The sequence below is a fragment of the Arcticibacter tournemirensis genome (assembly GCF_006716645.1).
GTDB classification, from domain to species: domain Bacteria; phylum Bacteroidota; class Bacteroidia; order Sphingobacteriales; family Sphingobacteriaceae; genus Arcticibacter; species Arcticibacter tournemirensis.
On the sequence record NZ_VFPL01000001.1, the window covers coordinates 1613821 to 1671491 of the forward strand.

40 protein-coding genes (2 of these 40 only partly in view) are annotated in these 57671 nt (G+C 43.8%); 18 read left to right on the top strand and 22 right to left on the bottom strand.

Annotated elements, in window-relative coordinates:
- The 3 genes from BDE36_RS06985 to BDE36_RS06995 all read right to left on the bottom strand — a co-directional run.
- Positions 1-2023, bottom strand: partial view of a glycoside hydrolase family 2 TIM barrel-domain containing protein gene (locus tag BDE36_RS06985; protein WP_141814294.1) — the 5' portion only. 488 nt of this gene lie to the left of the window's left edge; only the first 2023 of its 2511 coding nucleotides appear in the window; the start codon lies at positions 2021-2023; its stop codon lies beyond the left edge, outside the window.
- A 244-nt stretch (positions 2024-2267) separates the two neighbouring features.
- Positions 2268-3512, bottom strand: coding sequence for a hypothetical protein (locus tag BDE36_RS06990; protein ID WP_141814295.1), 1245 nt, complete (start codon positions 3510-3512; stop codon positions 2268-2270).
- Between the two features lie 297 nt (positions 3513-3809).
- Positions 3810-5708 carry a TonB-dependent receptor plug domain-containing protein gene (locus BDE36_RS06995; RefSeq protein WP_141814296.1) on the bottom strand — a complete coding sequence of 633 codons (1899 nt, stop codon included), beginning with the start codon at positions 5706-5708 and terminating at the stop codon, positions 3810-3812.
- A 115-nt stretch (positions 5709-5823) separates the two neighbouring features.
- Here BDE36_RS06995 and BDE36_RS07000 point away from each other — a divergent pair, with 115 nt between their 5' ends.
- Entirely contained in the window at positions 5824-7311 is a 1488-nt protein-coding gene (locus tag BDE36_RS07000) for an aminotransferase-like domain-containing protein (protein WP_141814297.1), read from the top strand.
- Between the two features lie 248 nt (positions 7312-7559).
- On the opposite strand, the gene BDE36_RS07005 is transcribed toward BDE36_RS07000, so the two are convergent.
- Positions 7560-7943: a hypothetical protein gene (locus BDE36_RS07005; RefSeq protein ID WP_141814298.1), complete on the bottom strand. Its 384-nt coding sequence runs from the start codon at positions 7941-7943 to the stop codon at positions 7560-7562.
- Positions 7944-8130: 187 nt separating this feature from the next.
- On the opposite strand from BDE36_RS07005, the gene BDE36_RS07010 reads away from it, so the two are divergent.
- The 3 genes from BDE36_RS07010 to BDE36_RS07020 all read left to right on the top strand — a co-directional run bounded on the left by BDE36_RS07010 (position 8131) and on the right by BDE36_RS07020 (position 9676).
- A complete protein-coding gene (locus BDE36_RS07010) occupies positions 8131-8670 on the top strand; it encodes a pyridoxamine 5'-phosphate oxidase family protein (RefSeq protein ID WP_141814299.1) in 540 nt (179 codons plus the stop codon).
- A gap of 28 nt (positions 8671-8698) precedes the next feature.
- Positions 8699-9214 carry a DinB family protein gene (locus BDE36_RS07015; protein ID WP_141814300.1) on the top strand — a complete coding sequence of 172 codons (516 nt, stop codon included), beginning with the start codon at positions 8699-8701 and terminating at the stop codon, positions 9212-9214.
- A 69-nt stretch (positions 9215-9283) separates the two neighbouring features.
- On the top strand, positions 9284-9676 hold the full coding sequence (locus tag BDE36_RS07020; protein ID WP_141814301.1) for a hypothetical protein: 393 nt from the start codon (positions 9284-9286) through the stop codon (positions 9674-9676).
- On the opposite strand, the gene BDE36_RS07025 is transcribed toward BDE36_RS07020, so the two are convergent.
- The 7 genes from BDE36_RS07025 to BDE36_RS07060 form a co-directional block, all read right to left on the bottom strand.
- Complete coding sequence (locus BDE36_RS07025) at positions 9651-11273, bottom strand: DUF6377 domain-containing protein (RefSeq protein WP_141814302.1); 1623 nt, start codon at positions 11271-11273, stop codon at positions 9651-9653. The genes BDE36_RS07020 and BDE36_RS07025 overlap by 26 nt on opposite strands.
- Positions 11274-11428: 155 nt before the next feature.
- The gene (locus BDE36_RS07030; RefSeq protein ID WP_141814303.1) at positions 11429-13591 is read right to left on the bottom strand and encodes a TIM-barrel domain-containing protein; all 2163 of its coding nucleotides are present in this window, start codon (positions 13589-13591) and stop codon (positions 11429-11431) included.
- A gap of 431 nt (positions 13592-14022) precedes the next feature.
- A complete protein-coding gene (locus tag BDE36_RS07040) occupies positions 14023-16038 on the bottom strand; it encodes a hypothetical protein (RefSeq protein WP_141814305.1) in 2016 nt (671 codons plus the stop codon).
- 11 nt (positions 16039-16049) lie between these two features.
- Complete coding sequence (locus BDE36_RS07045; protein ID WP_141814306.1) at positions 16050-17684, bottom strand: sialidase family protein; 1635 nt, start codon at positions 17682-17684, stop codon at positions 16050-16052.
- Between the two features lie 9 nt (positions 17685-17693).
- Positions 17694-18647, bottom strand: coding sequence for a glycoside hydrolase family 43 protein (locus tag BDE36_RS07050; protein WP_141814307.1), 954 nt, complete (start codon positions 18645-18647; stop codon positions 17694-17696).
- 58 nt (positions 18648-18705) lie between these two features.
- Entirely contained in the window at positions 18706-20271 is a 1566-nt protein-coding gene (locus BDE36_RS07055) for a RagB/SusD family nutrient uptake outer membrane protein (RefSeq protein ID WP_202618154.1), read from the bottom strand.
- Between the two features lie 60 nt (positions 20272-20331).
- The gene (locus tag BDE36_RS07060; protein ID WP_141814308.1) at positions 20332-23325 is read right to left on the bottom strand and encodes a SusC/RagA family TonB-linked outer membrane protein; all 2994 of its coding nucleotides are present in this window, start codon (positions 23323-23325) and stop codon (positions 20332-20334) included.
- Between the two features lie 388 nt (positions 23326-23713).
- On the opposite strand from BDE36_RS07060, the gene BDE36_RS07065 reads away from it, so the two are divergent.
- From BDE36_RS07065 to BDE36_RS07095, 7 genes are all read left to right on the top strand, one after another.
- The gene (locus BDE36_RS07065; RefSeq protein ID WP_141814309.1) at positions 23714-27727 is read left to right on the top strand and encodes a hybrid sensor histidine kinase/response regulator transcription factor; all 4014 of its coding nucleotides are present in this window, start codon (positions 23714-23716) and stop codon (positions 27725-27727) included.
- 356 nt (positions 27728-28083) lie between these two features.
- Positions 28084-29163 carry a ribosome small subunit-dependent GTPase A gene (rsgA, locus tag BDE36_RS07070; protein WP_141814310.1) on the top strand — a complete coding sequence of 360 codons (1080 nt, stop codon included), beginning with the start codon at positions 28084-28086 and terminating at the stop codon, positions 29161-29163.
- A 163-nt stretch (positions 29164-29326) separates the two neighbouring features.
- The gene (locus BDE36_RS07075; protein WP_128770306.1) at positions 29327-29896 is read left to right on the top strand and encodes a TetR/AcrR family transcriptional regulator; all 570 of its coding nucleotides are present in this window, start codon (positions 29327-29329) and stop codon (positions 29894-29896) included.
- A gap of 18 nt (positions 29897-29914) precedes the next feature.
- Positions 29915-31297: a TolC family protein gene (locus BDE36_RS07080; RefSeq protein ID WP_235904313.1), complete on the top strand. Its 1383-nt coding sequence runs from the start codon at positions 29915-29917 to the stop codon at positions 31295-31297.
- A gap of 18 nt (positions 31298-31315) precedes the next feature.
- Entirely contained in the window at positions 31316-32413 is a 1098-nt protein-coding gene (locus BDE36_RS07085) for an efflux RND transporter periplasmic adaptor subunit (protein WP_141814311.1), read from the top strand.
- Between the two features lie 26 nt (positions 32414-32439).
- The gene (locus tag BDE36_RS07090; RefSeq protein WP_141814312.1) at positions 32440-35814 is read left to right on the top strand and encodes an efflux RND transporter permease subunit; all 3375 of its coding nucleotides are present in this window, start codon (positions 32440-32442) and stop codon (positions 35812-35814) included.
- Positions 35815-35932: 118 nt separating this feature from the next.
- Positions 35933-36529: a TetR/AcrR family transcriptional regulator gene (locus tag BDE36_RS07095; protein WP_141814313.1), complete on the top strand. Its 597-nt coding sequence runs from the start codon at positions 35933-35935 to the stop codon at positions 36527-36529.
- A gap of 477 nt (positions 36530-37006) precedes the next feature.
- Here BDE36_RS07095 and BDE36_RS07100 read toward each other — a convergent pair whose 3' ends face one another.
- Positions 37007-37360: a DUF7009 family protein gene (locus tag BDE36_RS07100; RefSeq protein ID WP_141814314.1), complete on the bottom strand. Its 354-nt coding sequence runs from the start codon at positions 37358-37360 to the stop codon at positions 37007-37009.
- 414 nt (positions 37361-37774) lie between these two features.
- Between BDE36_RS07100 and BDE36_RS07105 the strand changes: the two genes are divergently transcribed.
- The 5 genes from BDE36_RS07105 (at position 37775) to BDE36_RS07125 (ending at position 46713) form a co-directional block, all read left to right on the top strand.
- The gene (locus BDE36_RS07105; RefSeq protein WP_141814315.1) at positions 37775-39073 is read left to right on the top strand and encodes an MFS transporter; all 1299 of its coding nucleotides are present in this window, start codon (positions 37775-37777) and stop codon (positions 39071-39073) included.
- An 11-nt stretch (positions 39074-39084) separates the two neighbouring features.
- Positions 39085-42597 (top strand): nitrate reductase, encoded by a 3513-nt coding sequence (locus BDE36_RS07110; RefSeq protein ID WP_141814316.1) that lies wholly within the window; start codon positions 39085-39087, stop codon positions 42595-42597.
- Positions 42597-44045, top strand: coding sequence for a rubredoxin (locus tag BDE36_RS07115; RefSeq protein WP_235904311.1), 1449 nt, complete (start codon positions 42597-42599; stop codon positions 44043-44045). Before BDE36_RS07110 ends, BDE36_RS07115 begins: the two co-directional genes overlap by 1 nt.
- Before the next feature lie 102 nt (positions 44046-44147).
- Positions 44148-46403 (top strand): heavy metal translocating P-type ATPase, encoded by a 2256-nt coding sequence (locus BDE36_RS07120; RefSeq protein ID WP_141814317.1) that lies wholly within the window; start codon positions 44148-44150, stop codon positions 46401-46403.
- Between the two features lie 103 nt (positions 46404-46506).
- Positions 46507-46713, top strand: a complete 207-nt coding sequence (locus BDE36_RS07125; protein ID WP_141814318.1) for a heavy-metal-associated domain-containing protein — start codon at positions 46507-46509, stop codon at positions 46711-46713.
- A 48-nt stretch (positions 46714-46761) separates the two neighbouring features.
- On the opposite strand, the gene BDE36_RS07130 is transcribed toward BDE36_RS07125, so the two are convergent.
- Positions 46762-47361 (bottom strand): FMN-dependent NADH-azoreductase, encoded by a 600-nt coding sequence (locus BDE36_RS07130; RefSeq protein ID WP_141814319.1) that lies wholly within the window; start codon positions 47359-47361, stop codon positions 46762-46764.
- An 8-nt stretch (positions 47362-47369) separates the two neighbouring features.
- Positions 47370-47741, bottom strand: a complete 372-nt coding sequence (locus tag BDE36_RS07135) for a DoxX family protein (RefSeq protein ID WP_141814320.1) — start codon at positions 47739-47741, stop codon at positions 47370-47372.
- Positions 47742-47838: 97 nt separating this feature from the next.
- Between BDE36_RS07135 and BDE36_RS07140 the strand changes: the two genes are divergently transcribed.
- Both BDE36_RS07140 and BDE36_RS07145 read left to right on the top strand, forming a co-directional pair.
- Entirely contained in the window at positions 47839-48219 is a 381-nt protein-coding gene (locus BDE36_RS07140; RefSeq protein WP_141814321.1) for a winged helix-turn-helix transcriptional regulator, read from the top strand.
- A gap of 52 nt (positions 48220-48271) precedes the next feature.
- Positions 48272-49393 (top strand): acyltransferase family protein, encoded by a 1122-nt coding sequence (locus BDE36_RS07145; protein ID WP_141814322.1) that lies wholly within the window; start codon positions 48272-48274, stop codon positions 49391-49393.
- Here the strand turns inward: BDE36_RS07145 and BDE36_RS07150 are convergent.
- From BDE36_RS07150 to BDE36_RS07185, 8 genes are all read right to left on the bottom strand, one after another.
- Positions 49388-50044 carry an HD domain-containing protein gene (locus BDE36_RS07150; RefSeq protein ID WP_141814323.1) on the bottom strand — a complete coding sequence of 219 codons (657 nt, stop codon included), beginning with the start codon at positions 50042-50044 and terminating at the stop codon, positions 49388-49390. The two genes, BDE36_RS07145 and BDE36_RS07150, sit on opposite strands and share 6 nt — an antisense overlap.
- Before the next feature lie 102 nt (positions 50045-50146).
- Complete coding sequence (locus BDE36_RS07155) at positions 50147-50908, bottom strand: glucosamine-6-phosphate deaminase (RefSeq protein ID WP_141814324.1); 762 nt, start codon at positions 50906-50908, stop codon at positions 50147-50149.
- A 2-nt stretch (positions 50909-50910) separates the two neighbouring features.
- A complete protein-coding gene (gene nagA / locus BDE36_RS07160) occupies positions 50911-52101 on the bottom strand; it encodes an N-acetylglucosamine-6-phosphate deacetylase (RefSeq protein WP_141814325.1) in 1191 nt (396 codons plus the stop codon).
- The gene (locus BDE36_RS07165) at positions 52082-53452 is read right to left on the bottom strand and encodes a sugar MFS transporter (RefSeq protein ID WP_141814326.1); all 1371 of its coding nucleotides are present in this window, start codon (positions 53450-53452) and stop codon (positions 52082-52084) included. Before BDE36_RS07165 ends, nagA begins: the two co-directional genes overlap by 20 nt.
- Before the next feature lie 89 nt (positions 53453-53541).
- Positions 53542-55107 carry a beta-N-acetylhexosaminidase gene (locus BDE36_RS07170; RefSeq protein WP_235904309.1) on the bottom strand — a complete coding sequence of 522 codons (1566 nt, stop codon included), beginning with the start codon at positions 55105-55107 and terminating at the stop codon, positions 53542-53544.
- Positions 55107-56066 carry a glycosyl hydrolase family 18 protein gene (locus BDE36_RS07175; protein WP_141814327.1) on the bottom strand — a complete coding sequence of 320 codons (960 nt, stop codon included), beginning with the start codon at positions 56064-56066 and terminating at the stop codon, positions 55107-55109. Before BDE36_RS07175 ends, BDE36_RS07170 begins: the two co-directional genes overlap by 1 nt.
- Positions 56066-57643, bottom strand: a complete 1578-nt coding sequence (locus BDE36_RS07180; protein ID WP_141814328.1) for a RagB/SusD family nutrient uptake outer membrane protein — start codon at positions 57641-57643, stop codon at positions 56066-56068. Before BDE36_RS07180 ends, BDE36_RS07175 begins: the two co-directional genes overlap by 1 nt.
- A gap of 17 nt (positions 57644-57660) precedes the next feature.
- Positions 57661-57671, bottom strand: the end of a protein-coding gene (locus BDE36_RS07185; protein WP_141814329.1) for a SusC/RagA family TonB-linked outer membrane protein. 3193 nt of this gene lie beyond the right edge of the window; 11 of the gene's 3204 nt are visible here — the last part of the coding sequence; the start codon falls outside the window, past its right edge; its stop codon occupies positions 57661-57663.

Genomic DNA, 57671 nt, shown 5'->3' on the forward strand with positions numbered 1-57671 from the left:
ACTCGAGGCGTGCCCTGGCAGCGTTGGTATAACAAACCACCCTAATCGATTGCCCTTCCTTATAGTTCCATACAGGCCAGGCATCCATCGAAGGAATTTCTTCGGCCTGGTTATTGTTTGAATTTTCAGCTTCCAGCGCCGACCACACGTCTTTAGCCTGCGGAGCGCTGCCGCTTCCAGGGGTAGGGTATGTACCAAGATAGGCTACCGGCTTGTCCGACCAGAGTGCCTGGCGGAAATGTCCTCGGGGCTTAACAAAGCCTCCGAAATCTAGCAATCCTGAGTAGAATCCCCGGGAAGGCCATCTGCCTGATTCCCCCAGGTAGTCGATGCCAGTCCACAGGAATTGACCGAAGATATGCTGGTTATCTCTAACGGCTTTCCATGCTTCGAAGTCGTGGCGGTTTTCACTGCCATAGATCACCCGTTTTGGATATTTTTCGTGGTCGGACTGGTAACGGCTTTCTGTGTAATTATAGCCTGCGATGTCAAGAGTGCCCGGATATTCAGTTTCGTTTGACATGGCCACACCCGCAAGACCGGCAGTTACCGGTCGAGATCTATCGTACGTTCTTACCACTGCAGCCAGACGTTTAGCAATAGCACCGAGTCTTACTGCATCAGGCGCATCTTTTTTATATCCACCAAAGATTGGCTGTGTAAAGCCCCCTTCGCGACTTCCATCCAGCACAGGGTGGGAGTAGGGATCGTTCGGATAATCCACTTCATTGCCGATGCTCCATGCAAATATGGAGATGTGGTTGCGGTCGCGTCGCACCATATCCGCAAGATCTTTCTCTCCCCATTCTTTAAAGAAGTCGAAATTGCCGTCGAAACCGGGCTTTCCCACATTCCAGCCTTCCAGCCATTTCCGTTTCGGGAACTCCCATTCGTCAAATGCCTCGTTCATTACCAGTAAGCCCAGTTCATCGCAGAGCGCATATAAGCCGGGAGCCTGTGGATTGTGGCTGGTGCGGATAGCGTTACAGCCCAGTTCTTTCAGTGCAAGAAGTCTCCGGCGCCACACTTCGGGATAGACTTCTGCCCCAAGTACACCGGAGTCGTGATGCAGGCACACCCCTTTAACTTTCATCCATTGTCCATTGAGTGCAAATCCCTTGTCAGAGTCGAACGTAAAGGTGCGGAAGCCCGTCTGGATAATAGAACGGTCGATTTCTTTGCCATCCTGCAGTACAGTTGTTCTGAGTTTGTAAAGAACGGGATTGTTGAGACTCCACAATTGCGGTTTCTTCACGTTGATAGCAAACTTTGCGTTGTTATTCTTGCCTGCGTCGACTGCCACTACGCTTGTCTTCTTTGCGACAACACGCCCGTCGGGCGCCACCAGCTCATTCTGTATAGTAAGACTGGCTTTGCGGTCTGAACTATTGGCCAGGCTAATTTCGACATGAAGCATTGCCCTGTTTGCCGTAACTTCAGGAAAGGCGTAAACTCCCCACTGCTCTATGTGGACTGGATTAGCCGATACGAGCCATACATTCCTGTAGATTCCCGAGCCGGTGTACCATCGTGAATCGGCATACCGGCTATGGTCAACCCGTACAGCTATGGTATTCTCCTGCCCCGGCCGGATATAAGCGGTGGCATCGTACATAAAGGAAATATAGCCGTTCGGGCGACTGCCGAGTGAATGTCCATTGATGAAAACCTCACTCCGGTTATAGACACCTTCGAAATAGAGATACGTTTTCGTTCCTTGTTTCTCTTTCGGGATAGTGATTTTTTTGCGGTACCAGCCAATTCCACCTGGGAGAAAGCCAGTTGCGCTAGCGAGACTGGGACTGAGGTGTTGCTTAACGCTCCAGTCATGGGGAAGGTCCACCTGGCGCCAGGTCTGGTCACTCAGTTCAGTTGCTTCTCCCTGGGGAATATCCCCCAAGTGGAACAACCAGCCTGTGCTGATCTTTTCCGGCCTGCCAAAACCCGGTTGGGCATATGCGGATATCTGCGCTGAAGTAAGGACTAACAGGCAAATTGTTGGAAGCAGGGATATTAATTTCATGTAAGTGCGTGGGTTTTATTTGTTAAAAATAAATTTTCTGAATTTATACTTTAACAAAAATAGTATATCCAAAATCCACAGATGTATACGAATTCGTCAATTATAGGTGAGAAATTGGTCATTATTTAGGTTTATGGCAGGGTTACTGCTTTTTGATGATGAAACGTTATTATTCTGGATAGTCATGCACAAGGTACTGCCTTGTGCATGACTATCCGAGCTCATTTAACTCAGGTCTGAAGCCTTATTTAAACCCGAAAATTAACGGAAACAGGAACGTTACTATAATCGTCCATAAACAATATACCGGTAGGTAGAAGGAAATAACCTTTCCCACAGCCGTCTTGTCGGTCTTCTTTGAAAGTATTCTGAGCAACTGCGCTGTTACCAGCAGCAGATTGATCAGTATTAAAATGTTGCTGCCAAGCACTGCCGCCCTGTTGGGAGTAATGCCCCATTCAGAGATCCGGAATAAAATGGCTGATAAGGCTATGCCATTTAATACTACAGTCACAATTGACAGCAAGAAAAGTATCCAGAGCCCGGCCTTACTTTTAGTGGTTTTAGCATCGCCTGCAATAGAGAAGAAGATGATCGCCATAACGCCCACCAGAAGAACATTGAAGATCAACAGAAACTCGCGATCGTTATAAGGATCTTTTCCGGAGTACACTATTGCTGAGAGGTAAATCACCAGCATCACTAACACAAGCGGACTGAATATTCTGGCGATTACCGGAGACACTTTCCCTACCAGTTGTGGGTTGGTTTGTGTAAGGTAGGTTCCGACAATTGGTGCTGCAGCAAGCCCGAAAATTCCGACATAATCAAAATAGTACTTCTCAATCTTGAAACCGATGAGAGAGAAAAGTCCTACAGTTATACCGCTCATTAGTGCGCCTGCTATCAAAATCAGAGTTGTCATTACAACCAGGTCGCCGTTGTACCTTAAAAAGCCCAGCCTCTTTTCTTCGTTATTACTCTTGTCGCCAACAAACGCAAACCCTAATACCGACCATAAGAACAATGCTAAATGGATGCATGATAAAATGAGTGTGTCGCTTTTTTTAACATGAGGAAGCGAATTAATGAAAATGACGCAGACAAGAGTCACCACCGCAATAAAGGCGATTTTACCTGCGGATAGCTTATTCTTCCAGATAAAATAACCTGTTAGCAGCGGCAAGACTATAAAGCCGATATTCCTTTGATAAAATAAATCTTCCTCCATGGACAGGAGAACTGGCAACTTTGCGATGAGGCCGGCAAGCAGGGAGGCAATGATTATGAATAATAAATCTTTGCTGGTGCCCCAGCCAATTTCATTACTTTCATAATTCAGCCGCTCATTCCAAAAATCAGCTAACGCATTGTCTTTAAGTTGCGGGTAAAGTGCATTGAACTCGCGTTTGAAAAGCGCTTTGTCTGCCCTGTACATCTTTTCGAGTTGGCTGGGGTTGTGTTGTTCAGCGATTATTTGATCTTTCATGATTTATTCAGGTTAATATTAAGTCGAAATATTATTGTATGTTTAAAGTGCTTTGAAAAACAAAGTGTATAATTAAAAAAATAGTGCCGTTGCTTTGTTCTTAAATAAGAATATTTACTAACCATATAAAGTACTTTGATATACAAAGTTAGTGTTTAATTTTATTTAAACAAATGAGAAATAGAAATTCTTAAGGCTTATGGTATTGATCGATAGGAGCGACTATGTAACGGCCAGAAGGGCATCAAGAATGATCTTCTGGCCGTTTGGTATTCAGCAGTACAAATTCCCTGCCTTTCAGAGATTTGCCCACTTCCATTTGATTCCGAGGGTAAACCATCTGCCAGGCATGGGAGAAGCTCCGGCCTCTACATATTCTTTGTTTGTAATATTATTGGCATCAAAATACACTGTAACGCTCCCAGGTGTCACCGAGAGTCTGTTGTCAATAAGTAGGTAACCGGAAGATGCAGAGTTAATCCTTTCGGCATAACGCATGCCCAGGCTCATGCTTAAGAGGTTGTGGTAGTTTATGATGATGGTATTTGTTATCTGGTGGCGAAGGCTGTTTATGGCGTAGTTAGAAATTGCATTTTCAGCGTTCTCCATGGATACTTCCGGAGATAGCCAGGTATAAGAGGCTCTGTTAATAATACCCCACTGACTGGCACCCGTGACCTCGGAGAGACGATAGTCGGCACTTATTGAGACCCCCCTGGTGTTTACCTGTGATGAATTCATTGGTTCCCAGGGCGCTTCGACGCGATACTTAATCCAGTCGATAAAAGAGCTGGTATGGCGGTAGAAGCCGCTTAAAGAAGCGTATAGACGGCCCGAACTCCATTTAAGTCCTGCTTCTGTCGACAGCGACCGCTCGGGCCGGAGCTGATCGTTACCGATGTTGGTAGGTCCTGTGTAGTAGAGATCGGTGAAAGTAGGCAGGCGTTGTCCTGTCCCTATATTGGCAAATATCCGGAGCTGGTTAATAATCTGCCAGCCTGCATCTATCCCCGGGAAGATATCCCATCCATAATCCGAGTTATAATTCAGGTAAGCACCTGCATTGATAAGAAGAGATGGAATACCAGTAAAGCTATATTCGGCCGACACGCCCATATTCGTACGATCATGAATGCCGAGATTATTACTATTGATACGCTCTGTGCGTAATTCAAGACCGGCTCCAACTACGCCATAAGTCGTAAGGAGGGTATTATTCAGCTCTGCATCTATCACTCCAGTTGTATGGATATTGTGAAAAGCGTCGGGCTTCTGACGGATGAAAATATAATCGTCTTTGTTAGCGCGGTAACTTAGCCGCGGCTTCATCACCCAATTATCCGATACCTGAAGCGTTCCTCCAATGCTTCCGATAAATGTTCTCACAGCTTCTTTCGACTCGTTGTCTCTTGGTGGGGCATAGAACATACTCGCGCCAAAATCATTATTGATGAAACCTGACATGAAATCGATTGAATTTCTCTCTGAGAGTTTTAAAGAACTTTGATAGTAAGCCTTTGTATTGTTGAAAGAGGTGTTGTAACGATATCCAGAACTACTTTCGTTTGCCAAAGCCAGGCTATGCTTCATGCGTTTACCAACCAGACTTCCACCCATCTGCACACCGCTTCCTCCAAACGGGTTCTGATTGGATGTGTCCCTTTTAAAGTTGCTTCCTGTATATGCGTTGGCGTAAAGGCCGGTTTGTTCGGGTCGCCGGGTCACTATATTGATGGCACCATTCAGTGCATTTACCCCATAAATTCTTGCCGCGGCGCCTTTTAGTATTTCTATCCGCTCGATCTCCTCAAGTGGGACAGGCAGGTTCATTGTGAGATGACCTGTTTGAGGATCGTTCATCTTTACCCCGTTTACTAATACCAGGGTTTGATCGAAGGTACCGCCATCAATACCTATATCGGTCTGTGTTCCCCATGGCCCGCGTTGTCGTACATCCACGCCCCCAGCATAGGTTAAAAGCTCATTGATCGATTTTACAGCCATACCATTGATCATTGCGCGGTCGAGTACCTGAATGTTGCGGTTCTGCTTTTTAAATGGTAGCTGTATACGGCTTTCGTTGACTACAATCTCGTCAAGCGTATGTCCTGTTTCCTGGGCCGACGTAAAAAACGGAAGTAACAGGCCGGACAGTACGAATAGAAATGCGATGTGTCTTTTGTAAAAATGTTGCATGCGGCAAAAATAAAGGGTATGGGCATTGTCCTTGGCTGCCGGATTTCAATTTATCAATAGTCCGGTTTGGGGGAATACTCTTTTTTATGTACTTTACCGGCCTATATACATTGGTATGAGTAGTCCGGCAAGGCTCCCTTTTGAACATATTGTTTCTATTGACAGAGACAGCAGTACTGCCGTTTATCTGCAAATAGCGCGTCAACTAACTAATGCAATCAAACAAGGGCACCTGGTGCCGGGATCGCGTTTGCCGGGATCCCGTGCCTTATCCTTAGAACTGAAAGTACATCGGAAAACTGTTGTTGCGGCTTACGGTGAGCTGGAAGCGCAGGGCTGGATTGAAGTAAGTCCCAATAGAGGAGCCTATATCAATAACATACCAGAGCAGAATGATCCGTTCTCTTCCCGTTTTGGACAGGCGCCGATTGCGTTTGCTTCCCAAACCGGCTATACCTTCAGGCGAAGTATTTTATTGGATAAACCGCAGGAGCCTAATCCGGGCTGGCTGGCCTTTTCAGACGGCATGCCTGATGTTCGTCTGACACCTACTGAAAGACTTACCCGTACCTATAGCGGCATCATGAAACGCAAGAACAATAGGAAATATCTTGCTTACTCTGCTGTAGAGGGCAATGTCTTTTACCGGGAAATACTGGCGGAGTACTTAAACAATACCCGTGGCTTACATATCACCAAAGACAACATACTAACTACCCGCGGCACTCAGATGGCGATATTTCTTACCTCTGCGCTGTTATTAACTCCAGGAGATCTTGTTATAGTTGCACGGCTTGGTTTTTACGAGAGCAATATGATTTTTCAGCATTTTGGAGCTTCGCTGATGCAAGTGCCGGTAGATCAGGATGGGATTTCGGTAGATGCTATTGCCAGACTATGTAAAGTAAACCGCATCCGGATGGTTTATGTCACTCCCAGCCACCATTATCCCACAGGCGTAACACTAAGTGAACAGAGGAGACGCGAGCTCCTTGAGCTCTCGGAGAAATATGGATTCATAATTCTCGAGGACAACTATGAACATGATTTTCATTACGAGGGCGGTCTTCCGCTACCGATAGCCAGCGCCGACCAGTCAGGGATGACTATCCATATCGGCTCATTTTGTAAGGTTCTGGCTCCGGGCCTCAGGATGGGGTATCTTGTCGCGCCCCCTAATTTAATTGACGAGCTGGGCCGGTTAAGACAGATTGTGGACCGCCAGGGGGATGCCACCATGGAACAAACAGTGGCTGAATTACTTGCTGAAGGAGAAATTCAGCGGCAACTGAAGAAAAACCAAAGAGTTTACCAGGAGCGCCGCGACGCATTCTGTTCTCTACTTCAAAGTAAACTAAACGGCCATGTAAAGTTTGCATCGCCGCCCGGTGGTTTGTCGGTATGGACAGAATGGGACAAAACGCTCAACCTTATGAGGATCAGTAAACAATGTATGAGACAGGGGCTGTATCTTCCACAAACGCTGCTTTATCAGAATGAATCTGTAACGGCTATGAAGCTGGGATTCGCTGATCTTGATAGTAATGAAATGGAGGAAGCGGTCACACTTCTCGCAATAGTTGTAAACGAATCGGCATTATAGGTAACCTGAAAGAGTAGGAAGGGGGTTCTGCAGGCAGAGCTATTGCAGCCATCTTTCGAAAGAGAGACTCTGCCTTATTCAGGATGATTGAAATGAATAGAGAATGCGGAAAATATACCTCTCCTCTATTCTTTCAAAATCATTGATGTTCAAAACTGCTTTGGTATCCGAACTTCTGGTTTAGTAAAGTATGAATGGTCTTACCGTGCTCGTAGCCGGATAGGGCAGTTAACTTTAGTATCAGCGGCTCATCGCTGATGTACGTTTGTAAACTGATCGATCATATCGTCCAGTATTTCTTTGCTATAACCGATGCGGTTTGCATAATCCAGACATAAAATATACTCTTTATCGTGCACCTGGCCATCCTGAGTCATCATCTGGACCAGCGCTTGCAGTTCGAGTGTTTTCTGAAGGCCATCCTCCGGAATAATAAAGCTAAGTACAGGAAGATTATCTACAATCGGTGATACATCATCGGGCGTAAGCCCAAGTTTATTTCCAATAAACAATAGCAAGTCGCCTTCGCCTTTGTCCAGATATTTATCCGCAGCAGCAATTAAGATTACATTTTGAAAAAACGCGAGTTTTTTTTGTCGCGTATTGAGTACATCTTCAAGAGATTGTTTCATTTTACACTGTCTTTTATTATCCAATTGTGGCTGGGAAAACCGGAGTTTTATTTCCCGGACAGCCGCTAAGAGAATAGAACTAGATGCCTGTTTGTTTTATCCTTTTAGGATAAGTTCGTTTCCGGAATGCATAACTCACACAAAAAGTTTGATTTGCCGTTATCTATAAATATCAAAATCTGTGATAATGGATAGTATAAATCAACAACAACCTGAAGATAATTTAAAGAACCTTAGGGGGGCTGAAGCTACTAAAAAAATGAAAGAACTGGCTGAAAATGCCGCTACCTGCTTCTTCTGCTCCAGTATTAAAACCGGAGTTCCTTTTTCAACACGTCCGATGACGGTATTGAAAGTTGACGATGACGGGAATTTTTGGTTCCTGAGCTCCGATGATAGTTTTAAAAATGAAGAATTAAGTCACGACCCATTTGTACACCTGTTATTTCAAGGCTCGGCATACAGTGATTTTCTCAATATCTATGGCATTGCTGAGATTAGCAAGGATAAAGAAAAGATCAGGGAACTGTGGAACCCAATGCTGAAAACATGGTTTACTGAGGGCGAGGACGATTCCCGGATTACAGTGATTAAAGTAGATCCGTCTGAAGGGTATTACTGGGATCATAAAAATGGCAAAGCAGTAGCTTTTATTAAACAAGCTGCAGGTGCTGTGTTAGGCAAAACTTATGACGATACAATTGAGGGTAAGCTTGATATAGAGTAAGGTTCGTCCACATAAAAGCTAAAGACATATGGCAAATAAACTTGAAGTTTGGCAAAGAGGCTCGATACCAGGTATTATTCCAGTATTGCAGCCGGTAGCTCATGCGTTGCTCCAGGCCAGGGAAGAGGTAAATGAGTATATGTCCGACTTTCCGGATGAATTGCTGTGGGTACGTCCGGCAGGGCTAGCCTCTGTTGGTTTTCATCTTCAGCATTTGAGCGGAGTGCTTGACCGGGTATTTACTTACGCCCGCAGGGAAAGCCTCACCGAACTGCAATTTTTCCAATTGGAAGAGGAGGGGACAGACTCAAGAGAAAAGTATACGGTAAATGACCTGGTTGATCGTTTCAATCATCAGGTAGATAATGCACTGGATCAGATTAAAGGCACGGACGAATCAATCCTGACAGATTACAGGGGAGTGGGCCGGGCGGGCCTTCCGTCAACAGTTATCGGCTTATTGGTTCATGGCGCCGAGCATACGATGCGTCATGTGGGGCAGCTACTTGTTACTGCGGCTGTAGTGAGAGATAACAAAAAATAGCAGAATTTAGGTAGAATCGACAAAGTAAACAAGTTTTAAATTTTGTATCTTTAGGCATCTTGATCTAAAATGAGGTTTAGAAGGCTTGTGAAACAAAAACATGTAACTGTAACCGTTTTTATTCTCGTTACAGGTTTGGTTTCATGCGGGCACAAAAAAGCGCTGCCCAACGACTATATCGGAGATTGGAAGTCGGTAGATACTATGGATTATAATATTGCTATCACTATACAGAGCAAAAAAAATGCGACTAACTTTATAATTAAAGACAAGACAAATTCGTCAGTTGCGGAATTACCGGGCCGATACAACGCAGGAGGAAATAGATTCGAACTCGATGGATTGAAGTATAGTAATATACTTAAAGGATTTTCCAATTTCCAGAGCGCAGAATTAGTGGGAGACACGATGCTGTTTACAGTAAATGAAAGAATTGTTAAAATGGTACGGCAGGATTTATGAATTTTATGTTCATTATTCTTTGATCAAATTCTTCACCCTTGACGATTGCTTTGGCCTTCACGCGGATTTTGTATGTATAAATGGTGCTTACCGAGTAATCCAATATTCCAGCAATAGTCTCATCATCCTTTATTCCCAGCCTCATTAAAGCAAAGATGCGCAGCACGGTGTTTAACGATCCGCTTTTTTGCGGCCATATTTGATCTTCAGGTCGCAATAATTCATTAAATGCGGGAACGAAGTTAGGCAGTAGCTTCAGGAATATTTGATCCAGGGTATCATACAGGTATTCCCTTTCTTTGCTGATTTGCATGGATGTTACAACTTCGAGGGCCTCGTCAATTTTCTTCATTTTAATCTTGTGCTCCACTTTTCTTTTAAGCTTCTCAAGCATGTTTATGTTAGAAAAGGATTGTTTGAAGAAGAATCCGATGTACTCCTCGTTTATTCGGGTATGTTCCAGTAGTTTGGTGTTAATTGAAGCCAACTGATCGTTCTTTTCATTAATTAAACGTTCGCTCACCTTCACCTTTTTTAGCTGTATAAATACTACATACAGTATGCTCAGCACCACAACCACGACGACAGCAAATATCAAAGAATAAATTATCGACTTGTCTCTTTGTCGTTCGGTTTCCATTATTGTTTTTCCGGCTATCAGTGGGAGCACGTTCTGTATGTCGATCTTATGTCCTCTGGCTCCGTAGAACTCTGCATCCGAGACTGCCTTATTTATGCATTCGTAAGCTAATTTCAGATCGCCGGCTTTGTAAAACTCTTCCCCCAGCTTGAGAATGGCTTCCGTGTCTTTGGTAGATGATCTGATATCACTGATGGCTGACAATGCAAGGAACATAATTTTGTCGTCACCCGAGTGGTAATAACTCAATCTCATAGCCACCATGGCGATCCCATGATGAGTCAATCCGTTGTGTGTAATAAAATGCAGATAGAATTCGGCTGTCCGGCGATGACGCGATGACCTTCCGTCGATCTCTGCCTGGTCAATTACCCGTTCGAACGCATTTGGAGGCGACGCTGACGTCATTTTCTTGAATTCGTTTTCGGCAGTTATGCGGTATTGTGTAGCATAGTACTTATCGTTGTTATATTTTGCAAGGGCCTCATAAAATCGCGCTTTGAGCCTATGGTAAGTTGATTTAAGCTGTTCTGGGATCGTTTCTTTATCCAATTCAAAGACAAGTTCATAGGCTTCTTTAAACATGCCCGATGGCACGAGGATTTGCAGCAGTTTTAGTTTGCTTTCCTGTACTTTAAAATGATCCTCATGAGCTAGTCCAATGTGGATCATTTTTTGAACGTAGGTATATGAAGAGTCGAACTTATAGAATTGGTATTCCTCCAGAATCGCATTATACAAACGATATAGCTCAGGATAAGCCAACCGCGAACTGTCGCGCGAAGCTATCCTTAACTGATTGATCCTCGCCTCTTTTTTGCGGTCGTGTTCCTTGTTTTTAAGCTCTGTTTGGAGTATGTTAAGCAAGCTATCCTTAGGGGAGATACTAAAAGCCGCACCACTTTTAGTAATGAGCAGTAACAGTATAAATATAGCTAAAGGGTTGATTTTTAACATTCCGTAATGTATTCATTTTTGGTGAAAATACTTAACGCAAGTTTGGTCCTTACTCGTCAATAATCGGGACGCTAACAAGCTACATATGATTTTTCGTACTTCATATGTAGCCAGTTAGCAGGAGGGCGTATTATTTCCGTCCCAGCCAAGAATTGTTATTGGATATGTACCTGTACTCCCTCTTTCAAGGTACCGGTCCCTTTATAGATCTTTCCTTTTAAAAGCACCTCTGCATTGATTTTTTCTATTTTATTTTCAGCTTTTCCATTTCCATCCTTCGCCGACATGGTGATGCTTATTGTATTTCCATCTTTTTTTGCAGAGAATGTCATCAGGTTATAATCTCCTTTTTTAAATCCCCAGCCATCACCAGCATCAGTATAGAGCTTGCCGACGGCATTCCCCTGTTCATCGGGACAAACAACAAGGGTTAAGGGGTCAAATGAGTTCTCGGTTGTATTCTGAATGATTTTTCCAGTCGGGATAATAGACCCGCCCCTGACCTTTAGTTTCGCCTGATATTTGTCCTGCAGATCGCCTCCGACTAAACTCAGGTCTTCCCAGATACCAGAGGGGAGTGAAGGGTTTTTTGCAAATGCCGGAATAACAAGCAGGTTTTCGCCCAATAAGAAAGCTTGTTCTTCATTTCTAAGCGTTAAATCCTTAGGGTTAGAGAAAAATACCGGCGCCATTACCGGGATGCCCGTGGTCGCCGCATTCTGAAACAAAGTATAGATGTAAGGAATCAGGCGGTAACGACGCTCAAGCGCAATGCGTGAGGTGTTTTCTATAGCCTCGCCAAATGCCCATGGCTCTTTGTCGTTTGTTCCGGCGCAGGCATGTCCCCTTACAAAAGGCATAAACACGCCGAACCCCAGCCAGTTAGCCCAAAGGTCGCCGGACGTGTTGTTCAGGAATCCGCCGATATCCGGACCGCTGAAAGGTTGTCCCGAAAGTCCTAAGGTAATAGACATCGGGACTGATAGTTTTAGGTGCTCCCAACTAGCCATGTTGTCGCCTGTCCAGGTAGCGGCATATCTCTGTCCTCCCAAAAGATTGGCCCTGGTTAAAAGGAAGGGGCGTTTATCCGGATTTGCGGCCATTATTCCGTCGCGTGATGCTTCGACCATCAACCGTCCGTAAGCATTGTGGTAAAGCAAGTGCGGACCAGCAGGCAGATTGCCACCGCCTTTGTGCATGGTTTCATAAGGCATCGTTCCCAGGCGCTGTTCCTGTGGTAACTCGCTGTCATTGATGGCCGGTTCATTCATGTCATTCCAAACCCCGTCAATACCTTTTGCGAGGAAGTCCTGGTAGAGACCAGACCACCATTTTCTCGCCTTAGGACTTGTGAAGTCAGGGAAAGCACAATCGCCCGGCCAAACTTTGCCATGATATTCAGTGCCATCTGGCTTTTTTACCCAGATATCTTTTTCTGAACCCGATTGGTAAACAGAGTAGTTTTTGTCTACTTTAACACCCGGGTCAATCATATAAACCGCACGAAATCCTTTGTTGTGAAGTTTGTTGTTGAGGGCTGACGGATTTGGAAAATTTTGAGGATGAAACGTAAACACCCTATAGCCATCCATATAGTCGATGTCCATCCAGATTACGTCGCAAGGAATACTTTTGGCGCGGAAAGTATCGGCAATTTCAAGAACACGTTTTTCTGTTCCATATGAGAACCGGCACTGATGATACCCTAAGGACCAGAGGGGGGGCATCTCAATGGTGCCTGTCAATTCTGCCAGGCCTTTTAAAACCGCTTGAGGCGACTCCCTGTCGATAATGAATACGCGAAAAAGTGCTCCTTCCGTATTGAGCCTTATTTCATCAGAATTGGTGTAAAGCTCCGATTTCCATGAAGTGTCAAAGATGATTCCGAATGCTGTGCCGTCCCTTCTTACACCCATCACCCAGGGGTGACTTTGATACAATCGTTTTCCCTCTTCCACTCCATATGCCCCGGTATCTGTATTCCACAATTTAATAAGCTTGCCATTGCGGAGGAGAGGGCCGGTAACTTCACCGCCTCCATATAAGCTAATATCGCCGGAAAGCTTCAGGTAGGCACTGGCTTTATTGCCATTCACAACAAAACCGGGGATCAAAGACCAGTCTTTAGGCATTGTTCCTTTTGATCGTGGCTCTTCTTTTAATATAAGAGAGGGGGTTTTGCTTTTGTCAAACCCTTCCGGTATAAATTGGACGATTCGCTCTCCTACCAGGACCGGCTTCTTTACAGCCACATTCTGAGCGGGAGCATTTGTGATATAGAAAATTGAAATAAGGAATAATAACTTTTTAAGACCCATAATAATTTCGAAAGTTTAACAGTAGTTTTCTGTTTAGTCAGTATCGGACTAAGGTATATAAAAACGCGGGCAGCAAACTGATGGGAAATCGTTTGCTCTGAAAAATCTAAATGTGTTTTTATGTTAAGTTTTTGTTTTTCAATAGGATATTGTTCTGTAATAGGCGGAAATTGTCGCAAAAATCAGTTGCCTAAAGTAGGGGTTTATAAAAATAACCGGCAGATATATGCGTTGATGAGGCAAGTGACGTTGCTTTAAACGGGCCATTAGCGTATAGCGCAAGTCGATGATGAAATACTCCGTGACGGACAGAAGAAGGGTGTTCGCTTCTACTAAATACGACGAACGGTTGTGGTCATGGATGTCAGCGAAGCCAGGGCCTGCATCCGAAAGAAGAGTATCCAACTGGATACTCTTCTCCTTAATAAAACCTATTTCTTTTTTGAGAGAAAGAAATCTTCCACTCTCGTTGGACTTAACATCTGCCAAAGAGAGGCTACAGTCCATCCTGGTGCGAAGATATTATTATAAAATCCTTTACCATTTTTGCCATAATCCCAGTTTGTATGCTGTACTACCTCAGGATAGTAACCCACTTTTGCTATGTCGAACATATGATCCTTTACCGGCATCAGCTGGAGCATGGAGGTTTTGATTACCGCCGAGAACTGAGCGAAACGGGGCTCCTGTTTTTGTTTTGCCAGCCAGTCGAGTACCGCTGCGAATTCGAAGATAAATACATCCACATGGTTGTTTTCGACGGAAACATTCCCCCAGCCTCTCGTTTTGAAACCTACATCGCCGAGCATCTGGCCCTGAGCAAAAGGTACGTCCCAGGTATAGTACCATGTCAAACAGAAATAAGCAGCCTTTAAACACATGTCTGTATAACGCTGTTTCTCCTTCCCTGACGACACCATCGACAAATAGTACATGGCTGTAGATGCATAAAGGGAGGCTTCCTTGTCTTCGCAGTTGGCATCAAGTGTGGAAGAGAAATAATCTGACTTCGAGATAATTTCTTTTTCCAGGTACATCCCAGTCAGACGGGCTGATTCCAGGTACTTTTTGTCTTTGAAATAAACATAAGCCATCGTTAACGGAAGTGTAGCAGAGGGAGTACTTCCACCGGTTTTATCTTCTATCTTGAACTCATCATTGAATTTTCTCGGGAAGCTTCCATCCGTTTGCTGGAGCCGGGAGAAATTTTGCAACAGAGTCCTTATTCTTGCTTCCCATTGGGGATGTTTTCTGCCTTTGTTCCTTTCGTATTTAAGATAATTCAAAATAGCGAAGGCTCCTTCAGACTGCCGGCGAATACTATATACACGCGTCTCCTTCTTATGAGTAAAATCTACGAACTCCCTAAAGAAGCCACTGGCCGTAAAACCGTATTTTAAATAACTGTCGAAAATAGCCGTAGCTTTTTTAACGAGGTCCGGATCGTTTTTCTGCTCACCATATTCCAGTGCGTTATAAGCGTTCAGCAGAACGCGTCCAACAAATCCAACTTCCGCAGATCCATTGTTTTTGCACTCATCGGTCGCTAACTCAACGCCCGAAAAATAGTTTAATTCGTGTTGATCGACGAAGCTCTCTCTGTAAAAGTTAGAGAGTATTTCTTTCGCTTCAGCGTTGCTAAGCCCGCTATTTACCGGGAGTGGTTTGTAGGTATCGAAAGCATATGTCCAGGTATTTGCTATAAACTTCGAATAGTCCGCTGCTGTCCCTTTTTTTATTTCCCAAACCAGTTTTTTACTTTCTCCTTTTTCAAGTTTTTCAAAGGCCTTCACTGGTGGTGCTAAGGTGAGCTTTCTTATATATGTTTTAGGCATTTCATTATAAGGAAACCCAAATACCAGCGAGGAGGAACCGTTTATGTTTCTAAATCCAGTAAACCCTATGGATGTTTTACCCGTCAGAATTACCTCTCCGGAGGCATGAGCAGATAAGCTTTCGTTTTCAAACGCACCCAGTCTGGCGACGGTATAATAGTGTTGTGTTTTTTCGTTATAAATTCCCGTGACAGGGGAGCTTAAGCGGTCTTCTCTTACCTGCCAGCTGTCGCTCGTTGCAAATGATGGAGCTTCTTTAGGTGAGCGAAGGTTTTTGTGATACCAAAAACCTGGGAGGAAAAACAGGCAGTCGCTGTGGTTGAATGACTGGATCTTGCATATTTCCTCAAAGTTGTAGTAGATCTTTTCTTTTGCGGTAAGGGTAACTTCAATTTTTACAGCCTCTCCGTTATCGGTCCTGGTTTGTACGATATTAACAGGTAAGTTTTCGTTCGCGCGCAGAACTCCTTTGTCGCTTTCCTGCAGTGAATACGTTTTAGCCGGATTCCCGGGAGATTTTAACGATATACTGTATTCAAATTTCGTTTCCTGCGCATAGGAAACCATGCACTTTCCAAGGAGTATAAAGGCAACTATTACTCTTTTCATCATTGTACGTGTTCTTATAATAAAATTTTAATCCATGTTTCGGGGCGACCTTCTTCCATGTTGGCTAGATGCTCAACATATCTTTTTTCCTTATTCCGGGTTGAGAATGCTAGTCCAATGGAAAATTCCTGTGACGCTTTTGCTCCATGAAAACTGGGAGGGATCCGATAGCTTATTTGATAACCTTGGGGAGTGTGTTTAACGTTTATCGATAACTTGCTGATCAATGCAGAGCGTTTCCATTGGTCATGTTTTTTTATGAACAGATGATTCTGCCCTCCTTTTGAGGACCATATTTTATAAACCTGCTTATTAAGCTTAAGAAAAAGAAATACGCCCGACGAGTCGGATGCCGGAGTTGCTTTCGGCTCTGAGACATTACATTCCATGATGATAGAACCGTCGCTGAATGTTAATCCCGCTTTCAGATTACTTTGACCTTTAGTTCCAATAAATATAGGATAGTCGTCAATCTTGCTGTTTTTCAGTTTTATATCCGGAATAATATATCCTTTAATGAGCCAGGGCGCAACATATCGCGATTTAAAATCAGACGAGCTTAGTGCCGCTACCGTACGGTTGTCCCATACGCTAAGAGAGTTCCATTTTGCTTCTTTGTTAAGTGGAACATCAAAGGGTCTTGTTCTCTTTCCAAACTTTTTTCCTTCTGTATCTCCAATGGCTACTTCCATCGTTGAAAGTTCCCAATCATGCATTCGGCGTTCGTTTGTTTGGTAAGAAAGAAGAGTTTGGCCGTTAGGGAGCTTAATAAGGTAAGGCGCTCCCATATATATTGTGTCGGCAACTAAATTATCCAGTGCATACTTCCTGTTCGGCGAATCGGCTAACACCGGCTCTGCCCAGTTTTTTGATATAGTCGTCCTTACGGTATAGGGCTTAAACTGTCCAATCTTATTGTCTTCAATTGCAACAACAATATCGTTTCCTAAAATAACTGGAACAGGCATTCCATCCCTCCGGTTTTTTCTGAAAGATACCGTTGTGGTTTTTTCCGACCAGGTGATCCCGTTGTCTTGTGATCTTAACATAGAGATCTCCTGTTCGTTGGAATTCCTGTAAGGGTTCTCATTTGCAAAATAAACCTGCAATTCCCCGCCTGGCAATTGCAGGAAAGAAGGTTCCCAGCATCCATCGGTAAAGCGCGGCGCCGCAGAATATAAACATTGCGGCGGTAGCCACGTTTGTGCGTTATCGGTACTTCGTCGTACGACAATAGAGTAGGGGGCTATCTCAGCCTTTTGAGGCCTGTAATTGCATGCAATTATTACATCGCCGTTTTCCAGTTGTTTAATTTCGGGATTTGCGATGTTTACAAGGGTTGATTTTCCATCTGCAGAGGCATACACAAATTGGGAGAATACTTCCATAGGAGCTGACCACGACTTGCCATCATCAGTGCTTTTCTTCAGATGAACATTTCCTGTTCTGGTCTCATAGACTACCAGCAAGGTTGAATCCTTAAGTCGTGTCAGCCGTGGATATCCTCCCATTTCGGCAATCTGCTGCATAGATGAATAATCCCAGGCTATACGAACATCTGTGCTGCTATGCTCCTGGCCGAGGGCGTTCCAATGTAATGCGCACAAAAGCGACAATATTTTAAATAACCTGCTCAGGTGTAGTGTCATTGGAGGTTTTTATCGTTTTATCTTTGCTTTGATAATGTTATTTGAAATCTTCATTACCGGTACAGCATCATTGGTGAATGCGACATCTGAAATATACATCCCCCGTGGATGAATACTTTCTTTGCTGCGATGAGCGTGAAAAATTATCCTTTGTTTGCCCGACTTATCTTTGAACATGGCACTATGTCCAACTCCCACTAAATCCTGTGGCTTTTGAAAGATTGGATTAGAAGCATATTTTGTCCAGGGACCATTCGGAGAAGCCGCTGTGGCGAAACCGATCCCATAGAACTGACTTTCGTAGCTATTCGCTGAATAAGTCATATAGTAAAGACCATTATGTTTCATCACGAAAGGTCCCTCATTCACGCGTGGCCATACTGTCTCCCATTCCTGCGATACATTGATGCACTTTCTCATGGTCGAAGTCTTGATTGTTGTTAGATCGCTTTCTAACTCAGCCACCCAGATGTTCAAGCCATCGTTAAAACGATCAAAATAAAGCCAGGGCTTGCCTTCTGAATCAATGAAGAGGGAGTTGTCGATACACTTTTCGCTTTCCAGCATTGGCTTTTTCTCCGGTTGTATAAACGGACCGAGCGGAGAGTCGGCTGTTGCGACGCAGATATGTTCGTTCGCAGTATAATACATGAAGAACTTATTCTTTTCTTTGATATAATATACTTCCGGAGCCCAGAACCATTTGTCGCCCCAGGAGTTGCTTTTGTGAAGAGCCAAATTTTCGGCTTTCTTCCAATACTCAAGATCTTCTGAGGTATATACTTCTATACCGTCCTCAGCATTAGTGCCATAAGCATAATAAACATTATCATAAAGCATGATGAATGGGTCGCCGAGTGGTACCGGAATGTCAACCTTTATAGGTTCGTCCGGGCTTTTGCCTTTACATGACAAAAATGATGGCAGAACAAGGACCAGAAATAAATAAGCAAATTTCTTCATAACAGTGATTTATAAGAATACGAAGCTAGTCTGATAAAAGACTAGCCTCGTAAATGTACTAATACATTGGGTTTTGCGTGATGTTCGGGTTGTTATTTGCTTCATTTGAAGCAATGGGTAAGCGGTTATGCTTGCCTATAACGAATTTATTAAAGTCTGGGTCACGTGATTTTAGTTCGTCAATACCGGCCTGTGTATCCAATAATCCCCATCGTTTTAAATCCGGCCACCGCTGTCCTTCGGTAGCCAGCTCCAGGGCCCGTTCAGTTTGCAGACGTTTCAGGAAAGTTTCCTTATTGGTTGTTGCCGAAAGATAATTGACAGAAAGAGCTGGCATATTTACTCTTGCGCGCACTCTGTCTACCAAGGCTACTGCATCAGAAAGAGAACCATTTGATTGAGCGATGCACTCTGCGTACATAAGGAGTACATCGGCAAAGCGGATCAGACGTACGTTGGTAGGGTTATAATAGTCGTCGAAATCGCGATAGTACTCTGAGCTATATTTGCGGTAGAACACTCTGCCTTTCCAGTTGTCCCTTGCCCAGGTTGCGGCGTTGCTGACCTGGTTATAGATCCGGGTGTTGTTTGGAAAGTCGGCTTCCATGCCATGGTAAAAAGCCGTGTATTTCAGGCGGATGTCGTAATTATCGTTAAGGTCTTTCTCCTTTTTAAATTCAGTCACCAGCCATGGCCTGAGTTCACCATCGGTCCAGCCTATTCCCGGAGGGGCGAAGAACTGTCCACGGTTTAAACCAAGGTTTGGATCAACAGCAAAATCGTCATCACTGGCTGGGGCCTTATTCGCATCTGAATACTGGATCTCGAAAACGGATTCCACATTGTTTTCCTTGTCCTTGCTAAAGTTGTCAAAGTAGTTGGTAGTAAGATTATAAAAACTGCGGCCTTCGCCATCTACCAGCCACTGGAGATCTGTTTTCGCTTCAGTCCATTTTTTGAGCTGCATGTAGCATTTAGCCCTGAAGGCCAGAGCCGCACCTTTGGTGGCCCTGCCTTTGTCGACGCCCTGCCATGCTGTCGGCAGCATGTTCTGAGCCTCGGTAAAATCTGCGATGGCCTGCTCAAACACCTCCGTTTCGGTATGTCCTTCGGGCTGCATGCCGGGTGTGGAAGGTTCCAGGACAATTCCCAGGCTCTTATTAGGTCCTCCCCATAGAACAGCCAGGTGGTAATAGTACAAACCTCTCAGGAAATATGCCTGACCCATGATCCTGCTCTTGTTGTTTTCGTCTGCAAAGGCGATTTGCGGAACATTGTGGAGCACTTGGTTTGCCCTGAAAATAGCCTCATAACAGTCGCGGTAAGTCCAACTGTTCCCCTCCCAGAAGTTGTAGTTATTGTACGTAAACTGCGTCCATTCCTTTAACTCGGCCCATGGGCTCTGGCTGAACCCTTCATCTGAGGTCAGATCAAGGCGGAACCACATCCACCGGCTGTAAGTGCCGGGCTTGTAGAACATATTATAAACAGCGTTTACACCATACTGTGCATCTTTTTCTGTTTTCCAGAATGTGGCGGCTGTAATGGTATTAGGGTTCTCGACGTCTACCTTACACGCCCCAACTGCTAATACCGCAATTAGTATATAAATAAGCTTTTTCATCAGTGTGATTTGGTTTTTAATCTTCTTTAAATACTCATTTCGTTTCATCATTTTCACGTTTTAGAAGGATAACTGAGCGCCAAAAGTGATGCCTTTAGGATTGGGGAAGTTTCCACTGTCATAGCTTCTTTCCCAGATACTTCCATTCAGGAATTCAGGATCCAGACCATTATAGGATGTAAATGTGATCAGATTCTGAGCATTTACCGAAAGCCTGACGTTGCTAAAGGTATTCTTCAGAAGCGACTTAGGAAGGTTATATCCCAGCGCAAGCTGCCGGATGCGTAGGTAACTTCCGTTCTCTAGCCAGCGGTCCTGATCTCCACGAACGTTTCTTGAGTCGGCATAGATAGGACGTGGGTCTTTTGCATTTGGATTATCGGGAGTCCAGGGATCATAATCGGCACGGTAATTTGAGTTATCATCAAAACGGTCGAAACCGCTCCGCGGGCCGTTAAACGACTTAAATCCAAAAGCTCCGGTCATCTGGATCTGGAGATCAAAGCCTTTGTAATCAAAGCCGAGATTCCCACCCATCTGAAACTTAGGGATGGTTGATCCCAAATGTTGCCTGTCGGCATCCGTGATCTGTCCGTCGTCGTTGAAGTCGATGTACTTTACATCTCCAGGCTGGGCATTTGGCTGAATCGGCTTTCCCTGGCTGTTTGTATGTGCCTGCACTTCTGCCGCCGATTGGAAAAGTCCGTCGGTTTTAATCAGGTACCACTCTCCGATCGGTTTTCCTACAATTGATTTGGTATTCCATTGCGTGAATTCCTTGCGACCATAACCCAGCTCTTTAATCTTGTTTTTAATATATGATCCGTTCAGTTCAACATTATATCCCAGGCTTGTTCCTATCTTGCTTCTCCAGGTTGCAGAAATTTCCATTCCCTTGTTTTGCAGAGTGGCTGCATTGACGTAAGGGTTGCCACCGTTATTTCCTGTGGCCATCTGTATCTGCATAGGGGTGAGAACATCCTTTGTTTCTTTCAGGAAGTAATCTACAGACAGGGTAAGCTTGTTGCCGACCATTGCAGCATCGAGGCCTGCATTAAACTGAGTTAGTTTTTCCCATTTCAGGTCATTGTTAGCCAGCTTAATTTGGGTCATGCCGGTAACTTTCGATTGGTCAACTCCGAATACAGCTTGAGGAAATACAGTGATAAAAGAAACCCAGTCCCACACTCCTATATTTGAAGTACCAAGTATCCCATAATTTGCCCTGATTTTCAGGTCATCTATGCCCGGAACATTGAAAAAGTCCTCCTTGCTGATCCTCCATCCGGCCGACACCGAAGGGAAGTATCCGGTTTGGTATTGTGGACTGAATCTCGAGGATTGGTCACGGCGCATTGTAAAGCTCAGAAGATAGCGTTCGTCGTAGTTGTAGTTCAAGCGGCCGAACACGGAGAACAGCTTGCTGAGATCGTTGAAATTGCCGGTTTTGGGATTGCTTAAGGCTGCATCGAGGTTGTCGAAGTATTGATTATTTGTTATTAATACATCGTTCTTGGTTCCCCAGATCTGTTCGTAGTTGGAAGTTTGATAGCTGGTCCCGATAACGGCTGAGATATCATGCTTGCCGAACTTCTTATTATACTCCAGCGTATTGTCGAACACGAGGCCGCGGTATTGAGCCTGATTTTTGTTCAGTGAAGAAGGATCATATGGCTGATTATACGTCCAGTACCCTTCTTTTCTCAGGTATTTATGACGGTCATTACTGAGATCGAATCCGAAATTAAAGCGGTATTTCAGCGATTTAAATACTTCCAGCTCGCTGAAGGCATTTCCCCTGATCCTCAGGTTTCCGTTGGTGGTATTTTCGAAGTCTTCCTTTGCAAAAGGATTGGTGCCAAAGGTCACGTCGCGGCTTCCTTCTCCATAGCCATAGCCGCCTTTCGCTGCGTTGTCGGAATTATAGATGGGAATAGTGGGCAGCATCCGGTAGACGTCCACAATAGGATTCGTGTTGAGCTCGTCAACCGCATAGTCACTTAGTACGATGTTTTCTCCGAAACGGAGCGTGACTTTGTCGCCAAAATTACGTTGGGCAGAAGTATTGGCACGCAGACTGAGACGCTCGCTTTTGCTGCCTATTGTTGTACCCGAATTGCTTTGATAGTTTGCTGAAATAAAATATCGTGTCTCTTTGGTTCCCCCGGATAATGAAAGGTTATGGTCCTGTACAATGCCTGTTTTGAACACCTCCTCCTGCCAGTCAGTATTTCCGGTGAAGTGATTGGCTGGCGTCCGGTTCGCATTTGTAAAAGCAAGGTCGTTTAAGGCCACCCACTGATCGCGGTTGGTTAAGTCATATCTGGGAAGCCACTGGGAGGTGTAACGTGAAGTTGCGTCGATCTTCATCTTTCCTTCCTTCCCCTGCTTGGTAGTGATGATGATTACCCCGTTACCTGCTCTGGATCCGTAAATGGCAGCGGCCGAGGCATCTTTTAATACCTGAATACTCTCGATATCATTAAAGTTAAAATCCCGGTTAGCGCCTGATACGATACCATCTACCACATAAAGCGGCGTGCTTGGGCCTAATGTGCCTGTTCCGCGGATCTCTACCTTACCCTCGCTTCCCGGAGCTCCGCTCGTCCTTACATTGACTCCCGGTAGGGTACTAAGAGCGTCGCCAACGGTACCGGTAACGATCGTGTTCTTCATCTGGCTGGTATTGAAAACGGAAACCGCTCCGGTGAGATCCGCTTTTTTTACGGTCTGATAACCGATTACAACCACTTCTTCCAGCTCTTTACTGCCCGCGCGGAGTGTTACGTTAATAGTAGACTGCCCATTGAACGCAACTTCCCGGGTAGTCATTCCAAGCATCGTGAAGACCAGTGTCTGCTTCTGGCCAAGCTCGATTGAGTAATTCCCGTCAATGTCAGTGGTAGTGCCTCTGCTGGTGGACTTCACCATTACACTTACTCCGGGAAGAGCGAGACCCGACTCATCGGTTACTCTTCCTCTAACTGTTTGATTCTGCCCGTAGGTAAGCAGAGAACAGAAAGAAATCAACAATAGTAAAACTTTCCTTAACATGCATTTAGAATTTTGGTTAATAAATAATTTAAGCTGTCTGACCAGATCAGGCAAGTTGTTGAAGCCTCTTTTCTGATGGAATATAGGTTCTGATCAGATTTGAGATAAAGTTAGAATGGGCCATCGGGGTTCAAGAACACTTTTAAGGCAAAAAGTGGTAAAAACAGGTAAACGACATCGTATTAGCCTGTTTTTACCATTTTTGACCGGTTTTTACCATTCTTTCATTAATGCATATTCACATTCTCTTCGCAAATTGCTGCAAGAAGATAAGTAACAATTTGATCGCAACGTCGCGTTCTGAATTATGAGATGCGTGGGATGTATCGCGAATCTTTAAATTTGATGACTGGCGGGCCATGTATAAATGAAGGAGCTAAATTACATTATGAGGAAGGCTATACCCTATATATGCTTTTTTATATCATTCTTTTTTTCTTTCACCCTTCGGGGGCAGGAGAACTCTAATTTTCGTTTTAAGAAACTTCAGGTTACCGATGGGTTATCAGAGAATGCTGCATATTGTATCCTGCAAGATGAAAGTGGGTTTATGTGGTTTGGGACAAAAGATGGCCTAAACCGCTACGACGGAAGTTCCTTTAAGGTATATCAGCATCAGTTTGGAAAGAAAGGGTCGATAGGAAACAACTTTATCCGAAGCATTAAACAGATGGATAAAGATCATCTGTATGTTGGAACGGATGCCGGATTGTATATCATGGATAAAGTGACAGAGACTTTCAGTAAATTAATTCTGAAAGCTTCTGGTAATTCTTCAATCTCTTCTGCTGTGAACGCGTTAGTAGTTGATAAAAAAGGCAATTTATGGATCGCAACAATGTCCCAGGGATTGTATATCTATAGCCCTAAAAGCCAGAAGCTCCGGAAAGTTGAAATAGAGAAAACCAATTTGGATGTAAGTACCTTCTGGTCGGTCATGGAAGACAGGTCTGGAACTATATGGGCAGGTACCCGAGCCGGTTTGCTAAGATATAACACCCAGACCAACAGGTTGGAAATAATACATTCGATTACAGGGAAAACAGGTAACACCGATAACGAAATATTATCTATGACAGAAGATAACAGGGGGAATCTCTGGTTAGGGACATGGGCGGGAGGCTTACTCTGTTATAACAAACAAACGGACGGATACACATCTTATTTAAACCGTCAATCCCGTTTTAACTATGTTACGCATATCCGTTCAGTATTTCAGTATACCGATGAGGCGATGCTGATCGGCTCTGATGATGGTCTGTATCTTTTTAACACTGTAAATGGAGTATCAAAACGGATAGATATCGCCAACTTTAAGTATAGCCTGAGTGATCAGAACGTTTATTCTATCGCGCGTGACAAGGAAGGTGGCGTTTGGATAGGGACTTATTTTGGAGGCATAAATTATTTGAACACCTCCCTTCTTGCTATAGAAACGTATCATCCCGATCTGTTACAGGGCTTTTTGTCGGGAAAGGCCGTAAGCCAGTTTTGTGAAGACCCAAAAGGCAATATCTGGATTGCTACTGAAGATGGAGGCGTAAACTATTTTAACGTAAAAACGAAACGGATAACACAGCCTGTAAGAACAACCTATCATAATACACACGCCTTGCTTCTGGACGGCGAGGATCTTTGGATAGGTACTTTTTCGAGGGGGATAGACGTTTACAACACGAGGACTAAAAAGCTTATCAATTACAGAAATAAACCTGATGACCCAAATAGTATAGACAATGACTGCGTTTTCTCATTATATAAAACAAAAGGGGGAGACATTTTCGTAGGTACGACAGTAGGGCTGAATAAGTTCGACAAAAAAAGACGGGAGTTTATTCGTATTAAGGAGGTGAGCTCCTTTATTTACGATATCAAAGAGGATGATTCCGGCAATCTTTGGCTGGCTTCGTACGGGCGCGGCGCCATTAAATTTGATAGCAAACTAAAGCGCTGGATATACTATGATCAGGTAAAAAGAAAGGATCCTATAGCAGGCAGCAAATTAACCAGTATTTATGTTGATAGTCAACGCAGACTGGTTTTTTCGAGCGAAGGAAGAGGAATCTTTATCTATGACAAGAAAGGAGATCGCTTTCGGAATATTTCAGAGTCTGAGGGGCTTCCTAATGGCGTGATATATGGAGTATTGGACGATCCGCTCGGTAATCTTTGGTTAAGCTCCAATAAAGGTCTTATCTGCTTGAATACTGAAGAGCCAGATAAGTTTAAACTTTATAATATAGAAAACGGCTTGCAAAGCAATCAGTTTAACTACAAATCTACGTATAAGGCGAAGGACGGAAAGTTTTATTTCGGGGGTATTAACGGCTTTAATTGCTTCTACCCCCAGGATCTCAATAAAGTTAAAAATCAGATCTTGCCCGATGTAGCCATTACCCAAATAAAGCTACTCGGAAATTCCGATCCGGAGGTTCAGAAACAGATACAGACCAGCCTGAATAAAAAGGAGGCAATTAAGCTTCGTTACAATACATCCTCTTTTACCATTTCATTCGTCAGCCTTAGCTTCATTTCTCCCTCAAAGAACCAGTATGCTTACAAGCTGGAAGGTGCGGATGCCGGCTGGAATTTCTCGGGAAATAATAAAAACGTTACTTATGTAAATCTTCCCCCAGGCGACTATAAGTTTAAAGTAAAGGCTTCAAACAACGACGGTCTCTGGAATGAAGAAGGCTGTGAAATATTCATTGAGGTACTCCCTCCATTCTGGTGGTCAATACCTGCTAAGATCCTTTATATTTTACTGGGAGTGTCTCTCCTGTATTTTGTTGTTAAATATTACATCGGAAGAAACCGGATTAAGCAAATCAGGCACCTGGAGTCATTTAAAACCGAACAGGAGACCAAAGCTTTCGAGTCGAAGATAGAATTCTTTACCACTATAGCGCACGAAATCAGAACTCCATTAAGCTTAATAAAAGCGCCTCTGGAGGAGATCATTGCAGCAGGTGAGGATAATAGTCAAAAAAGGCAGAACCTCTCTGTTATCGAGAAGAATTGCGACCGGTTAACCGTTTTGATCAACCAGCTCCTGGACTTTCGAAAGATGGAAGCTGTAGATTATATGATGAAACCCGAAAGAGTAGATCTGAAGGCATTCATGGTCGAGATGCACGAACGTTTTAAAAAGGCTGCTCAGAGTAAAAATATAGTGTTTGACTTAAGGCTTCCTAAAGAGAATGGCTTGTTCATACAGTCGGATCCGGAAGCTCTGACAAAGATTATTAGTAACCTCCTCACCAATGCACTCAAATTTACAACTAGTAAGATCGTCCTGGAACTCAAATGTAACAGGGATAAGTCTTATACTATCAGCGTCGAAGACAACGGAGACGGAATTCCCCACGAAAAGAAGAATCTCATATTCGATCCTTTTTACCAGATCCAGTCGGGAAAAGATAATATGGGAACCGGAATCGGACTATCGCTGGTGAAGCATCTGACTTCACTTTTGGGTGGCAATGTCGAAGTTGCTGATTCTGAAAAAGGAGGATCAATATTCTTGTTTACTTTTTCAGATCTTAACATCTCACAGCCTGAAATGCTAAGCCTTACCGAAGAGAAACATAAAGAAAGAGATGTGTTTTCCCTTAGCCACGAGCCCGCTGAAGTTGCAATTTTGGCTGTCGACGACAATTCTGATATGACAGACTTTATCAGCAATTGCTTATCGGGTGACTATGTAGTAGATACAGCAAAAGATGCATCCATCGCATTGAAGATGTTGGACGAAAAGAACTACAGTTTGGTTATATCTGATATCATGATGCCCGGGATAGACGGGATTTCTTTTGTAAAGAAGATAAAGTCGGATATGAACTATTCGCATATCCCTCTAATACTACTTTCTGCTAAAATCGAGAACTCAACAAAAGCCGAAGGCCTGAGATCGGGAGCTGACGTCTTTATCGAAAAACCATTTTCTACAATATATTTGAAAGCTCAGATAGCCAGTTTATTGAAAAACAGAAAGACGCTGTTGGATAGCTTCAACCGCTCGCCTTTAGCTCCATACTCGTCTTTGGCAACCAATAAAAGCGATGAATACTTCCTGGTTAAATTAAATGAAGAAATAGAGAAGCATATCTCCGACGAAAACTTTACGGTAGAGTCACTTACTGATATACTGAATATCAGCAGATCTAATTTGCAGCGAAAGCTGAAGGCGATAAGTGGATACTCTCCCGGTGATTATCTCCGGAACTACCGGCTCAGAAAGGCCTGCCTTTTGTTGCTTGAGTCAGACAGCCGGATTAACGAAGTAGCCTTCCGCGTTGGTTTTAACTCGGCGTCCTATTTTACAAAAGCGTTTTACAAGTGTTATAATATGTCCCCCCGGGAGTTCATTAGTCATAACAGTAGAAAAATGCCCGCTCCATAATTAGTTATATGCATGGTTTCAATAGTTTAACTGTATAATAGTTAAGAAAAAGGCATACCTTTGCAAAACGAATAATTTTATGAAGAAGCCATCTTCTATTTCCATGGCGGGAATTGCCTAAGAGATAGTCAGTGTTCCTGACTATCAGTTCTTTCGCCCGGATAATCTTCCGGGACTGATACTCTATTATCAATTTTTGACATCTTGATCACATTCTTAAGTGTGGTAAGATCTTTACAGATGAAGGATTTGTTCCGTCACAAGATCTATGGATTGTATTTCTTAATACGAATTCCTTGTGACAACAAATGACGCGAGGTTTAATACTGACCGGCCTTCTGCAATATAACGCGATAATGAAATTAGAAGATTTAGGATATAATAGACAATTTGAAACATACCGGCTTGAGCAGGGACTTGAAGTTTTTGAAATAGGAAGGGTTGTTGCCGAGCACAAGGAGCGGTATGCAGTCAATACACTTAAAGGTGAGTTTGAAGCCGAAATAACCGGGAATATGCGCTTTACGGCCAGAAGTCGTGAAGATTTCCCAGCCGTTGGAGATTGGGTTGCACTCACCGCTTACGATCCGGATTTTGCAATAATCCATCAGATACTACCAAGATTCTCTGTTCTCAAAAGGCCAGCGGTGGGCCATTTTGGAGAAATTCAGATCATTGCAACGAATATTGACTTTGCCTTTGTAGTGCAGGCTGGCGACAGGGATTTTAACATCAACAGGCTTGAAAGGTACATAACCATTTGTCATTCGTCCAACGTGCACCCCGTCATTGTTATCGGGAAAACCGATTTGATCGATGATGTAAAACTTAATGAAATTCTGAGGACTATAAAGGCAAGGATCCCAAATGTGCCTGTAATTTCGATAAGCAACGAAACCCGCCGGGGTTACGATGAGATAACGTCAATTATTAAGAATGGTAAAACGTATTGCATGTTAGGATCATCAGGCGTTGGTAAATCAACACTGGTAAATAACCTTTCCGGCAAAACGTTAATGAAAACTGAAACTATAAGCGAGAGCACAAATAAAGGCAGGCATATGACAACTCATCGCGAATTAATCATTCTCGGCAATGGGGGGATTTTAATAGATAACCCGGGCATGCGGGAGGTGGGAATGGCCGATGTGGAAACCGGTTTGGAAACGACGTTTGACACGATCATCAGGCTTTCTCAGAATTGCAGGTTTAAGGATTGTACGCACACCTGCGAAGCTGGATGTGAGGTTATCAGGGCGGTGGAAAATGGAGAGATCGACAGGGCTTCTTATGGTAATTATCTAAAAATGCAAAAAGAGAAAGCGCATTTCGAGTCGACAGTAGCTGAACGGAAAAGAAAAGATAAAATGATTGGCAAGTGGGTTAAAAACTATAAAAAGAACGTGAAAAAAAACGGGAACGGGTACACTGATTAATCAAATACTTGGAATTTGAACCGAAACAGCCAGCGATGGCATATGTAGTAAAGATTCGGTAATTCCCACTGTTACAGGTGTATCATGTGAAAAATTCCCTTGCGTTTTAAATAATGTTTGTATATTTGACCGACCAGTCAGTCGTATTTATTGTGTCTTAAACATGCAGAACGTAACTACAAAGCCCCACGAGAATGCGCGGGAAAAGATTCTGGAGGCCGCATTCAATCTGTTTGCGGTGAAAGGATATTTATCCACTTCGGTTGGAAGTATCGCCGAAGAAGCAGCGTTATCCAAAGGGTTGATCTATTATTATTTCACGAGTAAAGAAGATATTCTTAACGCAATATTTGAACTAATAATGAAGGAAAACACGGCTATGTTCAAGGACAGTGATATACTTTCGCCGCGGCAACTTCTGAGGCAGGTGATCTCTTATTCATTCAACGCCATACATCGGCAAACTAATGTGCTGAAGCTAATAATGGCTTTGATGGCGCAACCTAAGGTTGTTAAAGGATTAATGAACGAGCTCGAATCTGTAAGGAAAGAGTGGATGGCAGAGCTGGCAAAGGCGTTCAAAGCATTGGGCTACAAAAATCCAGAACTTGAAGGTTACCTGCTTTGCTCTATGCTCGACGGGATTGCACTGGCCTATATTTCTCAGCAGAATTACCCCCTCCGGGAGATGCAGGATTTCATCGAAATGAAATATGACTTGAACGGGGAATAGGAAAAACGATAATATTAAATGAAAACAAATAATTCCATCAGTAATATATTTATGAAAAACAGGATTTGTTTTATCATCTCGCTTCTCTTTTCAGCAGGAGGACCATTGTTGGCCCAGGTGCCTGATACACTGAACTATAAATTTTCCTTAAAGGAAGCTATTGATTATGCCGTAAAACATCAGTCCGCTGTGTTAAACGCAACAATTGACGAAGAAATAGCCAGGAATGACGTAAAGAAAACTGTGGGGACAGGCTTACCGCAGGTTTCTGCCAGTTATAACTTTCAGGATTACCTCAAGCTGCCTACTACTCTGTTGCCAGGCGAGTTTTTAAGTCCTCCGTCGCCCACGCCCATACCAGTGAAGTTTGGTACGAAGTACAATTCAACAGCTGGTATAGAGCTTAGCCAGCTCATTTTCGATGGTACCTTTTTTGTGGGCCTGCAGGCTTCAAAAACGTATAAAGAACTGTCGGTTCGGGCCAGCACAAGGACTAAAATCGAAACGGTTGTAGCTGTAACCAAGGCTTACTATTCAGTGTTGGTAAATAGAGAACAGCTGAAGCTTATCGATGCGAATTTAACACAGCTGACGAAGTCGTTTAACGAAACGGAAGCAATGTTTAAGAATGGTTTTGTAGAAAAGATCGATGCTGACCGCCTTCAGGTGTTGAAAAACAATCTGGAAACGGAGCGGGAGAATGCCATACGGTCTCTTTCAATAAACACCGATCTTTTGAAATTCCAGATGGGTATGCCGGTAGGGGCAGTGCTTGTGCCAACGGATCAAATAAATGATATCCGGTCGGAAGCTGTTTCAATAGTCCCTGCTGATAGCACTGCTTACAAAAAAAGGATCGAATACGCACTCCTGGAGACGCAAAGAAAATTGAACCTGCTGGATGTAAAGAGGTATAAAAGCGCGTATCTGCCCACATTGAAAGGCTTCGCGAGCGCCTCAAAAAACTTTCAGTCGGATGATTTTTCCAGCCATTACGATCAGAGCTTTCCCACTTCTGTAATCGGGTTTACTCTTTCGTGGAACCTGATAAGCGGCGGGCAGCGTATATATGATGTTCGGAATGCGAAGCTGTCCGTCAGAAAGACAGAGAATTCGATGCTGGATCTGAAAAACGGAATAGCGAACGAAATTTCGGCGTCTCAGAAGCTTTACATGAACAGTCAGCGCTCCGTTGAAAACCAGGAGAGAAATCTGCGACTGGCTGAAGAGATCCTCCGCGTTACACGTATTAAGTACGGACAGGGAGTTGGATCCAGCCTGGAAGTAACCACCGCCGAAACGTCATTAAGAGAAGCTCAAAATAATTACATCACTGCTTTATACAATCTGCTCATTAATAAGGTCGATCTGGATAAAGCTCTGGGAAACATTAACTATTAACACTCAATACTTAAACACATGAAAGTAGTATATAGCATCGCACTTGTTCTTTTTCTGGCCTCCTGCGGATCGGAAAAACCAAAAGATAAAAAAGCAGAGCTTGAGAAGCTCAAAAAGGAGCGTACAGCGCTGAATGAAAAGATCGAAAAACTTGAAGGAGAGTTTAGTAAAAACTCAAGTCAGGTAGAGGCTAAAGAGGTTACGGTTGCCGAAGTGAACGAAGGCCTGTTTAGAAATTTTGTTGAAGTGCAGGGAAAAGTAGACGCGGAGGATAATGTGGAGATCACTCCTGAATCAGCAGGGTCTGTGGTTGCCATTTATGTCAAAGTTGGGCAAAATGTAGGTCGCGGGCAGGTGCTTGCACAACTCGACGATAAAGTTCTGCGTCAGAATATTGCCCAGTTGCAAACCCAGTTGGATTTGCAAACGACCGTTTTTAATCGTCAGAAAAATCTTTGGGATCAAAAGATCGGGACGGAGATACAGTATCTCACGGAGAAAAGCAAGAAGGAAGGGCTTCAGAAACAGCTTTCTGCGTTAAAATCACAGGCTGCGATGAATAAAATCAAGAGTCCCGTGGCCGGTACTGTTGATGCCATGGAATTGAAGTTGGGACAATCTGTATCTCCAGGCGTTCCCACAGGGATTAGAGTCGTTAACGCCAGCCGCTTGAAAGTAAAGGCTCTGGTATCAGAAAATTATGCTTCGCGTGTAAATCAGGGTGACGAAGTGGAAGTGTCTTTGCCCGATCTGCCGGAGACCCTTAATACAAAGATTTCGTTCGCGGCCAAAGTGATCGATCCCGTGTCAAGAGGTTTCAACGTAGAAGTGAAGCTTCCTTCAAATAAAAGATACAGGCCTAACATGCTTGCAATTCTTCGGATAATCGATTATAAAAACAGTAAGGCTATATCTGTGCCCATCAACGCTATTCAGAAATCAGAAACCAGTGAATATGTTTATATCGCTGTTAATGGAAAAGCCAGAAAGACTGATGTTAAAACCGGAAAAATCTCAGATGGCAAGGCTGAAGTGCTTAACGGGTTAAAGCCTGGGGATAAGGTAATCGTGACCGGCTTTCAGGAGCTGAACGACGGTGATCCTGTGAAAATATAATAGAGATTGATGATAATCTTAAAATAATGAAAGACGTAAATAAAGAATTTCGCCCTTCCAGCTGGGCTATAGATAACAGGACAGCAATATATGTATTTACCTGTATTCTGATCCTGGCTGGATACTTTTCATATAACAGCCTTCCTAAGGAGAACTTCCCTGAAGTAATTATCCCTAAGATATTTGTGCAGACTGTATATCCGGGCACTTCACCGGCGAACATGGAAAACCTGATCACCAAACAGCTGGAAAAAGAAATCAGGGGTACCCTGGGATTGAAGAAAATTACTTCCAATTCGTTTCAGGACTTCTCTTTTATAACAGCTGAGTTTAATACGGGAGTTGACATCAAGGATGCCAAGCAACGTGTTAAAGACGCGGTGGATAAGGCCAAAGTCGATCTTCCATCCGACTTACCTGATGAGCCGGAGGTTATGGATATCAACCTTTCGGATCTTCCCATTATGTATATCAATATATCGGGCGATTACGATCTGAAAAAACTCAAGGAATATGCAGATGATATTGAAGACAGAATTGAGGGCTTGAAGGAGATTGCAGGAGTCGATATCGTGGGCGCTCTGGAGCCGGAGATTCAGATCAATGTAGATCTCCGGAAGATGGAAAGTGCTCAGATTTCTTTTGACGACATTGGAAATGCTGTAGCAGCAGAAAATCTCACCATATCAGGGGGCGCTGTGAAAATGGACGGCATGCAGCGAACGCTGAACATAAAAAAGGAGTTCGCTAACGCGGACGAACTGGGCAATATGATCGTCAAATCTCAGGCAGGAGGTTCAGTATATCTGAAGGATATCGCCGAAGTGAAGGATTCTTTTAAAGAACAGAACAGTTACGCGCGGTTGTATGGTAAAAATGTAATTACCCTAAACGTTCGTAAAAGAAGCGGTGAAAACCTGATAGAAGCGTCGGATAAGATCAACGCGATGCTGGCGGAAATGAAAGGAACAGTACTGCCCTCTAAGCTGGATGTGACAATTACAGGAGACCAGTCGGATCAAACCAGGGTTACATTGCACGATCTGATCAATACCATCATCATTGGGTTTATCCTGGTAACACTTATCCTGATGTTCTTTATGGGAGTTACCAATGCGCTGTTCGTGGCGCTGTCGGTGCCGCTTTCCATGTTTATTGCTTTCCTCTCCATGCCCGTACTCGGCGGTGTTTTCGATTTTAATTTTACCATGAATATGATGGTATTATTCTCTTTCCTGCTGGGGCTCGGAATTGTGGTCGACGATGCCATTGTAGTGGTAGAGAATACACACCGCATCTTTGATAATGGAAGGGTGCCGATTATTCAGGCTGCAAAGACAGCTACAGGAGAGGTTTTCATGCCCGTGTTGTCGGGGACTTTAACAACACTGGCTCCGTTCTTTCCGCTGCTATTCTGGCCGGGTATCATCGGCGAATTCATGTATTTTCTTCCGGTAACGCTTATTGTTACTTTAACCGCTTCTTTGGTAGTGGCTTATATTATAAATCCGGTATTTGCTGTGGATTTTATGAAGCCGCACGATCGCAATCCTGACCATAAGCCAACCTTTGACCCCACAGTGAAGAAGACTCTGATCGTTTTTGTCATAATGGCTATATTGGGATACCTGGTTAATTTTGGTCTCGGGAACTTTATCGTATTGCTGGCATTGCTATACCTTTTAAATCATTTTGTTCTGACGGGGGCTATTGAGAACTTTCAAACCAAGGTATGGCCGAAGCTGGTAAATAAGTATAATAATCTGTTAACCTGGGCTCTTAAACGGCCGAGAACAATGATTTGGAGTACCGTAGGTCTTTTCTTCCTGACGATGATCCTCATTGCTGTGGTGCCGCCAAGAATAGTGTTCTTCCCAACTGCAGACCCCAACTTTGTTTATGTGTACATCGAATTACCGGTTGGTACAGACCAGGCATATACCAATAAGATCGTAGAGAAGGTAGAGCAAAGGGTAGAGAAGGTAGTTGGCAGAAACAATCCCGATGTATCTTCAATAATCTCTAATGTGACGGTTGGTGTTACTGACCCTCAGGGCGAAGATCAGGGTGAGTACACTAATAAAGGTAAAGTAACTGTTGCTTTCGTGGCTTATGGCAAACGAACAGGTGAGAGCACCAACAATTATCTCGGAAAAATCCGTGATGCTGTAAAAGGTATACCAGGGGCGCAGATCACAGTTGCGCAGGAACAGGGTGGTCCTCCCACTGCAAAACCGATCAGTATTGAGATCACAGGAGATGATCTTGATTCGATAGCAGTGACTTCCGACAGGTTAAAAAAATACCTGGATGCGAAACAGATAGCAGGTGTTGAGGAGCTTAAATCAGATTTCCAGAATAATAAGCCGGAAATTATCTTCGATATTGACCGGGAACGTGCCAATCGCGAAGGGATCTCTACCGGGCAAGTGGGCATGGCGTTACGCACTGCTCTATACGGAAAGGAAGTCTCGAAATATCGGGACGTAAATGAAGATTATGAAATCAATGTTCGTGCAAGAGAAGACCAGCGAAACAACCTGGAGGCGTTGAGAAATATGAAGCTGACTTATCGTGATATGGCCATGAATGGTACGATAAGGCAAGTTCCTATATCTTCTTTCGCTAATATCGATTATGTCAATACCTATGGTGGTATTAAGCGTAAGCAACAGAAACGAATAATTATTCTTTCGTCAAACGTGTTGTCTGAATACAATGCTAACGAGGTAGTTGCTAATATTCAACGGGAAATCAACCAGTTCAATGCGCCTGCTGGTGTTGAAATAAAGATGGCAGGGGAGCAGGAAGAGCAGATGGAAACAGCTGCCTTTTTGATGACTGCTATGGTGAGCGCATTATTCATTATCCTTGTTATCCTTGTATTGCAGTTTAACTCTATCAGTAAGCCAGTGGTTATATTGAGTGAGATCTTGTTTAGTATTATTGGTGTATTACTGGGGATCACCATTTTTGGTATGCAGCTGTCTATTGTTATGACGGGGCTTGGTATCGTTGCACTCGCCGGGATAGTTGTCAGAAATGGAATCCTGCTCGTCGAGTTTACCGACCTTATGGTAGAGCAGGGTATGGAAGTGCGGGAGGCGGTAATGGAAGCTGGCCGCACCAGGATGACGCCGGTATTGCTTACGGCCACAGCTACTATGCTTGGCTTGATCCCGTTGGCGGTTGGATTGAACTTAGATTTTGTAACCTTGTTTACGGAATTTAATCCTCATTTGTATTTCGGAGGAGACAACGTTTCATTCTGGGGACCGTTGTCCTGGACGATTATCTTTGGGTTGAGCTTTGCTACTTTTCTAACCCTCGTTTTGGTTCCCTGCATGTATCTGGTAGCCGATTCAAATTCTAAAAGAGTTAAGAAACTGTTTAAGAAATAGTGATCTCTTAATATAAAGATCATTTTAACCATCCTCTGTTTGTCATGCCTGGGCAAACGGGGGATGGTTTTTTGCTGCGGTAAATAATCTTTATATTTGTTAACCACCTGTTTGGCCGATGGAAGATTCAAGGCAGTATATTTTAAAAACAGCTTACCAGCTTTTCCTTCAGAAGAGTTACAAGGCGGTTACCTTTAAAGAACTGATGCAAAAAACAGGTTTCTCCAAAGGGGCCTTTTATCATTATTTTCAAAGCAAAGAACATATTTTCGAAGCAATTATCGACTGTTATCTTTCAATCTTTGCATCTGTTGATTTTGGTGAGCTGTCGCAGGTAAGCCTTCGCCGGTTCATCAATGATTATTTTAAAGTTCTTAAAAAGAATCAGGCCAAATTGTCTTTTGTCGCTCCGGAAGGTACAGATAAGGGTAATCATTACCTTCTCATTTTCGAAGCTTTGCGCATCATTCCCGATTTTAAGGATAAGGTTCACGCATACCACAAAGACGAGATGAATGCCTGGATCGATATTATAAAGGCCGCAAGAGCTGTCGGAGAAATAAAAAGTGATATTTCCGATAGGCAACTTGCCCGCCTTTTTATTAATTCCAGCGATGGAGCTGTTCTTCGCTGGATGATGTCCGGTCAGGCAGGCGATGTAATAAAGGACATTGAAGAGGTGTGGAAAAATTTGTACGCCTTGCTTAAGGCGTAATCGTTTTGTAAATTCCGGATCTCCTGATCGTATTTCTCTCCAATACATTCCCCCATTTGTACTAGAAAGCTTATGCATATCCTGGCGCTGTGGAACGTCAATGCTCAATTGTGTTATGTGTCAGATAGCTGAAAATTATACGAAAACCTGATACAGCTCACCCTAATTCCTTATGAATGCCTGATAAATGCCTGACCAAAACCTGATCTCGTCAGCATCTCATTAGCATCATGTCAGCATCATGTCAGACTAAAGTCTGACGAGAGTCTGACATGATGCTGACGAGATGCTGAGATTATCCTGATATTATGCGGCACCGGTCAGGGATTGGTCAGGGGTTCATTAGATCCTTGTCCTTCCTTTTCCTCTCCAGAATCACCCTGCATCTACTTCCCTCTTCAACTAAGAATTGGCTTTTTCTTCTGTTTACGGCTCAGCAATAGCCCTATAGGTTTCGCGGACAACGCGCTCCGTCGTTTATTCCTTACTCAGTAGAGGATTAGGGTAGTTGTCGCTTTGGTCTTCATTGACAGTATCCAGGCAGACAAAATCTTTCTCCACCAGCAGGTAAACTTCCCCCTCGTTGCTTTCGAAACCCACCCGTGCTGTGTTGGCCCACTCATCGGCCATCACGGTGGGCATGAAGACTGTGATTTTATTGTCGTTGAATGATGCTGATAATTTGTGTGCGAAGGTCTTTTTCAAGGCATATATCAATTCGGTATTTCCAAAACGGATGATTTCTTCGAAGTAGCCTGAGTCGCAAAAGCGTTTGACTTCCGATCTGGTAAGTCTGTAGCGCAGTGAGTTGCCTTTAATCCGTAGCTTCATGATCTATTCCTTTGTATGTTTTACTGTTTTTTGCCGGGTTTGTTTCAATTTCCTTTTTTGGATGGTTGATAAATTGATGTTTTTAAGTTTTTGTATGTTTTATTCTGTTTTTTTTGGCTTTTTATTTTACATATTTTGGTTTTATATGACAAATATCATGTAAATGATGGATATTGTGGATGTTTGTTTAAAAATTATATGATATATATATAAATAAATTGCTATAATTGTTGTGTATGGTGCGTTTGTTTTCTGTTTTATGATGATTTTATCTATTGAAATTGTTAATGATGGCTTTTTTTTGGTGAAAATTGAATAAAATATTTATAAAAGAATAAATACTGTCGTTTTGTTCGGCTTTGGATGATGAAGAAGTTACATAAAACTCACGATTTGTTATAAATAATAATTGAAATGAAAAACCAGCTCTTAAAAATTACTCTTTTTTCGATTAAAGGTGTTCAGATGCGAACTTTTCACATCACCTGGCTCATGTTCTTCGTCTGTTTTTTTGGCTGGTTTGGTTTGGCGCCGCTAATGCCCACTATCCGGTTGGAACTGGGGCTAAGTAAATCGCAAGTAGGTAACATTATAATCGCATCGGTTACTGCAACTATCATAGCCCGTTTGATTATTGGTAAGTTATGCGATACCTGGGGGCCACGTAAAACGGCGGTGCGACTGCTTGTATTTGGTTCGCTCCCTGTGTTTTTGGTGGGACTGGCGCATGATTATACCACTTTCTTACTATTTAGACTCGCCATAGGCGTAATAGGAGCATCTTTTGTTGTTACGCAGTTTCATACATCCATGATGTTTGCCCCCCGCATAAAGGGTACTGCAAACGCTATAACCGGTGGCTGGGGCAATCTTGGCGGTGGTGTAACCAATATGGTGATGCCCGTGATATTCGCCGCCATTGTGGGTTTTGGTTATACCAGTGCAGAGGCCTGGCGTTTGGCCATGATCGTACCGGGCACCATGATGCTCATAGTAGCGTACCTATATCATAAATATACTAAGGATACTCCTAACGGGAATTATGACGAGACAGGTCATGCTAAGAGTAAAAGTACAAAAACAGATTGGCGCGTATTGGCCGACTGGCGTGTATGGGCCTTAACAGCCGCTTATGCTATGTGTTTTGGTATGGAGATCACTTTTGATAATATTGCTTCGCTGCACTTTGTTGATTCTTTTGGTTTGTCGCAAAGCAGCGCTGGTTTGTGGGCGGGTGTATTCGGATTCATGAACGTTTTTGCCCGGGCGCTTGGAGGAATCATGTCTGATAAAGTTGGCGCTAAGTTCGGTATGCGGGGTAAGGGATTGTTACTTGCCGGCGTTCTGTTTCTGGAGGGATTGGGAATTATTTTCTTTGCACAGGCAGCATCGCTCACCGTTGCGATCGTATCGATGCTTACGTTCGCCCTGTTTCTGAAAATGTCTAATGGCGCAACATACGGTATTGTGCCTTTTGTAAATACTAAGAATGTAGGTCTTGTGAGCGGCATTGTTGGTGCAGGTGGTAACCTTGGCGGTATGTTTTTCGGAATGCTGTTTAAGTCGGAGAATATTACGTATGCCGAGGCCTTTACTTACATCGGTTATATGGCGATAGCAACATCGATAATTGTACTCATCACCCGTTTTCAAAAACAGAAAGTCGCAGCAGAAACCGAAATTGATGGCCCCTTGCTTAGTCCTGTTGCTTAAAATCGAATCACATGCCCTCAAGGAATCATACGGATAAGCGTGTTGCATCTACCTGCTGTTACTGCGGGGTTGGCTGCGGCGTGCTTGTGAATAAAGAGAAGAACGGTTCTATTACGGTTGAGGGTAATAAAGATTACCCGGTTAATAAAGGGATGCTGTGTAGCAAAGGACTCAATCTGCATTATACTGTGAATGACAAAAGCGACCGGCTTTTGTATCCGCAAATGCGCTATAACAAGAACACGCCTATGCTGCGTGTTAGCTGGGACGAAGCGCTCGACCGCACCGCAGCAGTCTTCAGGACTTTCATTGATAAATATGGCCCCGATTCGGTTGCCATTTATGCTTCGGGTCAATGCTTAACAGAGGAGTATTATGTTATGAACAAGCTGATAAAAGGGTTTATCGGCAGTAATAATATGGATACGAACTCACGCCTGTGCATGAGTAGCGCTGTCGTTGGATACAAGATGGCTTTGGGCGAAGACTGTGTTCCTGTTTGTTATGACGACATAGAGCTGGCTGACGTGTTTTATGTAACCGGAGCAAATCCGGCATGGTGTCACCCCATATTATGGCGGAGGGTGGAGACTCATAAAGCTGCGAATCCCGATGTGAAAATCATTGTAGTCGACCCGAGGGTTACCGATACCTGTGCCATCGCCGACTTGCATCTTCAGCTTAATCCGGGTACTGATGTTACGTTGAATCATGCGATTGGCCGCGTGTTGATAGAGAATGGCGATATTGATCTTGATTTCGTACATAACCATGCCGAAGGCTTTGAACAATATAGTACGACGGTTTTTAAAAGAACGCTGGCTGAGTCAGCAGCCATTTGTGGTCTCAGGGAAAGTGATATCAGGCTGGCGGCACAATACATAGGCGGGGCGAAGGGCTTCATTACTATGTGGACCATGGGACTGAATCAGAGTGTCGCCGGAGTTAATAAAAATCTTAGCCTTATTAATTTAAATCTCGTCACGGGACATATAGGTAAACCGGGATCCGGCCCCTTTTCATTAACCGGTCAGCCAAATGCGATGGGCGGCCGCGAAGTGGGGGGACTGGCGAACCTGCTGCCTGCACACCGCGATTTGAGTAATCCGCTCCATCGTGAGGAAGTCCAAAGGTTTTGGGGCGGCACGGCCATAAATCCGAAGGCGGGGCTAACAGCAACAGAAATGTTTGAAGCATTGAATGATGGACGTCTAAAGGCCATCTGGATTGTTTGTACCAATCCCCTTACCAGTTTGCCAAACGTACGGCTGGCTGAGGAGGCGCTAAAGAAGGCAAAGTATGTAGTTGTCCAGGACATCAGCAATAAGCCGGAAACATTAAAATATGCCGATGTCATTTTACCTGCTGCAGCCTGGGCGGAGAAGGAGGGTACTATGACCAATTCTGAACGGCGCATAAGTTATTTAAATAAGATAGTTGATGCACCCGGAGAGGCGTTGCCCGACGCAGAAATAATATGCCGCTTTGCTCAAAAGATGGGTTACAAGGGGTTTGATTACAGGGATGCCGCCGCTATCTATGGCGAACACGTTAAACTGACCGCTAAGACCAATATTGATGTCAGCGGGTTGAATTATGAGATACTGAAGGAAAAAGGATCTGTACAATGGCCATACCAAAAGAAACGCTATATAAAGGACAGCCGTCGTCTTTTTACAGATAAGATGTTTTACACTGCTTCAAAGAGGGCTATCATACATGCTGTTCCCGACGAATTCAACGGTGAGAAGCCAACTGAAGATTTTCCGCTGATCCTGACTACTGGTCGTATCCGCGATCAATGGCATACAATGAGTAAAACGGGCAAAGTTAACAAACTAAACCAGCACTTTAAGCAGGCCTTTATAGAGATACACCCCCTCGATGCGCAGGATATTGGTTTGGTGGAGGGCGATATAGCTGTCATTACATCAAGAAGAGGGGAGGTGCAGGTAAAGGCAAAGTTATCTGTTGAAATAAAGCCTGGTGTTGTTTTTTTGCCGATGCATTGGGGGAAGATCCTTGGAAACGACCTTAACAGGGCCAATAATGTCACGAATGATGCAGTGGACCCGGTGTCGAAAGAGCCGGATTTTAAATATTGTGCGGTCCGTGTAACGAAGTTTCAGAAGCCTGTTCAGCGCATTGTTGTCATTGGCGCCGGGGCCGGGGCCTATGGCTTTGTGAAGTCGTACCGTGAGCTAAACAGGGAAGACGAGGTTATCATCTTCAGCAAAGAGAACCATCCTTTTTACAATCGTGTAATGCTGCCCGACTATATCAGCGGCGAGCAGAGCTGGGAGCAATTAATAAAAATGACGGATTCTGAAGAGCCCGGCTACAATATTCAGCTTTTACGGGGGCTGAGTGTGGAGCAGGTGAACCGGGAAGAAAAGTATGTTATCGATTCACGCGGTCATAAAACAAGTTACGATGTTTTAGTGATGGCTACAGGAAGTCGTGCTGCGGTACCCAAAAACGTGCCGGCTTTACCGGGAATATTTACGATGCGGAGTCGCAATGATGCCGATAGTTTTAAAAAATATGTACCACGGAATGGTCATGTGCTGATCGTAGGTGGCGGTTTGCTCGGCCTCGAGATGGCCGCTTCGTTACGTGAAACAGGCGTTAGGGTGACCATCGTTCAGCGGGTATCGCGTTTTCTTAATCGTCAGCTGGATAAACTGGGAAGCCAGCTGCTTCACGAGGAAATGGTTGATCTGGGCTGCGATATTTATTACGACGACGAAGTACAACTTTTCTATGGTCGTAACAAACTTACAGGTGTGGGCCTTAAAAGCGGTCGCAAAATAAATTGCGACGCACTGCTATTAGCTATTGGTACCACCCCTAACATTGAACTGGCAAAGGAATGTGGTCTTGATTGCAAGAGAGGAGTAGTGGTAAACGAGCGCCTGGAAACCAGCGATCCTTGCATTTATGCCATTGGCGAGATCGCTGAATTTGAAGGAGTCCTTTACGGTATTACCGCTGCGGCCGAGCAACAGGCTGAAGTGGTAGCCCGTTATATGAATGGCGACATCGCGAGCTATTACAAAGGGAGTCTGTTCATGAATATCATTAAAATACAAGGGTTTGACCTTTGCAGTATCGGCTTGTCCGAATGCCCGGATGATAGTTATGAAGAAGTTGTCTTTATCGATAAGGCGAAGCGCTATTATAAAAAATGTATCATCAAAGACGATCGTCTGATGGGAGCCATTCTGATAGGCGATAAAAGCGAATTTAACGAATTTCGGGAATTGATAGCCAACAAGACGGAACTGAGCGATAAACGACTGCAACTGCTGCGGAGCGGTAATAAGGCCGATCCGGTATCGGGAAAGTTAGTATGTAGCTGCAATAATGTGGGAGCAGGTAATATTCAACAGAAAATAGCAGAAGGCTGCGTGCAGCTAAAAGACATATGCTCTGCGACCGGAGCAGGTACAGGTTGCGGATCGTGCCGGCCTGAAATAAAACGTCTGCTGGAAGAGAGTTTAAACGACGTATTGCATAGCTGATGAACGAAGCTCAATATACTGTAAAAGTAAATCTATGCGGCGGTGTAGTATCGCCCGGCGATCTTTTTGAGTTATTGGTCATCGCCGAAAAAGTTGGGGTGGATGCAGTTTGCTTCGGAACCCGGCAGCAGCTGTATTTTAACATGGATAAAGCATATGCTGAGGATTTGGAATACCTTATGTTAGCTGCCAATGTGGTCTATGAACTTGATGCGAACGAGTATCCGAATATCGTGAGTTCGTACGTCTCTGATGCGATTTTTAATACCGGGAGTTGGTTGAAGGAGGGGGTATATAAGGATATTTTCGACCAGTTTACTCATAAACCGCGCTTAAAGATTAACCTGGTCGACAGTACACAAACATTCATTCCCTTCTTTACAGGCAATCTGAATTTTATTTCAAGCGATTTAAATAACCATTGGAATTTATATATCAGGTTTCCAAAAACCAGCCAGCTATGTTGCTGCCCCTTCTTAATTTATTCGGACGATATACCACAGGTGAGCCAAATAATAGAAGAGGTTATTTATGCTAATAAAAATGAGTTTTATGATCGGGAGTCGGTGGATGACAGTGCATTCTTCAGCCTTTTAAAGCCTTTGCTGAACTTTATGCAGCCTGTAACCGAACTTCTTACATTACCTGGTTTTTTCCTTCCTTATTATGAGGGTTTTAACAGGTACAGCGACAATAAATATTGGCTGGGGGTTTATAGACGAAGCGAACTTTTTCCGCTTGACTTTTTAAAGGACATATGTGCGCTTTGTCTTCAAACACGTATTGGGCAGTTGTATACCACTCCATGGAAATCTTTACTGATAAAGAATATTGATCATGGGGATCGTAGAAGATGGGAAAACCTGCTAAATAAATACCGGCTAAGTGTAAGACATGCCGCCAATGAACTAAACTGGCAGGTAGAAGATCAGTGTGCCGAAGGGTTAAGCCTGAAAAAATACCTTGTGCGTGAATTTGAAGACGCAGATCTTCGTACCTACAGGCTTTGCTTTGCCATAAAAACTCAGCCGCGCACTGGCTTATTTGGATCAATTATTTTAAGGAAGCAGGAACATGGCTGGGACATTCTTCATACCCGCGATTTTAATCCAAACTCTAAAGACTTTCTATGTTATAAAAGCAGGCTTTCCGAAAATGAATTGCAGGTACATCTTATGGCTCTTGTCCAATTATACTATCAGTCGTATAGTGACAGAGACCTGAGCATCGGTGGCAATTCTTTTTCCGACAACGAAGTTACCACCGGGCAAAAAATGAAAATTGTTCACCAATGTATTCATTGCCTGAGTATTTACGATGAAGCCTATGGCGAAGAGATGAGTGGTATTCTGCCGGGTACCTCTTTTGCAACGCTGCCGGAGTACTCCTGCTTCGTGTGTGGCTCAAAAAAAGAAGATTTTATAGCGAAAGAATGGGCTGTACTCTGATGAATGATTAGCTATTACAGGAAATTATATAATTCTTTCCTGTAATAGTGTAAAGCTCCCCCGTGGAGTACATAGTATTTTTGTAATATAATATTAAATGCTATGTCAGTAACTTCAATACCTCAAGATAAAACCCAGGCAGCGCAAGTTGCAAAAAAGACATTTCCGGTGACAGGGATGACCTGTGCAGGTTGTGCGATGAGTGTAGAGTCGATGCTCAAATCGGCAGAGGGCGTAATTGATGCCGGGGTTAACTTTGCCAATCAAACCGCCTGGGCCCAATATGATGAAAAAAGAACCAGCCCATCGGACCTTCAAAAATCTATCCGGGCCATAGGATACGACTTAATAGTAGACGTTGACAATCCTTCCGAAGTTCAGGAAGAACTGCAGCTTAAAAACTATAATGCTGTAAAGCAAAGAACGATCTGGGCTTCTGTGCTTGCATTTCCTGTATTTATAATAGGTATGTTCTTTATGGATATGCCCTACGGAACGTGGATATCGATGATCCTTACAGCCCCTGTTCTTTTTTGGTTTGGCCGCAGCTTTTTCATTAATGCCTGGAAGCAGGCCAGTTACGGTAAGGCCAATATGGATACTTTAGTTGCTCTGAGCACGGGTATAGCTTTTCTGTTCAGCGCGTTCAATACGATCTATCCGGAGTTCTGGCACCGCCGGGGTTTACACCCCCATGTCTATTATGAGGCGGCTTCTGTTATCATTGCCTTTATATCTCTGGGAAAGCTCCTTGAAGAAAAAGCAAAGTCAAATACCTCGTCGGCAATTAAAAAGCTGATGGGCTTACAGCCGAAGACAGTGCGTGTACTCATTAATGGAAGCGAGCAGGAAATTCCGGTGGCTTCAGTGGCGAAAGGAAATATCATTATTCTACGACCGGGTGAAAAAGTTCCGGTTGATGGTGTGGTGACATCCGGTTCTTCGTATGTGGATGAAAGTATGATAACGGGCGAGCCGGTTCCTGTACTAAAGCAGAAGGAAGATAAGGTTTTCGCGGGAACGGTAAATCAGAAAGGAAGCTTTCAGTTCCTTGCCGAAAAGGTAGGCAGCGATACGCTCTTGGCCCATATTATAAAAATGGTACAGGAGGCGCAGGGAAGTAAGGCTCCCGTACAAAAGCTCGTAGATAAAATAGCCGGGATTTTCGTTCCTTCTGTAATGGGTATTGCGGTCCTTACCTTTATTATGTGGATGCTGCTTGGAGGCGATAATGCCTTCACCCATGCTTTACTTACTTCCGTAACGGTTTTGGTTATCGCCTGTCCATGTGCACTGGGTTTAGCAACTCCTACAGCAATTATGGTGGGCGTAGGGAAGGGCGCAGAGAATAACATACTGATAAAGGATGCCGAAAGTCTGGAGCTGGGGCATAAAATAAACGCGATTATACTCGATAAAACCGGTACCGTCACCGAAGGTAAGCCAGTTGTTAATCAGATGATCTGGGATGCTGAAGCTGGCAACAATGAAGATTATAAGAAAGTGCTGTATAGCCTGGAGATACAATCTGAACATCCATTGGCAGAAGCAGTTGTCAACAATTTGAAAGCTGAGGGTATTCAGGGTGCGTCCCTCTCTTCTTTCGAAAGCCTTACCGCAAGGGGAGTGAAAGGATTATATGACGGGAAAACCTATTACGCCGGCAACCGGAAGCTGATAGACGAAAATGAGGTGATTATTTCTCCGTCAATGGTCGAAAAAGCTAAGGAACTTCAGCAAAAGGCTAATACAGTAATCTATTTTGCAGATGAAGAAAAGGTGCTCTCTGTAATCGCAATCGCCGACAAGGTAAAAGCATCATCAACGGCTGCTATAAGGGATCTTCAGTCTATGGGCATCTCTGTTTATATGCTAACCGGCGACAATAGTCAAACCGCTGCAGCAGTAGCAAAAGAAATAGGCTTAACGCGGTTCAAAGCAGAAGTATTGCCTTCAGAGAAAGCTGATTTTATCAAAGAGCTGCAGTCGGCCGGGAAAGTAGTTGCGATGGTTGGCGATGGTATTAATGATTCGCATGCGCTGGCGCAGGCAGATGTGAGCATCGCGATGGGAAAAGGATCTGATATTGCCATGGATGTTGCGAAGATCACGCTGATTACTTCAGACCTGCAGTCGATACCCAAGGCAATCAGGTTATCGAAAAAGACGGTTCAGACGATTAAGCAGAACCTGTTCTGGGCATTTATTTATAATGTGATAGGTATTCCGCTGGCTGCCGGTGTTCTTTATTCGTTCAATGGCTTTCTTCTGAATCCTATGATTGCTGGTGCTGCAATGGCATTGAGTTCTGTATCAGTAGTAAGCAATAGCTTAAGACTAAAGTCCGTTAAGTTATAACCCACTTGTCAAATATTGGAAATTGTATAAATATTGACAGGGATTATGTAAAAGGAACACTGGAGATCAGCCGTAAATTTGTATAGATTTTAAAATAGATATTATGGAAACACTAAAGTTCAAAACAAATATTAAGTGTACTAACTGTGTAGAAAAAGTGACACCTGCATTAGATGAAGTGGCTGGCGCTGGTAACTGGAAAGTAGATTTACTTGATCCTGAACGGACCCTTACAGTAGAAGGCGACGTTTCCGAAAGTGAGCTGGTTACAGCCCTGAATGGAACAGGCTACGAGGCCTCTAAGATTTAAGTTTACAACGTAAAAGGCCTCGTTTTCCGGGGCCTTTTACGTTGGTATCTAAATCGCAATACTATCTATCGCTTTTTCCAGGGCATGTTCTGCGACGCCCGGCATTTTAACTCCTTCAGCCGAGACCAGAGAAACATCCGTCATCCCAAGGAAGCCTAATACGGCTTTCAGATAAGGACTTACAAAGTCATAAGCCTGGTAGGGGCCTGATGAATAAACACCACCCGCAGTCATCGCGATATACACTTTTTTACCTTTAACCAGTCCTTCCGGTCCCTGTTCTGTATACCTGAAAGTGATTCCTGCCCTGCAAATGTGATCTATCCATGATTTGAGGGACGAGTGGATCCCGAAATTGTAAAGTGGCGCTCCGATAACGATGATATCCGCTGCCATTAAATCCTCTATGGCTTTATCAGAATGATGAAGTGCATTTCTATCCTCGCTGGTCAGGTGCTCCACGGGAGTGTAGAAAGCCTGGATATGCCGGGCATCCAGATAGGGAAGAGGCGTCTTGTTCAGGTCAAGCTCAGTAACGCTGATCTCGCCGTATTGAGCTTCCAGTTTGTCGATGATCGCATGGCCTAATTGAATGCTAAAGGAGGCATCCTGCCTCACGCTCGACATGATATGAAGTACTTTTTTCATAGCTTGATTTATTTATTGTCGAATTTTAAGTTTCGGTGATAAGTAATGTATGATACGACCAGGAGAACGAGGAAGATGATGGGCATGATGCGCGCACTTGCCGGATCGCCCGACGCACTGTGAGCAACAAAAGCAGACACGAAAGTAATGGCAAAACCTGAATAAGCCCATTCTTTAACACTACGGGGAAGCGGTACCAGCAAAACAATCGCTCCGATAACCTTCAATGCTGCCAATTCTACACGGAAGTAGGAGGGAAAGCCGAGGTGAACAAAAGCCTGTTTGATTTCAGGTTTCGTTAGATACATGACTGCTGAATTGATCATCATCACGCTCACAAGGATTGTGACCACCCAATAAGTTATTTTATTCGTCTTCATCTTTTTTTCTTCAAAACTACAGCCTCTAACTATTAAAAAGATACTACTTTCCTAAAGGATAGTGGTATCCTCGGGGAAAGTGCGTAGCTTTGGAGTTATGGAAACAGTTGTGAATGAAATGGTTATCACGAAGGAGGAGTGTAAGTCGAGCGTTGGGCATATACTTGATGCGCTGTATGTGCTGAATGGTAAATGGAAGCTGCCATTAATCTTTACGCTCCGAGAAGGACCTAAACGATTCAATGAAATACAAAAGGTTTTGGATGGCATCACCCCGAAGATTCTCGCTAAGGAACTTAAGGACTTGGAATTGAATGGCTTTGTGATAAGAAGTGTATACCCTACTACCCCTGTTACAGTGATTTACGAAGCAACCGACTATAGTGGTACCCTGAAGAGCGTATTAGAAGAATTGAGAACCTGGGGAGCATCGCATCGCGAAAAGGTAAAACAAAGTATGCGTGTAACAAAAAGCTAGACAGTACTGGCGGAATTATATATTAATTCTACCTTTGGGGCTAAACTTATTCATGAAACCTCATTATCCGATCCTTGATGGCCTGCGCGGTGTCGCAGCATTAACTGTAGTTGCCTTTCACCTATTCGAAACCCATGCAACAAGTCATTTAGACCAGATTATAAATCACGGTTATCTTGCAGTTGATTTTTTCTTCTTACTCTCAGGCTTTGTTATTGGATACGCCTATGACGACCGCTGGGGAAGGATGTCGGTAGGCGATTTTTTTAAACGTCGTCTTGTAAGGCTTCAGCCTATGGTTGTAATGGGAATGATTATCGGGGCTCTGCTGTTTTACTTTCAGGAGTCGGAGTATTTTTCGATAATAAGTCAGGTGTCGGTGTGGCGAATGCTCTTTATTATGCTGCTCGGTTTCGTAATGATCCCTGTGCCTCCATCTATGGACCTGCGGGGCTGGAACGAAACCTATCCGCTGAACGGGCCGGGGTGGTCATTGTTCTTCGAGTACATAGGTAATATTCTTTATGCCCTTGGCGTCAGGAAATTCTCAAAAACGGCCTTGTCTGTATTAGTTCTGTTGTCGGGCGCGGCACTTGTACATATGGCGGTAACAAGTCCGGCCGGCGACGTCATCGGCGGCTGGTCGCTTGAACCAGAGCAGCTACGCATTGGGTTTACACGTATGATGTTCCCCTTCTTTGCTGGTTTACTTCTTTGCAGAACAGCAAAGATTACTCGTGTGAAAAACGCCTTTATGTGGTGTTCTTTACTGGTACTTATCGTGCTTGCTATTCCCAGAGTCGGAGGGAGCGAACGCCTTTGGATGAATGGCCTTTACGATTCTTTGAGTATTATTTTAATTTTCCCTCTTATAATATACATGGGCGCAAGTGGCGAGGTTAAAGGTAAATTCTCATCACGGTTGTGCCGGTTCTTAGGCGATATTTCCTACCCAATTTATATTACTCACTACCCCATTATCTACATTTATACCGCCTGGGTAAAGGATAATAAAATTTCGTTATCCGATGGCTATCCTGTAGCGCTCGTGGCTTTTGTGTCGTCCATCCTTCTGGCGTACGCATGCCTTAAGTTTTATGATGAGCCGGTCCGCGCCTGGTTAAACAAGAAGTTCTTGTTAAAAACAGTCGATAAAAAGGTTAGCGCTCTATAAGTTGTCCAGCTCTTCCTGGGTATAACCACCCATGCAATCCATACATTTACGTAACTCCTCTTCTTTCTTGAGGATACCGTTTTTATGGCTTTCCTGAAGTAATTTTTCTGTAAAGTCCCATAGCGTCTGTGAGCCGTATTTAATTACAATCTTCTTTTCGATTACCTTTTCATAGCTAACGCTAAACTCTTCCCAAGTGCCACCATTATTGGATATGTTCTGTAGCAAAGGTTCAAGGTTATCAATGGCGCGGGCAAAGAGCGATTCTGCGGTTTCGGCAGCCTCAAACTCCTCCCATATCGCTATCAGTTCTGCAGCTTGTGACTCTGGAAGCAGTCCGAATATTCTTTCAGCTGCTCTCGCTTCAGCAACAGCGTTGTTCTGCCTGGCAACCGAATCGAAGAGAAAGACATCGCCTGCGTCTATTTCTACAATGTCATGGATAAGGAGCATCTTAAGCACCTTTAGCAAGTCTACAGGCTCATTTGCATGTTCGGCCAGTACAATGGCCATTATTGCTAAATGCCAACTATGTTCGGAGTCGTTCTCGTGCCGGTCGCTCGAGAAGAGTTTACTTTTGCGGAAGATATATTTAAGCTTGTCTATCTCATGGATAAAAGACATTTGTTTTAAAAGAAGATCAAGATGCATTTGCAGATTTTTTAATGACGCAAAGTTGGCAGTTTATTACGCATTTCTAACTTAAGCTGTGAGCCATAAGCATGCTTCTTTGTTTTTAGAATTAAAAAAACCTTATAACAGCGAGGCGCTTAACTCATCAAGGAACAAGATGCTGCCGGGATGATTCCTCAATATTGAGGAAGGATATTTTTCGTTCACATTTTGATGTAAGGTATTATAAACCGCCCGTGCTTTAGAAGTCCCTGGAACTACGCAATAGATGAAATGTGCCTTCATTAATGCCGGAATCGTTAATGTTAAGGCTCGAATAGGAACCTTTTCTAGCGCGTCAAAGCAGCCGTCATTCACTTGCTGCTGTCTGCAAACAGCATCCAGTTCAACAACTTTTACAGCGAGTTTATCCCTGAAATTAGCTACAGGCGGGTCATTGAATGCAATATGTCCGTTCTCGCCAATGCCCATACATACAATATCTGCCGGAAACTCATTCAGTAACCGGCTGTACCGATCGCATTCCTTTTCTATGTTTTCTGCGGTTCCGTTTAAATAATTTACTGATTTGAACGGTAATTTGCTGAATAATCTTGTTTTTAAGAAGTTTCCGAAGGCCTGCGGTGCCTCTTCTTTGAGGCCAATGTATTCGTCCATGTGAAAGGCATTTATGCGGGTCCAATCAGTATGTTTACTTAAACAGAGTGCCTCAAGAACCTCATTTTGAGAAGGAGCAGCGGCAAAAATAATGTTTACTTCATCCTGCGTCCTTAGCAGTTCTGTGATCTTAGCACTCACTGCCGATGCCGCATTTTTACCCATCAATTGCCTGTCCTCAAATACTCTTACTTCGGGGTTATTCCTTTTTTCTGTATTAAACATTTTTATTTCTTTTTATAAACGATTTTTCCTCTGATGATAGTTGTATCAATCGTAATATTCTCATCAAATATTACAACGTCGGCATCTTTGCCAGCTGTCAGCGAGCCTTTGCGTTTGTCAACTTTCATGATAGTTGCCGGTGTAAGGGAGGCCATCGTAACGGCATCGATTAATGGAATGTCAGCAAGCCGTATCATATTGCGGACCAGACGATCGGCAGTGGCTACGCTTCCGGCAAAGACACTCCTGTCAGGCAGTTTAGCTACATTATCTTCTACGATAACTTTCATCCCGTCTTTGATGCTTCCGAGGATACTTTCGCCTGGGGGCATCCCTGCAGCCCGCATAGCATCAGTGATCAATGCTGTTCTGCCTGCACCTTTTATCTTGTAAACCAGTTTGAGCAACGGGGGAGGCAGATGTATTCCGTCGGCAATTATCTCCACCGACATATCGTCAATGAGGTACGCACTTTCGATCACTCCCGCATACCGGAACGCATTCCGCCTTGATACGCCCGACATACAGGAATAAAAATGCGTAGCGTGTGTATAGCCGCTCTCGTACGCTTCTAATACTTCTTCATAAACAGCATCGGTATGGGCAATGGCAGCCAGTATGCCTTTCGATTTTAAATATCGTCCAAAGTCAACAGCTCCTTTTAGCTCGGGCGCAGCGCTCCACCGTGAAACGAAAGGATTCTGTGATATAATTTCTTTATACTCCTCAGGATCGGGCTCCCGGATATATCTCGCGTCCTGTGCTCCTTTCTGCTTCATCGAAAAATACGGACCTTCAATATGCATACCAAGGAACTGTGCTCCTTCTTTATTTTGCTCCCCGGCAGTTTTATAAAGTTCAAGTGTTTTGAGCAGGTCCTTTTTATCGCAGCTAAGAGTTGTCGGCGTCATCGCTGTTGTACCATATTGTGCATGGGTCTTAGCGATCGAAAGAAAAGCATCTGTTGTATTATCCATGAAGTCATGACCGCCCCCACCGTGTACATGTATGTCAATAAAGCCGGGTGATATATACTTTCCTGCAGCATCTATCTGTAATGCATCTTCCGCATCGATATTCCGTTCGCTTACTTCCAGTATCCGGCCTTCTGCAATCACCATTGATCCACCCTCGATTAAGCGATCCGGTGTAATGATCTTCCCGTTGAAAATCTTAATTTTGGTATAATTCATTCGAAATAGTTCTTGTTTGACGGCTATTTTTAAAAGACCAGCTTTTTATTTTATAACCTTTAAAAGAATAGAAAGTAAGATAGATATAGCAGGGCAGCAATACCCAATACGCTTCTCTCAGACTGGTAGTATCAGCAAAGTATCCGTATACCAGAGGCAAAATTGCGTTTCCGCTCAGACCCATGATCAGAAGGGAAGATCCGATTTTAATGAATCTGCCGAGATTGTCGAGTGCCAGAGGCCATATTCCAGCCCAGATCATTGAATTAGCGAAACCAAGCAGTATCACAAACCAGATACTGATATCTGCAGTGTGCCCGAGGATGGATACCTGACCGTGAGAATAGATGATCAGCAGGGTGAATACCCCGCCTAGGATCGTGCAAAAGCGCAAAGCCGTAATTTGCGAGAGGTATCGTGGAATTAATGAGAGCCCAAGTATGTAGCCGATAATGGTTGCCGTTAATGTATAAGAAGGGAAAATTTTAGCCTCCATTAAGTTGATATCCATGGAGTGCGCGTAACCGATCACGGTATCGACAGCGATCACCTGAGAACCTACATGCAGGAAAATGGCGAAGGCGCCAAGTATGAGATGCGGAAAATCAAATACACTGGTTTTACCACTGTTCGATTTAACCAGATCCGGGCTTTCCGTATCTGTATCAATTTCAGGTAAGGGCGATAAGCGGACAAAGAGCCCGAGGGCAAAAAGCACACATCCGACAGTAGCATAAGGCACAATTACCCGTTGAATCAGCTGATCTAACACGGTATCTTTTGCCTGCCCAGACATGTTCTTCAACTGCTGAAAAAGCTCGCTGTCTGCCTGCCTTAATATCACAGCCGCAAACAGAAGTGGTGCAATTATTCCGGCAAACTTATTGCAGATCCCCATAATGCTGAACCGCCTCGCCGCACTTTCCTTAGGGCCGAGAATAGTCACGTACGGATTGGCCGCAGTCTGCAGAATAGCGAGACCTATTCCAAGAGTGAAAAGACCGGTAAGAAACAGCTCGTATGTTCGGGTTAATGCTGCCGGGACAAAGATAAAGGCACCCGCAGCCATTACCCAGAACCCTATCATCATGCCACTCTTAAATCCGGCTTTCTTCAATAAGAATGACGCGGGAACAGACATGAGCAGATAGGAAATGTAAAACGCAAAGGCAACAAGGTATGACTGGAAATTACTGAGCTCGCACGCTATTTTGAAATAAGGGATTAATATAGCATTGATCCAGGTGACAAACCCGAAGATAAAAAAGAGAATGCCTATAATGATAATAGAGATCAGGTTATCCCTTTTATTCAGATTTCCGATTTCAGAGATCTTGATGTTTTTACTCATGTCTTATCTTTTTTTGTGTTGATCCTTTACCGCAGTGCTGGCCTTCCTTTAGGGGTGACAGTCCTTTTGCCTGATTAATATGTCTCATGCTATTTTCTTTTCCGTGCCAGACGGGAGTAAAGGTTATCAATGCCGGCATTCATTAACTCACTTTCTTCTTGTAGTTCCTGTTTGTAGAATGTTTTTTTATTCAATCGGATAAACTGCTTGCCTAATCCCGATTTTCGCAGGGAACGAAGTTGTGGCAACACCAGTGGTATCTCTGCTTCTGTAAAGTTTTTACTATTTACCTGCATTTCCAGCTTCTTATACCGGAGATAGCGAAGCCGTATATCAGCCATCAACACATAATGATCGAACTCTTGTTTATTCCTCGCAGGCTTTAAACGATGTAAAGTTTCTGCGACAAATTCTGCACTGTCTACTACTTCGCTTATACTAATCCCGGTAGGGCTGATTTTGCCCTGGTTAATATCATATGCAGTTGATGTTATCGCATGAAGAAAGGCCTTTGACTGCTCAGTAGAAAGCCCATATTTTTCCCTTCCATAGGTTTTGATGAAAGTGTTTATCTCTAAAGGAACGGACGATTTAAGGGCAGCAAAGTATGCGTCGATCAAAATGTTAAATCCGGTGATAGGATAAACATGGCGCACAGGGTAGAGCTGTGTTATTTCTGAAGCGGATTCAAAAACAGGAGAATAAATTCCGGAGGTCGACCATGAAGTCATAACCATTCCCTTGTATCCGATTTTTGCCGCAGAAGGGATGAAATCCCTGATATTGTTGAAATGCTTTTTCCAATCTGTCAGGTAGTAGTTATCCGGCGAACTGCGGATAGCTGGAGCTCCCCAGATTTCAAAGCCCTGTTCAGTGAGCTTTTCATGGTCGCCAAAACGGTTTAAATCCCAGCCATAGTTCCAGTCCACAAATATCGTTTCCTTCGGCAGGATGGGAAGCGCCTCGGGGTATTTTAAGGCTATGTCTGCCCAAACTACTGGCCTTTTACCCAAACTGATTACAATATCACAAAGCATCTTAAGATAGTCGCCATACAGCCGGCCTTTCCCAACTTGTTCAACCTTTTTTTTAGATTCTTCAGAGTGCCCCAGAAGGTAGGTCTCATCCCCGCCGACGTGTATGTAGGGTGATGAATGAGTGGAAATAAGGTCTTTATAGAGCTCGGTAAAAAGCTTTTTAGTTTCCTCTACTTTTAATGGATTTACCTGGGAATAGTCTTTCTGGTCTTCGCGGAGCTCTGCATACCTGTAATTTCTCAATATGTATTCAACATGCCCAAAACTCTGTTGCAGAGGGATTACATCGAGGCCTATTGATGAACAATAGGCTGTAAAAGATTTTATTTCCTCCCTCGTATAAGCAAAGCGGTTAGCTATAAGGGGATGCAGCTGATATGGATAAGTGGCTTCCCATTCCATGATCAATGTATTGATTCCATTTTTGCTCAGCCGGAGTGCAAAGGCTTTAAGCGCCGGCATCTTCATTACCTGTATCCGCAAATCGAGGTGAAAGCCACGGATCGGAAAGCGTGCTGTTTCCTGAGCGGATGCTGCTGTGTACAACCAAAGCATAAAGGTAGAAATAGCTATAGCCCGAAATAACCTTCGGCTTGAATACATTTGGTTTTTTATCATTAAGGTATTTTATAATTATCTATAACCTGATGGATATTAAACAAAAGGGACTTCTTACCAGTGGTATCCTGCGCAATCTGCCAGATCATGATTCCACCTGTTTTTTCCAGCGCAAGCTTTGTCTTGCTCTTTATTGAAGGAATACCGTTGTAGTAAAGCGTTCCCCCGTCATTTAATTTCAATTCATCCCGTTTTTCTGCTCCCGGATAGCTGTTGATGAGCTTGCTGTAAGACATGCTGACTGTTCTCGAGTTAAATCCGTATCCGTAAAAGGGGAGGCCGAGGTTTAGCTTGCTTCCACTAAGGCCTTTTGATACCCAGAATTCAATATCGTCGACCGCCATCGAATACGGAGCATGTTGACCCGGCTCGAGCGGCTTCCAGGGGCCCGTTTTGTCATATGACATGACATTGATAAAATCAAAGTTCCTCAATGTTTCTTCATCAAGTTTTCCTGCATTGTTACTTGCCAAAGCCGCAGTCAGTAATCCCCTTGGTTTGATCGCGTCAGCTAACTGAAGGATAAATCCTGCATATTCATTGGTTATCAGACTCCCCTCGAGGTCCACGTCAATACCGTCGAGGCCATAATTATTCATCATGCCAGCAATGTTTTTTATCAATTCGCCGCGTTTTTCCTGGGCTATTAAGGAGGAATAGTATTCGGGGGCTCTGCCACCACCAATCGCGGCCAGGACCTTTACATGATGTTCATGTGCTTTTGAAACAAGAGCTGTCAGGCCGGGAACCGGATGAAAGATTCCTCTTTCGTCCGGATTGATGAAGGCGATATTTAAATGCGTGATTTGGCTGAAGTTAATCTTACCCTGATAATTCACCAGATCCCCTTTATAGTACCCGACTATCCGAAACGCTGCGTCTATGTGTTGGCCTGCCGCCGGTGAGGCGAGTCCGTTTGAAAGTAAAAGGAGTAAGATATATAACCTTAATAGTTTCATTACCAGTCGTTGTTTTGTGTAAGTGCCTTGTTAATACCCATTTCGTATATCGGAATAGGTAAAAGCAAATGCCGCGGTTCAGTGAAGTTCGTACCTGCTTTTGCGGCGTACTTAAGAGCAGCGGGAGCATTCGCGTTGATTTCAGCTGATACTTGTTTCAGGGTACTTCCTAAAATTCCCCACCTGATTAAATCATATTTCCGCAAGCCTTCAAAACAAAGCTCTCTTGATCTCTCCTCTCTAAGATAATCAGCAAACCCGGTTTTCGAAAGTCCGGGCGGCACGTTAGCTTCATTTACATTTACCGCTCCGGGAAGCAGCTTTCCATAAGCTCTCTTTCTTACCGCGTTTATTGCATCGTAGGCTTCCGGGGTGGGTCCATTTACTTCGTTCTCTGCTTCTGCAAACATAAGTAACACATCAGAATATCTTAAAAGCGGGAAATTTTCCGGAGAATCGTTCATTGATTTTGGCGATACCACTTCATATTCTCTTCGCCATTTACCACAGTGCCTTTCGTATACCTGGGTTGCATTCCAATTGGCTTTGATAGTGCCCTGGCTTTGGTATCGAAACGGTGCGATTGCCCAGTCGCGCCTTAAATCCTTTGCTGATCCATATGAATTAAAAAGCCTGGCAGTCGTTTGGATAAAGCCATAAGTATAAGCAGCTGTACTCGGATTGGTTATGCCGGTATTAATGCCCACTCGTCCGCCTTCGCGGTAAGGGCCCGCTGTATTACCCCAGAATTCTACCTCCCAAATACTTTCCTTAATATCATACTTGTCCGCTGCGTAATTGATGAAAATATCCTGATATGAAGGATTAAGCGCGTGGAAGTTTTCGTCTATAATCATTTTGCTCCACTTAAGAGCATCTTTATATTTCGACACGTCGTTAAGAGGGTTCCCGGCCATATAGAGGCAAACTCTTGCCAGAATACCACGTATCGCCGATTTGTTGATTTTACCGCCGAAACCAACCGTTTGGGCCGTTTCTACCAGCGTCTCGGCTTCTTCCATATCTTTTAAGATTGCTTCATACACCTGTTTTTGCGAAGTTCTGGTTATACTTGTTTCATTTGCGGAGTTCGTTGCTTTCAGCATGAGCGGAATGTCTCCCCAGTTACTTACCAGGAGAAAATGATAGTAAGCTCTTAAAAACAGCGCCTGCCCGCGGATCGCATTTCGTTTGCCTTCGTCCATCTTCGGTTTATTTACGTTTTCAATTAATACGTTGGCGCGGTTGATGCCATCATACAGTAACTGCCATAGATTCAGAACATACGTATCGGCGGTGGAGTGACTATAGACCTGGGGGCCGGAAAAGCTGGAAACAGCATAGAACCCTTCATCGGCCTCCGTGCCCATACGGCTAATCAGGGCATCTCCATATACCGCCCGTTGTCCGAGAATATCATAGACACCGTTAAGTGCGAAGTTTAATTGTTCTTCTGTTTCATAGTAATTTGCCGGTGAAAGAAAATCAGACGGTGTTGTCTCGAGGAATTTATTGCATGAACAGAAACACAGAACTGCAACTGTCATTATCATAAGGGGGTGAAATACCTTTTTCATTTGAAGCATATCTTGGTCTATAGTGAAA

Excerpts from the sequence above, each read along its gene's own strand:
- BDE36_RS06990 (WP_141814295.1), bottom strand. The coding sequence starts at position 3,512 with ATGAAAGATCAAATAATCGCTGAACAACACAACCCCAGCCAACTCGAA.
- BDE36_RS06995 (WP_141814296.1), bottom strand. The coding sequence starts at position 5,708 with ATGCAACATTTTTACAAAAGACACATCGCATTTCTATTCGTACTGTCC.
- BDE36_RS07000 (WP_141814297.1), top strand. The coding sequence starts at position 5,824 with ATGAGTAGTCCGGCAAGGCTCCCTTTTGAACATATTGTTTCTATTGAC.
- BDE36_RS07005 (WP_141814298.1), bottom strand. The coding sequence starts at position 7,943 with ATGAAACAATCTCTTGAAGATGTACTCAATACGCGACAAAAAAAACTC.
- BDE36_RS07010 (WP_141814299.1), top strand. The coding sequence starts at position 8,131 with ATGGATAGTATAAATCAACAACAACCTGAAGATAATTTAAAGAACCTT.
- BDE36_RS07015 (WP_141814300.1), top strand. The coding sequence starts at position 8,699 with ATGGCAAATAAACTTGAAGTTTGGCAAAGAGGCTCGATACCAGGTATT.
- BDE36_RS07020 (WP_141814301.1), top strand. The coding sequence starts at position 9,284 with ATGAGGTTTAGAAGGCTTGTGAAACAAAAACATGTAACTGTAACCGTT.
- BDE36_RS07025 (WP_141814302.1), bottom strand. The coding sequence starts at position 11,273 with ATGTTAAAAATCAACCCTTTAGCTATATTTATACTGTTACTGCTCATT.
- BDE36_RS07030 (WP_141814303.1), bottom strand. The coding sequence starts at position 13,591 with ATGGGTCTTAAAAAGTTATTATTCCTTATTTCAATTTTCTATATCACA.
- BDE36_RS07040 (WP_141814305.1), bottom strand. The coding sequence starts at position 16,038 with ATGATGAAAAGAGTAATAGTTGCCTTTATACTCCTTGGAAAGTGCATG.
- BDE36_RS07045 (WP_141814306.1), bottom strand. The coding sequence starts at position 17,684 with ATGACACTACACCTGAGCAGGTTATTTAAAATATTGTCGCTTTTGTGC.
- BDE36_RS07050 (WP_141814307.1), bottom strand. The coding sequence starts at position 18,647 with ATGAAGAAATTTGCTTATTTATTTCTGGTCCTTGTTCTGCCATCATTT.
- BDE36_RS07055 (WP_202618154.1), bottom strand. The coding sequence starts at position 20,271 with ATGAAAAAGCTTATTTATATACTAATTGCGGTATTAGCAGTTGGGGCG.
- BDE36_RS07060 (WP_141814308.1), bottom strand. The coding sequence starts at position 23,325 with ATGTTAAGGAAAGTTTTACTATTGTTGATTTCTTTCTGTTCTCTGCTT.
- BDE36_RS07065 (WP_141814309.1), top strand. The coding sequence starts at position 23,714 with ATGAGGAAGGCTATACCCTATATATGCTTTTTTATATCATTCTTTTTT.
- rsgA (WP_141814310.1), top strand. The coding sequence starts at position 28,084 with ATGAAATTAGAAGATTTAGGATATAATAGACAATTTGAAACATACCGG.
- BDE36_RS07075 (WP_128770306.1), top strand. The coding sequence starts at position 29,327 with ATGCAGAACGTAACTACAAAGCCCCACGAGAATGCGCGGGAAAAGATT.
- BDE36_RS07080 (WP_235904313.1), top strand. The coding sequence starts at position 29,915 with ATGAAAACAAATAATTCCATCAGTAATATATTTATGAAAAACAGGATT.
- BDE36_RS07085 (WP_141814311.1), top strand. The coding sequence starts at position 31,316 with ATGAAAGTAGTATATAGCATCGCACTTGTTCTTTTTCTGGCCTCCTGC.
- BDE36_RS07090 (WP_141814312.1), top strand. The coding sequence starts at position 32,440 with ATGAAAGACGTAAATAAAGAATTTCGCCCTTCCAGCTGGGCTATAGAT.
- BDE36_RS07095 (WP_141814313.1), top strand. The coding sequence starts at position 35,933 with ATGGAAGATTCAAGGCAGTATATTTTAAAAACAGCTTACCAGCTTTTC.
- BDE36_RS07100 (WP_141814314.1), bottom strand. The coding sequence starts at position 37,360 with ATGAAGCTACGGATTAAAGGCAACTCACTGCGCTACAGACTTACCAGA.
- BDE36_RS07105 (WP_141814315.1), top strand. The coding sequence starts at position 37,775 with ATGAAAAACCAGCTCTTAAAAATTACTCTTTTTTCGATTAAAGGTGTT.
- BDE36_RS07110 (WP_141814316.1), top strand. The coding sequence starts at position 39,085 with ATGCCCTCAAGGAATCATACGGATAAGCGTGTTGCATCTACCTGCTGT.
- BDE36_RS07115 (WP_235904311.1), top strand. The coding sequence starts at position 42,597 with ATGAACGAAGCTCAATATACTGTAAAAGTAAATCTATGCGGCGGTGTA.
- BDE36_RS07120 (WP_141814317.1), top strand. The coding sequence starts at position 44,148 with ATGTCAGTAACTTCAATACCTCAAGATAAAACCCAGGCAGCGCAAGTT.
- BDE36_RS07125 (WP_141814318.1), top strand. The coding sequence starts at position 46,507 with ATGGAAACACTAAAGTTCAAAACAAATATTAAGTGTACTAACTGTGTA.
- BDE36_RS07130 (WP_141814319.1), bottom strand. The coding sequence starts at position 47,361 with ATGAAAAAAGTACTTCATATCATGTCGAGCGTGAGGCAGGATGCCTCC.
- BDE36_RS07135 (WP_141814320.1), bottom strand. The coding sequence starts at position 47,741 with ATGAAGACGAATAAAATAACTTATTGGGTGGTCACAATCCTTGTGAGC.
- BDE36_RS07140 (WP_141814321.1), top strand. The coding sequence starts at position 47,839 with ATGGAAACAGTTGTGAATGAAATGGTTATCACGAAGGAGGAGTGTAAG.
- BDE36_RS07145 (WP_141814322.1), top strand. The coding sequence starts at position 48,272 with ATGAAACCTCATTATCCGATCCTTGATGGCCTGCGCGGTGTCGCAGCA.
- BDE36_RS07150 (WP_141814323.1), bottom strand. The coding sequence starts at position 50,044 with ATGCATCTTGATCTTCTTTTAAAACAAATGTCTTTTATCCATGAGATA.
- BDE36_RS07155 (WP_141814324.1), bottom strand. The coding sequence starts at position 50,908 with ATGTTTAATACAGAAAAAAGGAATAACCCCGAAGTAAGAGTATTTGAG.
- nagA (WP_141814325.1), bottom strand. The coding sequence starts at position 52,101 with ATGAATTATACCAAAATTAAGATTTTCAACGGGAAGATCATTACACCG.
- BDE36_RS07165 (WP_141814326.1), bottom strand. The coding sequence starts at position 53,452 with ATGAGTAAAAACATCAAGATCTCTGAAATCGGAAATCTGAATAAAAGG.
- BDE36_RS07170 (WP_235904309.1), bottom strand. The coding sequence starts at position 55,107 with ATGATAAAAAACCAAATGTATTCAAGCCGAAGGTTATTTCGGGCTATA.
- BDE36_RS07175 (WP_141814327.1), bottom strand. The coding sequence starts at position 56,066 with ATGAAACTATTAAGGTTATATATCTTACTCCTTTTACTTTCAAACGGA.
- BDE36_RS07180 (WP_141814328.1), bottom strand. The coding sequence starts at position 57,643 with ATGAAAAAGGTATTTCACCCCCTTATGATAATGACAGTTGCAGTTCTG.